Below are 57,671 nucleotides of genomic sequence, written 5' to 3'. Positions count from 1 at the left end.
TCATCCGCCCCGGGAAGATCGGCAGGGAGATCGGTGGCGACCAGAGCCAGGTAGCGCGCGAGTACGCCCATGAACAATCCGCCGTCGCCTCCGCCCGCGCCGCGGATCACGCCGTCGGGGCACTCGTGTGCCTCGATGGCGGTCAGGAGTCGATCGATGCGGTCGAGGTGAACGGTCTCACGGGTGCGTCGTGCCGCCTCGACTTCGGACCCGAGTACGACGCCCTGACAGTAGGTGTAGATGGCGGTGACGCGCTCGAATCCGTCACCCTGCGGCTTGATGCCGTCGATCACGAGGTGGGAGTCGGGGTCGACGAGGGCGGTGTCCATCCAGTCGCACATCGCCAGCGCACGGTCGAGGTGGCCTGTGCGCGCGAGCAGGATGGTCGCCGGACCATTGGCGGGCGCATTGAAGAAGGTGTCGACGGTGCGCCACGGGATTCCGCCGCCGCGCTCGGGCTCCCAGGCGTCGTACATGCGTTTACTCAGGGTGCGTAGCGCTTTGGGATGGTGGAGTTCGAGGTGGCGGTCGGCACGTTCGATCGCCAAGCCCAGCCAGGCCATGTCGTCGTAGTAGTTGTTGGTCCAGCGGCCGAGGTTGCGCAGCCGGATTCCGCGGAGCAGTCGGTTGGCGACGTCGGCGAGGTGAGGGTCGTAGGACATGTCGTCGGTGGGGCGATGGATCGCGGCGTCGACGATGAGGTCGAGAAGGTGTGCGTGCCACCAGTAGTGCCAGAATCCGAAGCGACTGCGGACGACGTCGAGCGGCAGCCTCCCGAGCGGCCAGGCGATCGTCGCGAGGCGGGTGCCGGGGACCCACCATGCGTGCCTCAGATGTCGGCCGAGAATGGCGTCGGCCGCGATCGCCGCTCGTGCGTTGGGTTCGGTGACAACAGATGCGTTGGGCTCTGGGATATTGGGTTCTGGTACACCGTCTGCGGACGATTTGGATGCATTCCCCATGGTCGGGTAGCCTATTACTTCGGTGTGACGTGCACATGTACGTCGTATCGGTTCAACCAGAGACCGTCGGTCATCGGGAGCGATTCCGATCGAAGGACGACTGCAGCGTCGAAAGACGCGAGGTCGGCGGCCCACGCAGGGAGAACGAGGAATAGTGGTGAGCGCCTGGCGCGCTCTGCCGAGAAACTACGCCCCGTGCCATCTGCGTGCCGGGGCGTTTATTTGTTTCGCCCCTCCTTGCGGGTATCTGGTCCGAACTCTGACCAACTCGAGTGATGAGGAAGGAGGCGAAGTATGGCCAAGTCCGAAAAGATCGCAGCAGTCGCTGAGATCGCCGAGCAGTTCAAGGGCTCAACGGCGACGGTCGTCACGGAATACCGTGGATTGTCCGTCACCCAGATCACCGATCTGCGACGTTCCCTCGGCGAGGGCGCAACCTACTCCGTCGCCAAGAACACCCTGGTGAAGCGCGCCGCTGCTGAGGCGGGCGTTGAGGGACTCGACGAGCTGTTCTCCGGCCCGACCGCGATTGCCTTCATTGAAGGTGAGCCGGTGGTGGCCGCGAAGGCGATCAAGAACTTCGCCAAGGACAACAAGGCTCTGGTCATCAAGGGCGGGTACATGGATGGCAAGCCGCTGTCCGTTGCCGAGATCGAAACGATCGCCGACCTTGAGACCCGTGAGGTCTTGCTGGCCAAGCTCGCCGGTGCCATGAAGGGCAACTTGGCAAAGGCCGCCGGACTGTTCAATCAGCCGGCGTCGCAGGTGGCACGACTCGCTGCCGCCCTGCAGGAGAAGAAGGAATCCGCAGGCGAATAAGTACTTCGGTACTCATCCGCCAGCACACAAGCATTCCCCCGCGCGGGGATTGAACAAGACAAGATGCCCCGCGTGGGGACTTACAGGAAGGACGCCACCATGGCGAAGCTCACCGCTGACGAGCTCATCGATCAGTTCAAGGAACTGACCCTGCTGGAGCTCAGCGATTTCGTGAAGAAGTTCGAAGAGGTCTTCGAGGTCACCGCGGCCGCTCCGGTCGCCGTTGCCGCTGCAGGTGCCCCGGCTGCTGCCGGCGCCGAGGCTGCTGCCGAGCAGGACGAGTTCGACGTCATCCTCGAGGGTGCCGGCGACAAGAAGATCCAGGTCATCAAGGTCGTGCGTGAGGTCGTTTCCGGCCTCGGCCTGAAGGAGGCGAAGGACCTCGTCGAGGGTGCTCCCAAGCCGATCCTGGAGAAGGTCGACAAGGAGGCCGCCGAGGCCGCCAAGACCAAGCTCGAAGAGGCCGGCGCCAAGGTGTCCGTCAAGTAAGACGGGCTCTCAGGGCTCCCAGCCACGCTCTTCATACGAGCCCGGGACAGCATTGCTGTCCCGGGCTCGTTGCTGTCTCTGCCTGGCCCACAGTTGCCGTGCAATGTGACCGGCGACCTACTTTTGTTATGTCGGTGGCATGGGATACTCTCTTGGGCAGTCAGGTTACCGGCCGGTAATTGGCCAAACCTGAGAACCGCCGAGAGGCGGTGTGGCTACGGGGGAACTGTCCGCTAGAGTGACCCCAACCACAGTTGAGTCCACCTGCGTTGTGCCGCCTGCGTCCGATGTGTTGCCTCGGCTGCCGCGCTTCGGGACCCGAGTTTCTTGGAGGATGTAGTGGGTGTTGAGGTCAGCGTCGAGGGGCTCACCAAGTCTTTTGGTTCTCAGAACATCTGGCGTGATGTGACGTTGACCCTGCCGTCGGGTGAGGTGTCTGCACTCCTGGGGCCGTCGGGTACCGGTAAGTCGGTGTTTTTGAAGACGCTGATCGGTCTGTTGCATCCCGAGCAGGGTTCGGTGGTGATCGACGGCACGGATATCACCCAGTGTTCGGCCAAGGAGCTCTACGAGATCCGCAAGCTGTTCGGCGTGTTGTTCCAGGACGGCGCACTGTTCGGGTCGATGAGTTTGTACGACAACATCGCGTTCCCACTTCGTGAGCACACGAAGAAGAAGGAAGACGATGTCCGCAAGATCGTGATGGAAAAGATCGATCTGGTCGGTCTGGCGGGCGCCGAAGACAAACTGCCGGGTGAGATTTCCGGTGGTATGCGCAAGCGCGCCGGGTTGGCGCGCGCGTTGGTGCTCGACCCCCAGATCATTTTGTGTGACGAGCCGGACTCGGGCCTGGACCCGGTACGTACCGCCTATATCTCCCAGTTGCTGATCGATATCAACGCTCAGATCGACGCGACGATTCTGATCGTGACGCACAACATCAACATTGCCCGCACGATTCCGGACAACATCGGCATGTTGTTCCGTAAGGAGCTGGTGATGTTCGGGCCGCGTGAGCAGTTGTTGACCTCGGAGCAGCCGGTGGTCAAGCAGTTCCTCTCCGGTGATCGGTTTGGTCCGATCGGCATGTCGGAGGAGAAGGACGAGGCGGTGCAGAAGCAGGAAGAGGCTATGCAGGCCGCCGGCATCGGTGGTGGTGGTACGAAGGATGATTTCTCGGAGATCATTCCGCAGGTGCAGCCGAATCCGGGTATGCCGGAGCGAAAGGCCGTGGCTCGTCACCGCGAGCGGGTGTTGGAGTTGTTGCCGTCGTTGCCGGAGAACGCGCAGCGCGCGATCCGTGAGTCGATGGAGCAGGAAGACCAGATCCGCGAGGAATCCCGCGCCCACGCCGCCAACACGCAGGGCGTCGAATGGTCCGACACCGACGGCGAGGCGCAGGGCGGTAGCGAAAACGTCATGGTCGACACCTCCACCGATGTCATCGATCACGGTGACCGCAATCAGGGTGGGTACGGAAACGATTACGCCGGAGACGATGCGCAGACCCAACAGTGGGCTGTGCCTGAGGAAGCGAAGACTCAACAACTCGAGTCGGAACGTCCCGAGGGTGGGCGTCACTACGGCGGGGGCTCTTAGGTATGACGAATGCCACCACGCGTGGCGTCGACAGAATCGCGCGGGCCGGTGAAGGTGCACTCGCCCAGACAGGCAATATCGTCCAGCTTTTCGTCGATGTAGCACGCCAGACTTTCGTGCGCCCATTCCAGTGGCGCGAGTTCATTCAGCAGGCATGGTTCATCGCCAGCGTGACGATCCTGCCGACTGCGCTCATCGCGATCCCGTTCGGCGCCATCGTGTCTCTGCAGACCGGTTCGCTGATCAAGCAGCTCGGAGCGGAGTCGTATACCGGCGCCGCGTCGGTGCTGGTCGTCATCCAGCAGGGTTCGCCGCTGGTCACCTCGCTGTTGATCGCGGGCGCCGCGGGCTCGGCCGTGGCCGCCGACCTCGGATCACGGACGATTCGCGAGGAGATCGACGCGATGGAGGTGCTGGGAATCAACCCCATTCAGCGCCTCGTCGTACCTCGTGTGCTCGCGATGGTGTTGGTCGCGATCCTGCTCAACGGTCTGGTCGCCGTCGTCGGTATCGGTGGTGGCTACTTCTTCAACGTGGTCGTCCAGGGCGGAACGCCGGGTGCGTATCTCGCGTCATTCGGTGCGCTGGCCCAGCTTCCCGACCTCTGGATCTCACTCCTCAAAGCAGCCATCTTCGGTGTGATCGCGGGCGTCGTGGCGTCGTACAAGGGACTCACCCCGAAGGGCGGACCCAAGGGTGTCGGTGACGCGGTGAACCAGAGCGTCGTCATCACCTTCCTCCTGCTGTTCCTGGCCAACCTGATCATCACTGCGGTCTACCTGCAGATCGTCCCGCCGAAGGGGAGCTGACCATGGCCGGTGGAGTGACTATCGCCAAGAGCCGCCCCGAGTACTACATGTACGAGGCGCGCAAGCAGCTCGGCAAACCGCTGAAGCTGCTCGACGGTGCGGGCGAGCAGATGTCCTTCTACGGACGCACGCTCGCGTGGATTCCGCGCACCCTGGTGCACTACACGCGCGAGGTCTTGCGCATTCTCGCCGAAGTGGCGTTCGGTTCCGGCGGTCTCGCCGTGATCGGCGGCACCGTCGGCGTGATGGTGTTGATGTCGGGGTTCACCGGCGTCGTGGTCGGTCTGCAGGGCTACGCCGCCCTCGACCAGATCGGCTCGCAGGTGCTCACGGGCTTCTTGTCGGCGTACGTCAACACCCGAGAGGTCGCGCCCCTGGTCGCAGGTCTCGCATTGTCGGCGACCGTTGGCTGCGGCTTCACGGCCCAGCTCGGAGCCATGCGGATCTCCGAAGAGATCGACGCGCTCGAGTCCATGGCCGTCCCGTCGATCCCGTTCCTGGTGTCGACGCGTGTCATCGCAGGCTTCATCGCGGTCATCCCGCTGTACGTGCTCGGACTGTTATCGGCGTACTTCGCCTCGAGAGTGGTGACGACTGTCTTCAACGGACAGTCCGGCGGCTCGTACGACCACTACTTCAACCTGTTCCTACCGCCAGAAGACGTGTTGTGGTCTTTCGGCAAGGTGCTGGTCTTCGCGTTCGTGATCATTCTCGTGCACTGCTATTACGGCTACTACGCAAGTGGTGGCCCCGCGGGTGTCGGCGTGGCCGTCGGACACGCGGTGCGAGCGGCGTTGGTCCTCATCGCCGTGCTCGACTTCTTTCTCGGCCTCGCCATCTGGGGGACGACGACGACTGTGAGAGTGGGGGGCTAGGCGATGACAGTGATTCGTCGCCGGTTGCTCGGACTGGTGTTCTTCATCGTGGTCGCACTCTTCTTCACTCTCACGATCATGAAATTCAACAAAGATTTCACGACGTTCACCGACGTCACGCTGAAGACCGACTCGGTGGGTAACGCACTACCCGCGAACGCTGACGTGAAAGCGCGCGGCGTTCTCGTCGGGGAGGTGCGCGACGTCGAACCCGCAGGCAATGGCACGGTCAACGTGACGCTCGGCCTCAAGCCCGAGATGGCCGCGCAACTGCCGGCCGACACCACCGCCCGTATCTTGCCCAAGACGCTGTTCGGTGAGCGCTACGTCGCACTTCAGGTTCCCGAGCAGGCGGCGGGTCCGACGCTGGACAACGGCGCGACGATCCAAACCGACACCAGCGGCAATGCAAAAGAGGTCCAGGATCTCCTCGACCGTCTACTGCCCGTCCTCGACGCGATCCCGCCGCAGGACCTCAACGTGACCCTGACTGCGTTGTCGCAGGCTCTGTCGGGTCGTGGTGAGCAGATCGGTACGACGCTCGAAGAGCTCAACACGATCTTTGGCCGACTGTCGACGCCGAAGAACCTCAACTCGCTCGAGGGCACGTTGCAGGGACTCGCGTCGTTCTCGAAGACCTATTCGACGGCATTGCCGGACGTCATCGACGCACTCGACAACTTCCGCACGACCAACAAGACGATCGTCGACCGTCAGGGAGATCTGCGGACTCTGATCGCAACTCTCGGAACCGCGTCGACCGACACGACCAATTGGTTGCAGCAGAACGGCAACAACCTCGTCGATCTCGTCACCAACTCGGAGCCGTTCCTGACCGGACTCGCCAAGCAGTCGCCGACGTTCGTCTGCGCCTTCCACAACTTCGCGACGCTGATCCCCGAATCGGAGAAGATCGTCGGAAAGGGCACCAAGAATCCCGGTGTGCGTGTGAACCTGCAGTTCGTCAACCCGCGTGGTCGCTATCTGCCCAACCAGGACGAGCCGCGGTTCTTCGAAACCGACGCTCCGGCTGTCTGCTACGACCCGCCGACCAACGGCCGTCCGTTCCCGCAGTACCCGGGCGGTAGCCTCGCCGACGGCTCGTACCAGCCGCCGTCACGCAACCCCGGCCCGACGACCGTCCAGAAGCTGCCGCAGCCGCAGTTCACCAAGACCCCCGTCGGGACCATCCGCGAGAACTCGTTCGACGATCCGACCTACCGGGCGCAGCTGAAGGTGATCTACGGCGCGGCCAGCGGGACTGAGCCCGACGACGTGCCCACCTGGACCACCATGATCGGTGCTGCGCCACTGCAGGGAGCGCAGGTGCACATCAAATGAAGTCCATTGTGGGGCCGTTGACCAAGCTGATCATCTTCGCTGTGGTCACCGTGGTCGCGACTGCGTTGCTCGCGCTGACCATCGCCAACATCGGTGGTGGGGCCGACAACGACTACAAGGCCGTGTTCTCCGACGCGTCGATGCTCAACAAGGGCGACGACGTGCGCATCGCCGGTGTGCGTGTGGGCCAGGTCAGCAACGTCGAGGTCTACGACAAGAACCGCGCGCAGGTCTCGTTCAACGTCGACCGTCAGTTGCCCGAGGGTGCGCAGATCTACATCAAGTACCGCAACCTCACGGGTCTGCGATACCTCTCGGTCGAGAAGGGTGCGGGCGACGCGTCGCAGACGGTGAACCCGGGCCACACCTTCGGCGCGAACCCGAACGACAACAACACGCATCCCGCGGTCAACCTGACGCAGTTGTTCAACGGCTTCAAGCCGCTGTTCCGGCAGCTTCAGCCCGAAGACGTGAACAAGCTCTCCGACGAGATCATCAAGGTCTTCCAGGGTGAGTCGAGCAACGTGTCGAGCCTGATCAGCGATACCGCCGACCTGACCAACTCGATCGCCGACAAGGACGCCGTGATCGGCGACCTGATCACCAACCTGACCAAGGTTCTCGACACGGTCAACCGCAACGACGAGCAGTTCACCGCGCTCCTCGACAACACCGAGCAGTTGGTGACGGGCCTTGCCGCACAACGCGGTTCGGTCGGTTCGGCGATCACGTCGGTCTCCAACCTGACGGCGGTCACGGCGTCGATCCTCACGTCGACGAGGCCGTCCATCCAGGGCGACATCGCAGGCCTCAAGCAGGTGGCCGACCAGGTCAACAAGCGTCGTGACGACGTCGCGCAGATCCTGACCAACCTTCCGATCAAGCTCCAGAAGATCGGCCGCGCAGCGACATTCGGCTCGTGGTTCCAGTTCTATCTGTGCGGAATTGACGTCGTCGCAGGAAACGGCAAGTCGACGCTGCTGACGCAGCCGCTCGTCCCGCTTCCGTACATCAACCATGTCCTTTACACCAGCGCGGCAAGCCGTTGCTGGAAAGACAACCAGCCAGGGGGGTGAGCATGGCAGACGGAACAGCCCAGAAGAAGCCGGGGCACAAGCGATTTGGTGGGCATCGCAGCCCCGTCAGTATCGGTGCGATCGGCATCCTGATCCTGCTCATGATGGCGGTGTCGGCGTTCTACCTGAACTCGTTGCCGCTCGTCGGCGCGGGTGCCCAGTACACGGCCAAGTTCACCGAGGCCGCCGGGTTGCGTGCAGGTGCGGAGGTTCGTGTCGCAGGCGTCAAGGTCGGTGAGGTCAGCGACGTCTCGCTCGACGGCAACCGCGTCGACGTGAAGTTCCGCGTGAACAACACGTGGATCGGCGATCAGACCCAGGCGTCGATCCAGATCAAGACGGTGCTGGGGCAGAAGTACCTGTCGCTCAATCCCCGCGGCAGCAAGATCGCCGACCCGAGCGTCGCCCTCACCGATACGGTGTCGCCCTACGACGTGATCGAGGCGTTCTCCGACGCCGCCGACTCGGTCGAGACGTTGAACACCGATCAGCTCGCGACGTCGATGAAGGCGATCTCCGACACGTTCTCCGGAACGTCGGGCGACGTCGGACCTGCGCTCGAAGGCGTCACGCGTCTGTCGCAGACGATTGCCAGCCGCGACCAAGAGGTGCAGAAGCTACTCGAGGCGACCAAGAGCACGTCGAAGATCCTCGCCGATCGCAACCAGGAGTTCGTGAAGCTGATCGCGGGCGCGGGCCAGTTGCTCGACGAGCTCAACAACCGCCAGAAGAACATCTCGGCGTTGCTGAAAACGACGACGGCACTGAGTGATTCGCTGAGCGGGATCGTCCGGGACAATCAAGCTCAGATCGGTCCGGCGCTCGACTCGCTGAAGGGTGTCAACGACCTGCTCAAGGAGCAGAACCAGAACCTGCAGGACACGATCACGTACATGGCGCCGTTCTATCGGCTGTACGCGAACGTGCTCGGCAACGGTCGGTGGTTCGAGTCCGTGGTGACCAACCTCCTGCCGCCCGCACTGCCGCAGCAGAACACGACACGCCTGCCCAACAAGCAGGCGAACCAGAACAACGGTGGAACGGAGGCAACCGGATGACCACCCCGGATCTGTCCAAGACCTCCGGTCCAGGACGTTGGTTTACTCCACGCCACATCGTGATCATCGTGCTCGGGTTGATCCTCGCGCTGATCGTCGCTGGTGCGCTGTGGTGGGTCTTCAGCTCGATGGGGACCACGAAGATCACCGCGACGTTCGCGCGGACGGTCGGCATCTACAAGGGTTCTGACGTCCGGGTTCTCGGTGTGCCGGTCGGCAAGATCGACTCGGTCACCCCTGACGGCCAGACCGTCAAGGTGACGATGACCGTCGACCGTGGCGTCGACCTGCCTGCCGATGTCCGTGCGGTTCAGGTGATCCCGTCAGTGGTCGCCGACCGGTACGTCCAGTTGACGCCCGCGTACTCGGGTGGCCCCAAGGCGCCGCGCAACATCACGCTGACCGAGAAGCAGACGATGGTTCCGGTCGAGGTCGACAAGATCTACGAGAGCGTCGAAAAGCTGTCCAAGGCGTTGGGTCCCAACGGAGCCAACAAGGATGGCGCGGTCAGCGACCTCGTCGCGGTCGGTGCGCAGAACCTCGAGGGCAACGGCGCCAAGCTCGGCGATGCCATCGAGAACCTGTCCAAGGCGACGACGACCCTCTCGGATTCGCGCGGCAACATCGTCGATACCGTCAACAACCTCGACGTGTTCGTCGGGGCGTTGAAGGAGAACGACTCCCAGGTTCGCCAGTTCAACAACCAGATGGCGTCGTTCAACACGTTCCTCGCGGGGGAGCGGCAGCAACTGTCGGCCGCGCTGAACAAACTGTCGATCGCGCTCGGCGACGTCGCGACGTTCGTCGCCGACAATCGCGAGCAGATCGGCGAGACCGTCAACGACCTGAAGCCGACGACCCAGGCGCTCGTCAACACACAGCAGAGTCTCAAGGAGACGCTGACCGTGCTGCCGCTGACGATCAACAACCTGATCAACGCCTACGACGCGGAGTCGGGCACGATCGCCATGCGTCTCACGCTGCCGGACCTGCAGGACCCGACGCAGGCAACGTGCCAGTTCCTCGACCTCGGTGCGCTGCTGCCGGGCAATCCCGCTGCAGATCAGTTCAGCGACACGCTCAAGCCGTTCATCAACCAGTGCAAGACGATCGGCAAGCAGATCACGAATGACGTGCTCACCCCGATCCTGCCGGTGCTGCCGTTCGGCATCATGAGCAACAACAAGCTGCAGCGGTACCCGGTGCCGGGAACGGTCCCCGGAACACCCGACCCGCAGGCGAACCCGGGCCCGGCGACCAAGACGCCGGCATCGGCGAAGCCGTCGGCCACGCCACGGTCGGGAGGTAACTGATGACTCGGCTTATCGGTGGGTTCGTTCCGCGTGCATGGCGCGGGGTCATCGCCGCGGTGGCGGTGTTGACCGCGGTGCTGACGGTCGCGGGTTGTGGGTCAAATGGGATTCAGTCGATTCCGCTGCCCGGCGGCGTCGACGTCGGCGACAATCCGCGCACCTACAAGATCCAGTTCTCGAACATCCTCGACCTGGTTCCGCAGTCGGTGGTCAAGCGTGACGGTATCCCCGTCGGACGTGTGACCAGCGTCGAGATCCCGAAGAACGAATGGTTCGCGCTCGTCACCGTCAAGGTGAAGAACGACATCGATCTGTCTGATCAGGCCGGTGCGGCTGTGCAGCAGACGTCACTGCTCGGCGAGAAGTTCGTCGCGCTGACCGAGCCCGCGAACAGCGCGTCGCTGCCGCGTCAGGACCAGTCGGCGGCGATTCCGCTGGATCGCACGCGGACCGCAACCGATATCGAACAGGTACTCGGCGCACTGTCGATGCTGCTCAACGGCGGCGGCATCAACCAGCTCGAACCGATCGTCACAGAGCTCAACAAAGCGCTCGACGGTCGTGCCGACAAGGTCAACGATTTGATCCAGAACGCCAGTTCGCTGATGGCAGGCCTCAACCGCCAGCGCGACTCCATTCTCGCGGCGATCGACGGCCTCGACAGGTTGTCGGACAGGGCTGCAGCGCAGACGACGCAGATCGATCGCATCCTCAAGGAACTGCCGGCAGGTGTGGCAGTGCTCGAGGAGCAGCGTCCGCAGTTCGTCGACCTGCTGACCAAGCTCGACAAGCTCGGACAGGTCGGCACCGACGTCCTCGGACGGTCGCACGACGCGCTGATCACAGATCTGAAGGCACTGCGTCCCGTGCTCACAGAGCTCGCGAAGGCTGCCCCTGATCTGATCACCGCGGCACCGCTGATGCTGACTCACCCGTTCCCGGATTCGTTGCTGCCTGCTGTCCAGGGCGACTCGACCAACCTGTTCATGACGCTCGACCTGCGGCTGTTGAACCAGCTCGAGGCGTTGGGCGTCGGACAGGGGACGCCGAAGTACTCGCCGCCACAGCGGCACAGCGTCCCGGTGAACCCGAGCAACCCGTACATCAACGGAAATGGCCCGCGTTACGGCTGGCCGACCATCACGCTGTTGCCGCCTGCTCGCAATGCGACGCCGGGTCCGAACACGCCACCGTCGGGTGGCCGATACCCGGCTTCGGCGACGGTCCCGCGTGGCAGTGGGGCGTCGGCGCAGAAGCCTGCGAACTTCCCGGCACCCGCGTCGAGCGACCAGAGGTTCATCGAAGGTCCGCTGAAACTCCTGGGGGTCGGATAGATGGTCAGCAGACTCGCGAAGATCCAGCTCATCTTGTTCGTGGTCGTCGGTTTGGTCGCGATCGCGTTCGTGGGCGCAAAGTACGCACGACTCGACAAGACGGTCGGCATCGGCACGTACACGGTGACGGCGTCGCTCAAGGACTCCGGCGGCATCTTCACCAATGCCGAGGTGACCTACATGGGCATCCCGGTCGGTCGTGTCGGCAAACTCGAGCTGACGAAAACCGGCGTGAACGTCGCACTCGTCATCGATTCGAACTCGCCGCAGATTCCGGCTGATTCGGTCGCGGTGATCGCGAACCGCTCGGCGATCGGTGAGCAGTACGTCGACCTGCAACCGCAGTCGACGGGCTCGCCCTACCTCGCCGACAACTCGACGATCACCCGGTCATCGGTTCCGCCACCACTCGAGGACGTCGTGTCGTCTGCGATCGACTTCACCGAGTCGATCCCGATCGACGATCTGCACACGGTGATCACCGAGCTCGGCAAAGCATTCAATGGTCAGGCCGAGAACCTCACGCGGCTCGTCGACTCGCTCGGCAAGCTCTCGCGTGCAGGCGTCGACAACCTCGACCAGACGATCTCGCTGATCAACAACGCCAACGTCGTACTGGCCACGCAGGCCGACCAGTCCGATCAGATCCTCGCGTGGTCGCGCAGTCTCGACCTGGTCACGGCGACGCTCGCGGCGTCCGATCCCGACCTGAGACGACTGCTCACCACCGGAACGACGTCGGCGACGCAGATCTCGAATCTGATCCAGAAAAACGGCGGCGATATCGCCAAGGTCGTCGGACAGCTCTCCGAGGTTGCACGCACGATCGAACCTGCCGGCTACATGACGAACGGAACGTTCGCGATGCTGTCGGCGCTCTCGGCGGGCAGCCATTCACCGGCACCCGGCGACGGGCAGATCCACTTCGGCATCGTGCTCGAGACCAATAACCCGCCGGCATGTACGCGTGGTTACGAGTCGACCGACGCCATGATCGACAACATCCGTAAGAAGGACCCGACATTCGACATCCGCTACGACGAGTTCCCGTTCAACACGCAGGCGTCCTGCAACGTCCCGTTCGGAAATCCGACCGGTGTGCGCAGCGCCAAGCGCGTGGAGTACGCGAACCCGAACACACCTCAGCCCTGGGATTCGACCCCGAAGAAGGATCCGGACAAGCTCAACCTGACGCCGTTGGCCACGCAGTTGGCGGCGATGATGGGCGTCCGTCCGGTGAAGCCGGGTGGGTTCGGCACCGACGGATTCGGTGGCTGACCGGCGGGAGCGCCGCGTCGTCGACGATGTGTGTCGATCGAATTGGCTCTCTCTCAGGTGTGCTCGCTACAGTGACGCCCGATGACCACCATGACTGACCCGACACAGGCGTCGGAGCCGACGAACGTCAACGACGGCACATGGCGCAGTCACCCGCTCGTCGGCGTGCTCGCCATCGTCGCGGTGCTTGTTGCCGCTGCGTGTGTCGCCTTCTTCGGCTACCGCGCCTACGAGGTGTACTTCGTCGAGAAGCCGATCCAGACCGCGCGCGACGAGGCGGTGTCGGGTGCCGAGCAGGCGATCATCAACGTCACGACCGTCGACCCGAAAAACACCGCTGACTGGAAGCGTCGCGTCGACAGCTCGTTGACCGGCAAAGCCAAGGAGCAGATCACCGCACAGGACGTGACGACGCTCAATCAGCAGATCACGCAGGCAGGTCCGCAAGCCGCGACGCTGACGTCCCGGCTCAAGCGGTCGGCTCCGACCGAGGTCAACGCCGACGCCGGCACGGCGAAGGTGCTGATCTACGTCGACGCCACGGCCAAGCGGGCCAATGAGGCCGGCGTGACCCAGACGATGGGCTTCTCGGTCACCATGACGGACGTGGACGGCACCTGGAAGGCGTCGAACATCTCTCCGCTGGACGGGATCAGCGTCGAGGAGCCGGGACAGTCGGGCTCTGGCAACCAGCAACAGGGAGGGGGGAACTGATGGCACGCCCACCGCGTAAGCCGGGCAACGGCCCGTCCCGTCGACCCTCCGCATACCGGCCACGAGTCGCCGGCCGCGGCCGCTCCTCGGCCGCAGGCGACCCGCAGACGCCCGAGACCACGGAGACGCCGGAGGTCGTGGAGACCACCCGGAGTCCGGAGACTCCCGAGGTCACTGAGACCTCGCCGGTCGACGCCCCGGCCGCCGAGAGCGCAGACGCCGAAGCCGTCGAGATGGCCGAGGCTGCTGAGAGTGCCGTCGTCGCTGACAACAGCGCAGAGAGCGCCGAAGCAGCCGAAAAGGCCGAGGCCGCTGACACAACGGATGCCGCTGCAACCACTGAGGCCGCCGAAACCACCGCGGGCACCGGCCCGTCGCTCGAGAAGCCCGACTCCGACGTCGCGGAGGCACGTCCGACCGCGAAGACCCGACGTGTCGCACGCGTCTCGACGATCAAACCCAACACCGCGGCGTCGCAAAGTACGACGACGCCGGTGTCGACGGACCAGGCCTCGAAACCACGCAGGGGCGCTTCACCGTCGTCGTTTGTGAAGCTGAGCCGTCGCACGTTGACGGTCCTCGGCATCATCACGGGCGTGCTCGCGATCGCCGCGATCGTGCTGGCAGTCCACCCGGGCGCGACAATCGGTTCGAACAAGGCTTTCATCGACCAGGCAGCGACCAGCGAACTGGTGTCACAGGCCCAGACCAAGGTCTGCACGGCCAACTCCGCCAACGGGACGAAGTTCGACGAGTGGTCGAACAACGCGAGGTCGGGACTGACAGGGGAGGCCCTTGCACAGTTCAACAAGCAGGTCGCGCCCCTCAAACAGGTCATGGAGCAGGCAAAAGCCACCACCGACTGCCAGATCGACGCGATCGGCGTGCGCGACCTCACCGGCAGCGGCGACGGTTCCCGCGCTGTCATCGTGGTCAACATGATCCTGTCCGGCACCCAGAACGGCGTACCGACACAGAGCCTCACCCCGCGCTACCAGGTGAACATGGAGAAGCACGGCGACTCGTGGCTCATCGCCAAGGTCGCGGATATCTGAGTTGCCCGACGGCGGCTCCTCGTCGTGCAAAACTGCCCAGCGCGGCCACGTGGCCAGCGCGTGTTCTACGCGCGTCGTGATGCTGAACAGTCGGCGCTTTGACCCCCTCGACGCGGCATCACGCAGGTGAGGCGCTAATTTTCTTACACAAATTGGCGCGTACCGCTTGACGTGGCGGCGTTGGCGGGCCAATCTGTGACCAGCGATTGCAGCGCGGGCAGCCACCAGTGCGAAATCGTTTCCAGACGCTACTTGACAAAGTGCGTCTATTTTCTGCTACAGTTGGACGTTGCGCTGGCTGCCTCCTGTCCATCTGTCGATTCTCCTTCTGGCCACATTCTCCTCTGGTGTGTGCATGGTGATCGCGATCGAAGGTTGTCACCAGCGAACGGCCCACCAAGCCACTTAGCGCTTGTTGCACACACCGCTAGGCAGAACCCTCGTGTTGGAAGGACGCACCTTGGCAGTCGATCGCCAGTCCACCTCAACCACCATCCCGAATGCGCCGCATCGCGCATCGTTCGCGAAAATCAGCGAGCCTCTGGAGGTACCGGGCCTCCTTGATCTACAGCTCGATTCCTTCGAGTGGCTCGTCGGCTCCCCCGAGTGGCGCGCCAAGGCCATCGCCCGTGGCGAAGAGAACCCCGTCGGCGGTCTGGAGGACATCCTCCACGAACTGTCGCCGATCGAGGACTTCTCGGGCTCGATGTCGCTTTCCTTCTCCGACCCTCACTTCGACGAGGTCAAGGCCTCCGTCGAGGAGTGCAAAGACAAGGACATGACCTACGCGGCGCCCCTGTTCGTCACCGCGGAGTTCATCAACAACAACACCGGTGAGATCAAGTCGCAGACCGTTTTCATGGGCGACTTCCCGATCATGACCGACAAGGGCAGCTTCATCATCAACGGCACCGAGCGTGTCGTCGTGTCTCAGCTCGTCCGTAGCCCGGGCGTCTACTTCGACGCCTCCATCGACAAGGCCACCGAGAAGACCCTCCACACCGTGAAGGTCATCCCGGGCCGTGGCGCATGGCTGGAATTCGACGTCGACAAGCGCGACACCGTCGGTGTGCGCATCGACCGCAAGCGTCGTCAGCCGGTCACCGTGCTGCTGAAGGCTCTCGGCTGGACGAACGAAGAGATCAGCGAGCGTTTCGGGTTCTCCGAGATCATGATGTCGACCCTGGAGAAGGACAACACCGCCAACCAGGACGAGGCGCTGCTCGAGGTCTACCGCAAGCTGCGTCCGGGCGAGCCCCCGACCCGCGAGTCGGCCGAGAACCTCCTCGAGAACCTGTTCTTCAAGGAGAAGCGCTACGACCTCGCCCGCGTCGGCCGCTACAAGGTCAACAAGAAGCTGGGCCTCACCGACAACCCGATGACGGGCGAGTCGGTCCTCACCCGCGAAGACATCGCCGCGACCGTCGAGTACCTCGTGCGTCTGCACGATGCCGACCCGCACACCGTGTCGTTCTCGCAGGTCGCCGGACCCGACAGCCTCGAGGTTCCGATCGAGGTCGACGACATCGACCACTTCGGCAACCGTCGTCTGCGCACCGTCGGCGAGCTCATCCAGAACCAGATCCGCGTCGGACTCTCGCGTATGGAGCGCGTCGTGCGTGAGCGCATGACGACCCAGGACGTCGAGGCGATCACCCCGCAGACCCTGATCAACATCCGTCCCGTCGTGGCCGCGATCAAGGAGTTCTTCGGAACGTCGCAGCTCTCGCAGTTCATGGACCAGAACAACCCGCTGTCGGGTCTGACGCACAAGCGTCGTCTCTCGGCTCTGGGCCCGGGTGGTCTGAGCCGTGAGCGTGCGGGCCTCGAGGTCCGCGACGTCCACCCGTCGCACTACGGCCGTATGTGTCCGATCGAGACCCCTGAGGGTCCGAACATCGGTCTGATCGGTTCGCTGTCGGTGTACGCACGGGTCAACCCGTTCGGCTTCATCGAGACGCCGTACCGCAAGGTCGTCGATGGCGTCGTCAGCGACGACATCCAGTACCTGACAGCGGACGAGGAAGATCGCTTCCTCATCGGCCAGGCGAACACCAACTTCGACCTCAACGGAACCATCACCGACGATCGCGTGCTGGTCCGTAAGAAGGGTTCGGAGGTCGAGTTCGTCGGCGCGAGCGACGTCGAATACCTCGACGTCTCGCCGCGACAGATGGTGTCGGTCGCAACCGCGATGATTCCGTTCCTCGAGCACGACGACGCGAACCGCGCCCTGATGGGTGCGAACATGCAGCGTCAGGCCGTGCCGCTGGTCCGTAACGAGTCGCCGCTGGTCGGCACCGGTATGGAACTGCGTGCCGCGGTCGACGCCGGCGACGTCATCGTCTCGGGCAAGACCGGTGTGATCGAAGAGGTTTCCGCCGACTACATCACCGTGATGGCAGACGACGGCACCCGCGACACCTACCGGATGCGCAAGTTCGCCCGCTCCAACCACGGCACGTGCGCCAACCAGCGCCCGATCGTAGACGAGGGACAGCGCGTCGAGGCAGGCCAGGTCCTGGCCGACGGTCCGTGCACCGAGAACGGCGAGATGGCACTGGGCAAGAACCTGCTCGTGGCGATCATGCCGTGGGAGGGTCACAACTACGAGGACGCCATCATCCTGAGCCAGCGGCTCGTGGAGGAGGACGTGCTCACCTCGATCCACATCGAGGAGCACGAGATCGATGCCCGCGACACCAAGCTCGGTGCCGAGGAGATCACGCGTGACATCCCGAACGTCTCCGACGAGGTCCTCGCCGACCTCGACGAGCGCGGCATCGTGCGTATCGGTGCCGAGGTCCGCGATGGCGACATCCTGGTCGGCAAGGTCACCCCGAAGGGCGAGACCGAGCTGACCCCGGAAGAGCGTCTGCTCCGCGCGATCTTCGGTGAGAAGGCTCGCGAGGTTCGCGACACGTCGCTCAAGGTGCCTCACGGTGAGACCGGCAAGGTCATCGGCGTCCGCGTCTTCAGCCGCGACGACGACGACGATCTCGCACCCGGTGTCAACGAGCTGGTCCGCGTGTACGTGGCTCAGAAGCGCAAGATCCAGGACGGCGACAAGCTCGCAGGCCGCCACGGCAACAAGGGCGTCATCGGCAAGATCCTCCCGCAGGAGGACATGCCGTTCCTGCCCGACGGCACCCCTGTCGACATCATCCTGAACACCCACGGTGTTCCGCGTCGTATGAACATCGGTCAGATCTTGGAGACCCACCTCGGGTGGATCGCCAAGACCGGCTGGAACATCAACGTCGCGAATGGTGTGCCCGACTGGGCGTCGAAGCTGCCCGAGGACATGTACTCGGCCGAGCCCGACACCAACACCGCAACCCCGGTGTTCGACGGCGCCCGCGAGGAGGAGCTGACCGGACTGCTGTCCTCGACGCTTCCGAACCGCGACGGTGAGGTCATGGTCAACGGCGACGGCAAGGCGATGCTGTTCGACGGTCGTTCCGGCGAGCCGTTCCCGTACCCGGTGTCTGTCGGCTACATGTACATCATCAAGCTGCACCACCTGGTCGACGACAAGATCCACGCTCGCTCCACCGGTCCGTACTCGATGATCACCCAGCAGCCGCTCGGCGGTAAGGCCCAGTTCGGTGGCCAGCGCTTCGGTGAGATGGAGTGTTGGGCCATGCAGGCGTACGGCGCTGCCTACACCCTGCAGGAGCTGCTGACGATCAAGTCCGACGACGTGGTCGGCCGCGTCAAGGTCTACGAGGCCATCGTCAAGGGCGAGAACATCCCCGAGCCGGGCATCCCCGAGTCGTTCAAGGTGCTCCTCAAGGAGCTGCAGTCACTCTGCTTGAACGTCGAGGTGCTGAGCTCCGACGGTGCGGCGATTCAGATGCACGACACCGATGACGAGGATCTCGAGCGCGCGGCCGCCAACCTCGGCATCAACCTGTCGCGCAACGAGTCGGCCACTGTCGACGACCTCGCGAACTGATCTCGCTGCCGCCGGTCACGGAGTTTCCGTGACCGGCGGCCAACGGCCCTTTATTGACAGAGCTCTGGAAAGGTAACAAGTGCTCGACGTCAACTTTTTCGACGAACTGAAGATCGGTCTTGCAACGGCCGACGATATCCACAACTGGTCGTACGGCGAGGTCAAGAAGCCGGAGACCATCAACTACCGCACGCTGAAGCCTGAGAAGGACGGCCTGTTCTGCGAGAAGATCTTCGGACCTACTCGCGACTGGGAGTGCTACTGCGGCAAGTACAAGCGCGTGCGCTTCAAGGGCATCATCTGCGAGCGCTGCGGCGTCGAGGTCACCAAGGCCAAGGTGCGTCGTGAGCGGATGGGCCACATCGAGCTGGCCGCACCGGTCACCCACATCTGGTACTTCAAGGGTGTCCCGAGCCGCCTGGGCTACCTGCTCGACCTCGCGCCGAAGGATCTCGAGAAGATCATCTACTTCGCCGCATACGTCATCACCTCGGTCGACGACGAGCTCCGCCACAACGAGCTCTCGACGCTCGAGGCCGAGATGGAGGTCGAGAAGAAGGCCGTCGCCGATCAGCGCGACGCCGACCTCAACGAGCGTCAGCAGAAGCTCGAGGCCGACCTCGCCGAGCTCGAGGCCGAGGGTGCCAAGGCCGACGTGCGCCGCAAGGTGCGCGACGGTGGCGACCGCGAGATGAAGCGGATGCGCGACGCAGCACAGCGTGAGCTCGACGCTCTCGAAGAGCTGTGGGACAAGTTCGTGAAGCTCTCCCCGGGCGACCTGATCATCGATGAGAAGCTCTACCACCAGCTGCAGGATCGCTACGGCGAGTACTTCACCGGTGCGATGGGCGCCGAGGCGATCAAGAAGCTCCTCGAGACCTTCGACATCGACGCCGAGGCCGAGTCGCTGCGCGAGACCATCCGCAGCGGTAAGGGTCAGAAGAAGCTGCGTGCGCTCAAGCGACTCAAGGTCGTCGCGGCGTTCCAGCAGTCGGGCAACTCGCCGCTGGGCATGGTCCTCGACGCTGTGCCGGTGATCCCGCCGGAGCTGCGTCCGATGGTGCAGCTCGACGGTGGACGCTTCGCGACCTCCGACCTCAACGACCTCTATCGTCGTGTGATCAACCGCAACAACCGCCTCAAGCGACTGATCGACCTCGGTGCACCCGAGATCATCGTCAACAACGAGAAGCGGATGCTGCAGGAGTCTGTCGACGCCCTGTTCGACAACGGCCGCCGCGGCCGTCCGGTCACCGGACCGGGCAACCGCCCGCTCAAGTCGCTGTCCGATCTGCTCAAGGGCAAGCAGGGTCGTTTCCGTCAGAACCTGCTCGGTAAGCGCGTCGACTACTCGGGCCGTTCGGTCATCGTCGTCGGCCCGCAGCTCAAGCTGCATCAGTGTGGTCTGCCCAAGCTGATGGCTCTCGAGCTGTTCAAGCCGTTCGTGATGAAGCGTCTCGTCGACCTGAACCAGGCGCAGAACATCAAGAGCGCCAAGCGCATGGTCGAGCGTCAGCGCCCGGCCGTGTGGGATGTCCTCGAAGAGGTCATCGCCGAGCACCCCGTGCTGCTCAACCGTGCTCCGACGCTGCACCGCCTGGGTATCCAGGCGTTCGAGCCGCAGCTCGTCGAGGGCAAGGCCATCCAGCTGCACCCGCTCGTGTGTGAGGCGTTCAACGCCGACTTCGACGGTGACCAGATGGCCGTGCACCTCCCGCTGAGTGCGGAGGCGCAGGCCGAGGCGCGCATCCTGATGCTGTCGTCGAACAACATCCTGTCGCCCGCGTCGGGTCGCCCGCTGGCCATGCCGCGTCTGGACATGGTGACCGGTCTGTACTACCTGACCACCCTCAAGGAGGGCGCGGCAGGCGAGTACACGCCGGCAACCGACGACGACATCGAGCGTGGCGTCTACTCGAGCCCGGCCGAGGCCATCATGGCCGTCGACCGCGGTGCGCTCACCGTGCAGTCGCGCATCAAGGTGCGTCTGACCGATCAGCGTCCGCCTGCCGACATCGAGGCCGAGCAGTTCCCGGATGGCTGGAAGTTCGGTCAGCCGTGGGACGTCGTGACGACGCTGGGTCGCGTGCTCTTCAACGAGCTGCTCCCCGTCGAATACGCGTATGTCGACGAGCAGATGCCGAAGAAGCGTCAGGCCGCGATCATCAACGATCTCGCCGAGCGCTACCCGATGATCGTCGTCGCACAGACCGTCGACAAGCTCAAGGACGTCGGCTTCTACTGGGCCACTCGTTCGGGTGTCACCGTGTCGATGGCCGACGTGCTCGTGCCGCCGGCCAAGGCTGAGATCCTCGAGCGTTACGAGGAGCGGGCCGACGGACTGGAGCGCAAGTTCCAGCGTGGTGCCCTCACCCCGGACGAGCGTCGTGATGCTCTGGTCGAGATCTGGAAGCAGGCCACCGAGGAAGTCGGTAAGGCCATGGAGGACTACTACCCCGACGACAACCCGATCACCATGATCCCGAAGTCCGGCGCGACCGGAAACATGACCCAGGTGCGAAACCTGTCGGGCATGAAGGGGCTGGTGACGAACCCGAAGGGTGAGTTCATCCCGCGTCCGATCAAGTCCTCGTTCCGCGAGGGTCTGACCGTCGCCGAGTACTTCATCAACACGCACGGTGCTCGTAAGGGTCTGGCCGACACCGCACTTCGTACGGCCGACTCGGGTTACCTGACCCGTCGTCTGGTCGACGTGAGCCAGGACGTCATCGTCCGCGAGACCGACTGCGGCACCGAGCGCGGCATCAACGTGTTGCTCGGTGAGAAGCAGCCGGATGGTTCGATCATCCGCGACGCGCACGTCGAGACCTCGGCGTACGCCCGCACCCTGGCCGCCGACGCGGTCGACGAGAACGGCAACGTCATCGTCGAACGTGGTCACGACCTCGGCGATCCGGCCATCGAGGCTCTGCTCGCAGCAGGCATCAACCAGGTCAAGGTCCGTTCGGTCCTGACCTGCGCGACCGGCACCGGCGTCTGCGCCATGTGCTACGGCCGTTCGATGGCGACCGGCAAGCTCGTCGACATCGGTGAGGCCGTCGGTATCATCGCGGCCCAGTCGATCGGTGAGCCCGGTACCCAGCTGACGATGCGTACGTTCCACCAGGGTGGCGTCGGTGACGACATCACCGGTGGTCTGCCGCGTGTCCAGGAGCTCTTCGAGGCGCGCGTACCCAAGGGTGTCGCACCGATCGCGGAGGTTTCCGGACGGATTCGCCTGGAGGACGACGACCGCTTCTACAAGATCACGATCATCCCCGATGACGGATCGGAAGAGGTTGTCTACGACAAGATCTCGAAGCGTCAGCGTCTGCGTGTCTTCAAGCACGACGACGGCTCCGAGCGTCTTCTCGCCGACGGCGACCACGTCGAGGTGGGCCAGCAGCTCATGGAGGGTTCGGCGAACCCGCACGAGGTGCTGCGCGTCATGGGTCCGCGTCAGGTGCAGGTGCACCTGGTCAACGAGGTCCAGGAGGTCTACCGGAGCCAGGGTGTGTCGATCCACGACAAGCACATCGAGACCATCGTGCGTCAGATGCTGCGTCGCGTGACGATCATCGACTCGGGTTCGACGGAGTTCCTGCCCGGCTCGCTCACCGAGCGTGCCGAGTTCGAGGCCGCGAACCGGCAGGTCGTGTCCGAGGGTGGCGAGCCCGCCGCCGGACGTCCGGTCCTCATGGGTATCACCAAGGCTTCGCTGGCGACCGAGTCCTGGCTGTCGGCGGCGTCGTTCCAGGAGACCACGCGTGTCCTGACCGATGCGGCCATCAACAGCCGCAGCGACAAGCTGATCGGTCTGAAGGAGAACGTGATCATCGGTAAGTTGATCCCGGCTGGTACGGGCATCAACCGGTACCGCAACATCGAGGTCCAGCCGACCGAGGAGGCCCGCGCGGCCGCCTACGCGGTGCCGTCCTACGACGACACCTACTACAGCCCGGACGGCACCTTCGGTGCTCCCGCCGGCGCTGCGGTTCCGCTGGACGACTACGGTTTCGGCAGCGAGTACCGCTGACGGCTACCCGCTGATCGAGCTTGTCGAGATCACCGAAGCGGCCCCGCACCTTCCGAGGTGCGGGGCCGTTTTGCGTCGTGACGATGCGTCGGGCGCTCACTCGTACCGGTAGGGCAAATACTGCACGTTCCAGTGGTTGCCGTCCGGATCGTCGAAGTAGACGAAGTGGCCCCACGACTGGACGTCGACCTCACTGGCGTCGACGCCGGCGTCGAGTAGCTGCTTGCGAGCAGCCTGGATGTCGGAGACGCAGAGCATCAGTGTCCCGGCGTTGGGTGGCGCGGCGTCGACGATGCCCCGGCCGAAAGCGATCGAGCAGCGCGAGCCGGGCGGTGTCATCTGCACAAACCTGATCTCGTCGGTGGGGGACGAGTCGTGGTCGGGGTTGAACCCGATCCTGGTGTAGAAGTCTTTTGCTCGATCGACGTCGGTGACGGGCAGAAACGCGACTTCCAGTGTCCAATCCATGATTGTGGCCTTTCAGGTGGGGCGCTTCGAGGTTCGAGCCGAGTGCCGATCACTCGACGAACCGAGCATCGCAGCCAATGCGGTCATATCGGGTCCGCAATAGAAACCCGGCGCCGCCCACTCGAAGGGCGGAGACGCCCAGTCGACGCGACGAGACGCCCACTCGGCTGGCTCGGGCGCCCAGTCGACGCGACGAGACGCCCACTCGGCTGGCTCGGGCGCCCAGTCGACGCGACGAGACGCCCACTCGGCTGGCTCGGGCGCCCAGTCGACGCCACGAGACGCCCACTCGACGCCCCCGCTGATCGAGCGCAACCCCCGCTGATCGAGCTTGTCGAGATCACCAGAACATCGGGGCGAGGAACTTCGACGCGTAGTCGCGCAGTGCGTCGGCGTCGTCGATGTCGACGGTGTGCGAGTCGGTGAGCGCGAACGACATGATCAACCGAAACAGTGTCTCCGACGCGAGCCGCAGGTCGGCGTCGGGCATGTTGGCGCCCGCGGCGCGCAGGGAGTCGACAATGCTCTGACTGAACTGCCCGACCATTTCGACCACGTACGGGCCGTCGAATCCGATGATCAGGTCGGCGGCGCCCGGCTCGTCGGCGAGTATGCGGGTGACGAGTTCATTGCTGCGAGCCCGCGTGATGGACACCTGGAACCCCTCGATCACCGCCTCGCGCGGGTCGAGGTCGCGAACAGCCTGTTGCATCTCGGAGAAGAAGTCCCTGCGCAGTTGCAGTACGACCTCGGCCAGCAGCGCATCCTTGCTGGGGAAACGGCGATACAGCGTGCTGCGGCTGACGCCTGCGTCGCGGGCGATGCGGTCGATGTTGGCTCGACGGACCCCAGAGCGCACGAACTCCGACGACGCCGCGTCGATGATCCGACGCTCCTGTTCCTCGGCACGCCGACGACGCGACGCACCCAGCATCGTCACCGCCGAACCCGCGTGAGTCGACGACGCGGTCGAGGCTGAGCCTACTTCTGACACTCGTGAACCATAACTCACTCCAACGTTTCACGATCTCAAACACTCGACACCGACGGTATCGAGCATCGAGCTTGCGACGAGCTTGTGTTTCTGCAGTTGAAAGCGCACCCACCAATAGGGGTGTGACAGCGGACACATGGATATGTGATACTCGCCTCGGCGCGAAGAATGAAACCGGGATGTCTGATACGTCCCAAAACCAAACAAGTGCTTGATTGAGTATGGGGGTTGCGCGTGCCGATGGCGCAGAGTGTGCAGGGCTTCGGCCGCACGGTCAGGCTGGGCGTGCGCACCTCTGTCATCGCGACCACCGACATCGTTGGCGGCAGGTTCCCGATCCGCGAGGCGACGATTCAGGCGTGGTTCCTGCTCAGCATTACGGTCCTGCCGGCCCTGTTGATGGCCGTACCGTTCGGAGTGATCATCGCGGTGCAGATCGGCGGCCTCACCAGCAACCTCGGCGCCACCTCGATGGCCGGAGCCGTCGGCGGCATGGGTGTCATCCAGCAGGGCGCGCCGATGGCCGCGGCCCTTCTGCTCGGTGGTGCAGGGGCGTCGGCGATCACGGCGGATCTCGGAGCACGCACGGTCCGCGAGGAGATCGACGCGATGCGAGTCCTCGGCATCGACCCCACCCGACGGCTCGTCGCACCGCGGATGGTCGCGATGGTGCTGGTCGCCCCGGTTCTCTCGATCCTGATCATCGTGATCGCGGTGGCCGCGAGCTTCATCGTGGCGATCGTCGGACAGGGGGTCATCGCGGGCTCGTATTGGCAGTCGTTCGGCAGCTACGCGTCGACCACAGACCTGTGGATCTGCCTGGGTAAGTCGGTCATCTTCGGTTTCGTCGTGGTGGTCATCGCGAGCAGACGAGGGCTCGAGGCCGCCGGGGGTGCCCGCGGCGTCGCCGACGCGGTCAATGCGGCCGTCGTGCTCGGCATCGTCGCGTCGATGGTGATCAACGTGATCATCACCCAGGTCACGACGCTCTTCATCCCGCCGCAGGTGATCTGACATGGCGGTGATCTGAGATGGCGCAACGCGCCGGGAGTTACATCCCGAGTACCAAGTTCCCGCGCTTGGAGAGAGTCGCCGACGACGCGGGCCGCCCCTTCGAGCACATCGGCCGCCAGGTGACGTTCGTGCTCGATACCATCGCGGGTCTGCCGCATACGGTGCGCGCGTATCGCAACCAGACCCTCGCGGCGTTCGCCGAGACCACCTGGGGCAACGGCTCGATCCTCGTCGGCGGCGGGATCGCGAGTGTGCTTGCAATCCTTGGTGTTTCGGTCGGCGGCATGATCGGCATCCTCGGTGTCACCTCGCTCTCATCGCTCAACCTCTCGCCGATGGCAGGCCTCATCACCGGGTACGCCGCCACGCGTGAGATGGCCCCGATCGTCGCGGCAGTGGGGTTCGCGGCGCAGGCGGGATGCCGGATGACCGCCGAGATCGGCTCCATGCGCATCTCGGAGGAGATCGATGCCCTTGAGGCGCAAGCGATCCGGCCGATTCCATTCGTGGTGGGCACGCGCGTCATCGCGGGAGTCCTCGCCATCGTGCCGTTCTATCTGATTTCGCTCTGCCTGGCCTATCTGTCTTCGAGGCTGGTCGTCAGCGTTGTCTACGGCAACTCGGCGGGCGCTTACGACCGCTACGTCGAGGCATTCGTGAGCCCGGTCGACGTCGTCTATTCGACGATCAAGGTCGTCGTCTTCGCGGTCCTGGTGATCATCGCGCACACCTATTACGGCTTCTTCGCGAGCGGCGGCCCCGAGGGCGTCGGCATCGCTTCCGGGCGGGCGATCCGCGCCAGTCTCGTGCTGATCGTCGCGGCCGACATGGTGATGTCGCTGATGTTCTGGGGTCTGAACTCGGGGCTGAACTTCGCATGAGCAGGGCACGCGAACTCTCCCCGGCCGCGCTGCGCAAGCGAGGCATCCTCGCCGTGCTCGTGGCTGTAGCCGTCGTCGCCCTCGTCGTCATCAAGCCCTTCAGCGGAGGCGACGACTCCGTGCGCTTCGCCATCGACGCCCCGTCGCTTCCCGACGGCGTGCAGGAGGGCGTGCCGGTCGATATCCGCGGCGAGACCGTCGGAGAGGTCTGCGGCCTCGACATTTCGCGACGCGACGTCACGCGCATGGAGGTCTGCGTCAACCGGGACGCCATGGGCGAACTGACCGACAACACGGCGGTCAGCTTCGTGTCCCGCAACCTCTTCGGCTCCGACGCCGTGCGTCTGAACCCGACGGGTTCAGGCTCGTCGGTCACCAGTGGCAGCACCATCACGCTCGCACAGGCGCCGTCGGATTACACCGTGACGGCCACCGTGCGCAGTGCGGGCTCCTTCACCCTGCCCGTGCTGTCCCCGCAACTCAGCGACCTACTCAAGCAGGTGAGCGACACGACGATTCGCCTGTCACCGTTCCTGACCGCCGCAACCGTCACCCTGCAAACAGTGCAGCAGGGACAGCGCACACGCCTGAATGCGCTCTTACCCACTGCCGCAGACGCTTTCAGTGGTGTCGGTGCAGCGGCAGCGGGCGCAATCAAGGGACTCAACATCTTCAACTCCAACCCCCTCCTGCTCGATCACGGTTACGTGCTTCAGGTCGCGCAGATGATCGGCGACATCGGAGATCTGTTCGGCGGCATGGGATCACTGTTCAACGGCCTCGCGCCGTTCGGCGCGTTCATGGACCTCACCAACGCATTCACGACGCCGCTCGGGCAAGGACTCTCGGGTGTCACCCCCGCACAGGTCGGCACACTGATCGATCATTTCGGCAACGCGTTCCACACCGATACGACGACGGGGCGGACCACCCTGTCGGTAACCGCGCACCTCGACGTCGTGCCCGGCGCATCGGCGCCGTTGAACCAACTGCTGTCGAGAGTGGGTGGCGGTTCGTGAGAAACGCGTCGTCGGCGACGAAACGACTACTTCTCGTGGCGGCCGTCGTGATCCTCGCCCTCTATGCGATCGTGCAGGCGATCAATCGGCCCGTCGGCGGCGACGTCGAGACCTACCGCGCCGAGTTCTCCGACGTGTTCGGGCTGCACAAGAACGCCGACGTCCGCGTGCGCGGCGTCCAGGTGGGCAAGGTAACAGACATCGATCTCCAGTCCACCGGCGTGGCGATGGTGACTTTCACCGTGCGCCAAGAGAATCGGCTCACCAGTCGCGATCAGCTCGCGATTCGATTCCAGAACCTCGTCGGCCAACGCTACCTCGCCGTCACCAAAGCAGAAGTCGCACAGAAAGCGGAGGTGAACGGGACCGCCAGCTCGACCACGCCAACGGATGCGGCGCCACTCGACCCCGATCAGGTGATTCCCGCGGCCAAGACGAGTGGCTCCTTCGACATCACCAAGCTGTTCAACGGATTACGGCCACTGCTGCAGGGCGCCGACCCCGAGGTGTTCAACACCTTCGCGACCAACATGCTCCATCTGCTCCAGGGCGAGGACGGCGTCGGGCTCGGCGACGTCCTCGCCGACGTCGAACGTCTCACCCGTTTCGCCACCGACAAGAAGGCCCTGATCTCCACGATCGTCAACAACCTCGGCGTCGTCTCCGCTGCGTTGCAGGGCAAGTCAGAGATCATCGGGGTGCTCATGAAAGGCCTCGGCGTACTCTTCGACACTCTCGAGACCAAGCTCGATCTGCTGAAGTCCGCATTCGGCAACGGCTCCAGGGTGTTTCCGCCGATCGTCGACCTGCTCTCGAACCTGTTCGACCTCACTCTCGGCGGCCACGACAACGTCTCTGCGCGCATCATGCAACTCGTCCCAGACACCAACCAGTTCGCCGAGGTGCTCGGCGCGTTGCCGACCTTCCTTGCGACCGTGAACGCGTCGATGAGTCACCTGGGCTTCGACGCGACGTGCTCGCGCGGCGAGGTGGCGCTGCCGGAGATGGGGCAGGTCCTGCTCGGCGGAGGGAAGGTGACGTTGTGCAAGGCCTGAGCCGACTGTCCGACTTCGCTGTCCGCGACCAGGTCTCCCGCAGGGCCGAGATCTCCTGGGCCGTCGGGGTTGTCGCCGTCGTGGCCGTGCTGGTGGTCGTCGTCGGCTTCCTCTACATCTCGCCTCCCGGGCGCGCGACCGTACACGCGGTGATGTCGGAGAGCGGCGGCATCAAGGGCGGCACCGAGGTACGCATCGCAGGCGTGACCGTCGGCAAGGTCACCGACGTCGCGCTATCCGACGACAAAGTCGACGTCTCACTCTCCGTCGACCGCACCGTATTCCTCGGCGACCAGACCTCCCTCGACGTCCGGATGCTTACCGTAGTCGGCGGAGCCTACGTCGCACTGCTGCCCGCAGGAGATAAACCTTTGGGCGACTCCGTGATTCCCGCTTCGCGTACCTCCGTGCCCTACTCGATCTCCGAGGTGCTCGACGCGGCAGCCAAGACCACGTCGGGCATCGACGCGCCGACGATGCGCGGCACCGCGGTGGCGCTGACCAACAGCCTCGACGCCGCGCCCGGCGCCATCCGCGGCATCATGTCCGACGTCGACACCCTCACGGGCTTGCTCGACAAGCAGCAGGATCAGATCAAGAGTGTCGCCGACATCGGCGGCGAATACAGCACCGCCATGGCGGCACAACGAGCCACTCTCGTCGAGATGATCAAGCGTATTCACGCCGTACTGCCGCTCATCATCGGCTACAAGGATCGCGGCATCATCACCTACGACGCCCTCGCGTCGCTCGTGCTCTATGTCGGCGACGTCCTCGGCGAGCCGTATCAGGCGCGCATCAAGCCGCCGCTGCGCAAGATCATCGCCTCCGCGGGCGAGACCAAAGACATCGCGGCAAAGATGAGTGTCGCGATCACACAGTTACGCGGTATCGCCGACAAGCTCAGTCGCACATTGCATCCCAATGGCGTGGCACTCGACTTCGGTGACCAGGTGATCGACGACTCGTCGATCTGTATACCCATCGCGGGCCGCTCATGTTGACCGCACGAGCACGCCGCATCGACAGCAGGGTGATCGCACTGGTTGCCGCGATCCTCGTCGTCGTGCTGCTTGTGGGTGCGGTGGTCGTCTACCTGAGGTCGACGTCGAACAACGCGCGTGCACTCTGCGCCAAGCTGCCCGATTCGGCCGGCCTCTATGCGGGAAATGCGGTCAACATCCGGGGCGTCAAGGTCGGAACAGTGACCTCGCTGAACCCCGAAAACGGTTACGTGACAGTACACATGAAGGTCGACGACCGGCCGCTGGCTTCCGACCTCAAGGTGGTCGCGATCAACAACTCGGTGCTCGCCGACCGTCGTCTCGAACTCGTTGGCACCGACGCACGCGGCGGCCCCGAACTCGCCGCGCAGACATGTGTTCCGCTCTCTCGGACGTTCACGCCCATCTCGGTCAGCGATGCGTTCCAGTCGTTCACGACGATGTTCAACGAGGTCGGGGGAGTCGGTACAGATGCGAAAAAGCCGGTGGGAGAGCTCATCTCGGTCACCTCGCGGGAGATCAACGGGACCGGCGGCGACATCAACAAGTCCATCAAGAACATGTCGAGCCTGATGGCAGCACCCGACGAGTTCCTCGCGCAGATGCGCTCGATCTTCGACAATCTGGCGACGCTCACCGACGTCACCACCCAGAACTGGGATGATCTGCGCGACATCGGGACCAACTCGGCGTCGTTGACCTTCATGATGGGCAGGCTGATCGAAGACTTCGTCTACATCTTCAACGGATTGTCGGAGGCCGCGCCCGCGATCGACGACCTTCTCGGCGACCTCCTGCCGCCGTTGCTCGACACGGCCGACGTCGCGAAGCCACTGATTGATCTCGGTATCGCCAAAACCCCTGACCTGCTTGTCCTTCTGCGTGAGATCCCGGGAATCGCGACGTCGGCGTCGGCCATGATGAGCCGGTCCGCGCGGGGGGTTCCGGTGTCTGTGTCGGGGCCGAAGGTGCTCACCAGGACTCCGAGTAGCGCGGCGCTGTGCGGACTCCTCGCCCGCAGCGGTGCCGGGCGCTGCGACGTCCGCACCGGACAGACGGCGGTCGTCGATCTCACCGGTCTGGTTGGCGCTGCGATTCAGGGAGGTCTCGGTCGATGATGCGTCGTGGAGTCTCACTTGTTCTGTGCGTATTGGCCGTGGTGGCAGCACTCGTCGTCGTCGCGGTCGGCCGTGGGACCAATCCCGCGAATCTGTTGCCGAGACTGACCTCGTCGTCGTCGAATTCGATGACGCTCTACGTCGACTTCTCCTCGGTCGTCAACCTCCCGTTGGGTGCGCGGGTGCTTTCGCGCGGCACCCAGATCGGCACCCTGGAATCCATCGAGCTCGTCCCCAACGCCGCGCGGCTGACCCTCGGCATCACGCCACAAGCCCAGGTGCTGCGAGGCTCGAAAGCCGAACTGCGACAGTCGACGATGCTCGGCGACATCTACGTCGCGTTGATACCGCCTGCCTCGTCGAGCGCGCCCCTCCTGCACGACGGCGACGTCATCGGTCTACACGACACAGACCCCGGCCCCCAGATCGAAGACATCATCACCAATCTCGCCGACTTCATGGCGGGCGGTTCGGTGATGCGAGTGCAGGATTCGATCCGCAAGGTCAACGAGTCCGTCGACATCAAGAACGGTGACCTCCCCGCAGCATCACGCGTCGGCGCCCACGATATCCAGGATCTCGCACGCGGCACCGACGAGCTGAACTCGATGATCGACACACTCGATGAAACCAGCCGCCAGATAGCTTCTGACCCAGATCTTCTCGCGATGTCGATGGGCCCGCAGGGCCAGTTCACCCTGGGATCTGTCATGGACGCGATCAGTGAGGGATTCAAACTCGTCGCGGGTTCCAGTGCCCTCGCGATCGGCCTGAGCTGGCTCACGCCGAGGCTCGCCGAGCTCAACCCGTTCCTGGAGAAGATCACGCCCCTGCTGCGCAGTTACTCCGCGACGTCGACCGAATTCAACGGCAACATCGGCAAGGTCGTCGACGTGACGCAGACAAAACTCCTCCCGTTCGCCAAGAACGGCGGGATCTCTGTCGACAAGATAACCGTGGGTGGGGATCGTCGGGAAGCAACCCGGTCGGTGACGGCGGTGCTGCGCATGATCGGAGCGGTCCGATGAAGGCGCGCTACATGTTCTCCATCGTGGCGACCGTAGCGGTGCTCATCCTCGCTGTCGCCTACCTCTCGGTGGGCGTACTGAAGATGCGCGTCATCTCCGACCAGACGACCGTCACCATCACCGCACCCAAATCCAATGGCCTGCATGCCGGTTCGGCTGTCTTGCTCCGCGGAGTATCGATCGGGCGTGTGTCGTCGGTGACCTACACCGGCGGCAACGACATCGACATCGAGATCTCCTACGACGCCGCGCACCAGATACCGTCGAACAGCAAACTCGTCATCGAGAACCAATCGATGATCGGGGAGTCGGGACTCTTCCTCATTCCCCCGAAAGACGATGCGGCCCAAACCATTCGTAGTGGTCAGACCCTGACGGCAACCGTGGTCGACGTCCCGGCGTCGGTACCGGAGCTCCTCGGCTCGACGCAGACGCTGCTCGACCAGGTCGACCCGACACTCGTCAACGATCTCGTCGACACTCTCGCGGCCGCACTCGCCGGAACCGAGTCCGACGTCGAACGCCTCACCCCAGCCGCGCAGGTACTCGCGGCGACGATGATTTACTCACAGCCGGCCATCGAGAAGATCATCGGAAACTCGACGACGATGCTGCAGGACGGCGCCTGGATCGGCCCGTCGCTGCGTCCGACTGCTCCCCAACTCGTGTACGCGGGCACCAGCGTCCGCGACGTCGTGACCGCGGTCAAGCCGTTCGCGGTCTCCACCGACGGCGGAAAGAAGATCCGGGATCGCTGGAAACCGTCGTTGAATCGGTCCGCTGAGTTCGTGAACACCATCGCACCCCCGTTGGGCAGCATCGCCGACACACTGCTCCCCGCCGCACGGCAGTCGGGTTCGGTGCTGGCCCAGATCAACATCGCGACGCTGGTGGAGCAGGCGATGAAGGTCCTGCCCGGCGACAGCCTGCAACTAACCGTGACCCCGCCGAGATGACAGCCCGAGGCAATAAGGAGCCAGCCCATGACGACCGACCTGCACACCACGACCAACGACGTCGAGCCGGAGAACGACGACGGCGGAACTGACACCACCGCTACGCCCGCCGAGAAAGCTACTGCCGAGAAGCCCTCCGCAGGGAAGGCTGCTGCCGAGAAGGCTCCCGCCGCAAAGCCTTCTCCCGAAGAGTCTCCGGTCGAAAAGCCCTCAGCGCGAGCTCAGTTGGCCGAGTACCTGACGGTGCGTCGCCACCCCGTCGTCGCGGCGGTCAGCATGCTGTGCGTCGCCGCGCTGGTCGCGGTCGGCGTGCTCGCCTACCTCCTCGTGCAACGATCCGACGACCTCGCCGCCGAACGTCAACTGACCGCCGACAAACAGACAGCCGAGACCGTCGCGGGCAAGTACGCGGTCGGCGCGGCAACGTTCGACTTCAACAACCTGCAACCGTGGTCGGCAGCACTCAAGAACGGCACTGCGCCGGAACTCAATTCGCGCTTCGACGTCGCGGTGAGCACGCTGACACCACTCATCCAAGAGGTCCAATGGGTGCAGACCGCGAAGCTGATAGCGGCGAAAACTGTTGACATCAGGGCTGATCGGCAGTTCATCGTGCAGGTCTTCGTGTCGACGCACATGACGAGTACGCAGAATCCGAAGGGACTCAACACCGTCACCCCCTACACCATCACGCTCGACCGCGACAGCAAGTGGCTGATCACCGACGTCGCCGGGATGGCAGGCGCGGCGCAGGACGGCTCGTCGGGCAGCGGCACCCCGAATCTCACGCAGACAGACGCGGGCACCGGAACCCAGGGGACCGGAAATCAGGGCAGCAGCACTCAAGGAAATGGCAACCAGGGAAACAGTAACCAGGGGAGCGGCAACGGCACGGGCGGTCAGGCCCCGGCCGCCCCCGCGCAGCCGACACCGTGACCTCGTCCACAACCCCACCAAGCGGACGCCGCTGGTCGGTCGTGCTGCTCGTCGTGGCAACGGTGGGAGGCGTTGCCACGACGATGACGTGGGTTCGGGCGCAGGGGTCGGTCATTCCGGCGTCGACCGATCTGACCGACCAGGCCGTCACACGTTCGGGAGCACCCGAAGAGCTTGCCGCGCGCGGCGTCGTGAGTCTTGCCGGAGCGATCGCGCTGGTGGCAGCCTGCCTCCTCGTCGCGCTGGCGCTGTGGGCAGTCAGCCCGGGCTATCGGCACGCTCGCGCCGGGTACGCCGTGATCGGGGTGTCGGCGGTCGGCATCGCGGCGGTGGTGTGGTTCCTCATGGATGCGGCGGTGCATTCGTCGGTCTTCGGCGGGGCTGTCGACGTCCAGACCGACACCGTCGAGGTGTCCGCATGGCCCCCGATCACGCTGTGCTGCTTCGTGATCGCCTGTCTCGTGGGTGTGATGCTGGTGCCGCGAGCGGGTCGAGACGATCGCACACCAGCCAACGACGTTGCCGCAGAACCCTTTACGACGCCGCGTCCCCCAACGCTCAGAGCATGACGCCGAACATGATCGACATCCCCGCCGCCATGCAGATCTGCGAGATGTCACCCGCGAAGGCGAGTACATCCGACGTCGTGCCCGCGCGGCGTCGTCGATCGAGGTAGCGGTACAACCACACCACGGCGGCGATGGCGAAACCGATCGTGAGAATCCAGTTGATCGGCGTGATGTACGCCGGTTGGCTGGTGCCGGTCATGTCCATTCCCGGCATGTCCATGCCGCCCGAGCCGTGGTCGTGGGCGAGCACGAGCTCACCGAGCGCCGACGTGTATTCGACTGCGCCCGAAGCACTTGCCGAGGTGCTCCCAGGGAGCAGGCTTCCGTTCATCACGGCGTACATCCACGCCATCGCGCCCATCATGACCGCGTGGTAGACGGCGACAGATCGTCCGAACACCGAGTCGGTCGCGGGGACGCAACCACAGTTCGCCCCGCAGGTGCACACATCGCCACACCCGCATTCCGGTTCGGCGAGAACAGAACTCGGGAATGCGAGAGTCACCAGAAACCAGATGGCGGCGACGATGAAGAAGACCATCGGGCCTGTGGTCGGCCAGCTCATCGAGAACGGCCACGCCATCACGATCATCGCGACGGCCATGATCAGGTGCAGCACGTGTCCGACGTAGGCGGGCCAGCGAAGCGGTTGGCGCACCATTGCGTACACGGTCAACGCCGCAGAGATCGCGAACAGGATCGTGACGACCCAGCGGAGTGCGAGATTGTCGATCATCGGGCACTCTCGGTTGCTGCCGTAGCCGGTTGCTCATCGGACGGGCCGTGCTCGCTTCCGTGCGGAGGGGTCCCCGAACCGCGGCGCGAAGCAACGATGCCCCACACGGCGTCGACGATCACGAACAGCGCCAACGGAATTCCGAACCACGGCGCAAACCACCCGAGTACTGCGACCACGACGATGAGCGCAACCGCCTCACCGGGCAGGAGCGAACTCAGCGATCCTCGCCCCGGCGCCTTGGGCAGTCCACCTCTGGTGGGACGCCGCCGCCACCACATCAGGTAGCCGCGGACGATCACGCTGATCAGTCCGATTCCCAAGAGCACCAGGATGATCTGATTGATGATGCCGAAAAGGCCCATATGTGCGCTGATGGCCCAGTCGGTCATTTTCGCCATGAATGGCCACTGCGCGAAGTTCACCCGATCGGCGACAGCAAATGTCTTGGGGTCCACCGCGATCGCGTCGTACCGGGTGGGGAATCCGCGGTTGTTCTCGTTCACCGACCACGCCGCACCCTCCGCGGACGGCGGCGTGATGACCATCGGTGCGCGCAGACCCGCTTGCGTGGCGGTGTTGTCGACGGCGGTGAAGTCCGACGGCGTGATCGTCGGCGGGGCATCGGCTGTCGCATCACCCACGTGGTGATGACCTTCGCTCGACGACGCGGGCGATGTCGAGACCGCGGGTGTCGTCCACGACAGTTCGGTGCGCAACTCAGAAATGCTCGCACCCGCATACCGCGACCAACTCAATCCCGACGCCGACAGCGCTACGAGCCCGATGATGATCCACGTGCCGACGGCCCCGTGCCAGGTCAATGTTCGACGACGCTTCGGAGCGTCGCGGTCAGGGGTGAGCATACGGTTGAGCTTGTGGGTCCGTCGTCGATAGCCGATCCAGAGGACCAGCCCACCCAGCGCCGTCACCCAGAGCCAGCTCGCGGCGATCTCGCTGTAGTTGCGACCGACGACACCCAGGTGCAGGTTGCGGTGCAGGTCGTCGAACCACGTGCGTACCGGCAGCCATTCGCCCATCGTGGTCAGCGATCCGCGCACATCACCGGTGTACGGATCGACGAAGACGGTGCGCGTTCGGTCCGACGGCAGGTCGTCGACGCTCAGTGTCACCCGCGTCGTCGAGTCGGCCTTCGGCGCAGGCGTCACCGACGCGATGCTTCCCTCCGGATGAGCTCGACGCGCCGCAGCGACCTGATCGCCGAGCGGAAGCCGCTGTGTGCCGACATTGTCGACGGTGAGCTCATGGCTGTAGACGGCCCGGTCGACCTGCGGGATGAGTGCGTACAGCGTGCCGGTCACGGCCGCGACCAGTAGGAACGGGCCGATCAGGATTCCCGCGTAGAAATGCCAGCGCAGCAGGAGCGGACGCCACCGCTGTGCCGCCGACGGGGCAGGCCGCGCGCCTCGCGCATCACGATCTGGTTCGACGGTCTCGGACTCGGCTGGCTTGTCTGGCGCGGAATCCACGGGTGGAGGGCTGACCACGGCTTCGGTGACTTCCTTCTCGGGATGGCTGCACAGCCGCCGGTTTTCCGACGGCACTGTGAGGAGTAGTCGCCTCGGCCCCGCTTGCGGTTCCCGCAGATCTTGGATGACCTGGGTCACTGTCGACTGGGCGCTCGAGACCGTCGACCGTGCGCTCGAGACCGTCGACTGTGCGCTCGAGACTGTCGACTGTGCGCTCGAGACCGTCGACCGTGCGCTCCATCACGCCGACCGTGCGCGCGAGGCAGAAGTCCCGCACGTCAGCGCGCCAGACCATAGGGTTGATACGTGCAGCCAGACGCACCTGTCACCATCTTCGGCCCCGACTTCCCGTTCGCATACGACGACTGGATCAGCAATCCCGCGGGTCTCGGTCGTGTGCCCGACGACGCGCTGGGCGCGGAGGTCGCGATCATCGGCGCCGGTATGGCGGGCATGGTCGCCGCGTACGAGTTGATGAGGGTCGGTCTGCGGCCCGTCGTGTACGAGCCTGATCGCATCGGCGGACGGCTGCGCTCCGAGCAGTTCGTGCCGGGAGAGCCCGAGGTCGCCGAGCTCGGCGGCATGCGGTTCCCCGTCTCCTCGAGCGCGTTCTTCCACTATGTCGACGCGCTCGGTCTGCGCTCGCGCCCGTTCCCCAACCCGCTGACCGAGGCGGCGGGCAGCACCGTCATCGATCTCGGTGGCGAGACGTTCTACGCCGAGACGCTCGACGACCTGCCGCCGATCTACCGCGAGATCTCCGACGCCTGGGATTCTGCGCTCGAACGCATCGCGGGATTCTCTGCGCTGCAGGATGCGATCCGCGCTCGCGACACCGCGACGCTGAAATCGATGTGGAACGAACTCGTCCGAGAGTGGGACGACCGCAGCTTCTACGACTTCCTCGCGACGTCGAAAGAGTTCGGTAACGCGACCTTTCGGCATCGAGAGTTGTTCGGGCAGGTCGGATTCGGGACAGGCGGGTGGGATTCGGACTTCGGCAACTCGATGCTGGAGATCCTGCGCGTCGTCGTGACCAACTGTGACACCGACCAGCGGTTGATTGTCGGTGGGGCAGAACAGGTTCCGCGTCGACTGTGGTCGGCCACGCCTCATCGCATCGCGCACTGGCCGGTGGGGACGAGTCTGTCGTCGCTGCACAGTGGTGCGCCACGCGCGGGCGTTGCCGCGATCCGACGACTCGGCCCCGACCGCATCGAGGTCACCGACCGCTGGGGCGACTCGCGGGAGTTCTCCGCCGTGGTCGCCACCTGCCAGGCGTGGCTGTTGTCGACCGAGATCGAGTGCGACGAATCGTTGTTCAGCCAGGACCTCTGGATGGCGCTCGATCGCACCCGCTACATGCAGTCGTCGAAGACGTTCGTCATGGTCGACCGTCCCTTCTGGACCGACACCGACCCGGCGACTGGCCGTGACGTCTTGAGCATGACGCTCACCGATCGCCTCACCCGCGGCACCTACCTGTTCGACAACGGCCCCGACCGTCCCGGCGTCATCTGCCTCTCGTACACGTGGATGAGCGACGCGCTGAAAGTGCTGCCGCATCCGGTCGACCGCCGCGTCGAACTTTCACTCGCGGCACTGAAGAAGATCTACCCCGACCTCGACATCGCGTCGCACATCGTCGGCCGCCCGATCACCGTCTCGTGGGAGGACGACCCCAACTTCCTCGGTGCGTTCAAGGGCGCACTGCCCGGCCACTATCGCTATAACACCCGGATGTACAACCACTTTCACGGTCAAGAGAATCTGCCCGACGCCGAGCGGGGCATCTTCATCGCGGGCGACGACGTCTCGTTCACGCCCGCATGGGTCGAGGGTGCGGTGCAGACAGGCCTCAACGCGGTCTGGGGAGTGATCTCTCATTTCGGCGGCGCCTCGCACCCGTCCAATCCCGGGCCGGGTGATCTGTTCGCAGTACTCGGACCCATCGACATAGGGCCGTGACCGCCGTCGCGCCGGAATCGCGTCCCACCGCAGAAAGAGACTTGGATGACCACCGATCGACTACGAATTGCGTTGTGGCAGTGCCACTCTGTCGCCGACGACGTCGAGGGCAATCTCGACCGACTCGAGCAAGCTGCCGCGGAGGCCGCTGCACTCGACGCCGACCTGTTGATCACGCCCGAGATGTACCTGACCGGCTACAACATCGCGCCGAGCACCGCGCGACGCCTCGCCGACCCCGTCGACGGCAGGCTCGGCAACGCCGTCGGTGACGTCGCGCGTCGCACCCGGATCGCGATCCTGTACGGATGCGCCGAACTCGACGACTCGGCCGTCTACAACACCGTGAGACTCGTCGACGCGAACGGCATTTCCCTTGCCTCGCACCGGAAGACGCATCTGTTCGGCGACGTCGACCGCGACGCCGTGACCGCGGGTATCGCCCCGCCCCCGGTGATCGACATCGGCGGCTGGAGTCTCGGTCTGCTCATCTGCTACGAGGTCGAGTTCCCAGAACTGGTGCGCGACCTCGCGGTCCGTGGCGCCGAGGTGATCTGTGTTCCCACCGCCAACATGCCCGAGTTCGACGCCGTCCAGACGGTGCTGCTCCCGGCCCGTGCCCTGGAGAACACCGTCTATGTGGCATACGCGAACTACTGCGGCGTCGAGGGCGACCTCGCATACGGTGGCCTCAGCGAAGGCATTGGCCCGGACGGTCGGGTGCTCGCGCGTGCCGAGCGCGAACCAGAACTGCTGGTCGTCGACGTCGAGCGAAAAGTGCTCGACGACGCGCGCGAGCGATTCACCTATCTGGACGACAGACGCTCAGATTTGTTGTCGTAACGCGAGGCCTCTAGGGCGCGGCACATCATCCGTTGATTTCAATATGAAGTTTGGTTCAGCAATTATTCAGTCCTCGCATCTGCGCAGGTCGAAGGCGCTCTGTGAGACGCTTGGACCAATGTGTCGACAGTCACGTCGGGATGTGGACATGACCTACGGCCGTGTTCTACCGTTACCTACGGGTCAGTAAGCTACCGGCTGGTAGCGATGCTTTTGGGGTCACTTTCACCACGACGGTGTTCGCTAAAGCGTGCGCTCTGCTCGGCGGTGGTGGCCCCTTTTTCATGCTGATCTGTCATCCGATCGAGTGTCGACGAAGGGGGCGGGTTCATGACCGAGACGGCTACGGATATCGGAGTGTCCACACATACAGGACAGGTGCGTTCGAGGGGTTCGCGCTCGTCCGAAGCGCAGCGGCAGGGGCGAGGTGCGCGACGACAGCAACGCGCGCGCGCCTTCCTGCGGCCTGCGGTGTTGATCGAGGCGATCGAGGTCGAAAAGCTCATCGTCATACCCGGACTCGACGTTCTGCTCGCTGAGCCGGAACGCTTCGGACTGATCAACGAGACGTCGGCAGCGTTGCGTCAGGCGGTCGATCGGCACGAGACCGCGGTCGACGTGCTGATCGGCATGCTCATCGATTCGATCGGCGACGACGAGAGTGCCGCAGACCAACTCAACAATGCTCCCGTGGTGCTGCCGGTTCGGGCATTGCAGAGCATCGTCGACGACTACCGCGACAGCAACGACGTCGCGAAGGTCGACATGGTCCGGCTGGCCTTCCTCTTTGTTGCGGTTCATGCACTCACCGACCCGACGAACTGTGCGACGGCCTCCCGCAACCTCAACCTCGTGCCGCCGCCACTGCACCGCGACCGCGCTGTGCTCGGGCGGGTCATGGCCCACGCCCTGCCCACCTTCACAGCACGCGACCGCGACCTGTTCGCCGTGTACGTAAGCAAGGCGAGCGCGTTCTTCGCCGTCCCGGCTCCGGCATCGCCGACGTCCGAGGACGACGGTGCCACCGACCTCGCGATCGTCCGCTACAACGCCCACGCCCTGCGCACCAGTTGCCAGCACGTCGGGCTGGGCGGCAACGCTGTCCGCGTCGCCGGCTTGGGCTGACCAGCAGGGAACGTTTCGCGGCGCGGTGCGCAGCGCGACCGTAGGCTTTGACGTGTGAGCACCGACCGGCCGCAACGCTTCCGGTGGCTCCTGCACTTCGATCTCGACCAGTTCCAGGTCTCGGTCGAGCGTCTGCGGAGTCCCGAGCTCGCCGATGTCGCGCTCATCGTCGGTGGTAACGGCGACCCGTCGGAACCGCGCAAGGTCGTGACATGTGCGTCGTACGAGGCTCGCGCGCACGGCGTCCGCGCGGGCATGCCTCTGCGCACCGCGCACCGCAAGCTACCCGACGCCGTGTTCATCCCCCTCGACACGCAGGCATACGACGCCGCGTCGGCTGAGGTCATGGACACGATCCGCGGACTCGGGTATCCGGTCGAGGTGTGGGGCTGGGACGAGGCATACGTGGGCGTCGAAAGAGAGGGCATCGAAAGAGAGGGCGTCGAGAGAGAGGGCGTCGACGACGCCGCGATCACCGAGATCGCTACCCGCATGCGCACCGCGGTTCTCGGTGCAACCGGCCTCGACTCGTCTGTGGGGATCAGCGACAACAAACAGCGGGCGAAGATGGCCACCGAGTTCGCGAAGAAGCCCGACCGTCTGCCTCCGCGAGACCCCGCAGGCGTCTCGACCTTCCTGCCGGTGCAACCGTTGCCCGACAAGGTCTTTCTGCTCGACGACCGCAACTGGATCGAACTGATGGGGCAGCGTCCCACCAGGGATCTATGGAGTGTCGGACCCAAAACCGCGCAGAAACTCAGCGCCAACGACATCGACACCGTCGACGACTTGATCGCGACACCCCGCGACGACCTCATCTCCACATTCGGTCCGCACCAGGGCAATTGGCTCTACGTGCTGTGCCGGGGCCATGGCGACTCGACGATCACCGCAGAACCGTGGGAGGCGCGGTCGCACTCGAAGTCGCGGACCTTCCCGACCGATCTGACTTCGCCGGACGAGAAACACTCTGCGGCGCAACAATTGACACGAGAACTGCTCGACCAGGTGATCGACGAAGACCGCGTGCCGTTCCGGATTGCGGTCACCGTGCGGACGTCGACCTTCTACACCAGGACCAAGTCGCGCAAACTCGCCGCACCCACCCTCGACATCGCAGAACTCACGCCGGTCGTTCTCGATCTCCTCGACCGTTTCGACGCCGACCGCCCCGTGCGACTGCTCGGAGTACGCATGGATCTCGTACCCCTCGACGCTCAGCCCACCGCCGACACAGATCTCGACCTCGAGGTGACCTGATGCAGCAGAACAGAATTCGCTCAGTGTGGCCGGCCATCACGGTGACGTTGACAGCCGTGATCGCACTCGTGCTCGGCCCGGCGTCGGCCCACTCCGCGCCCCGGCTCCCCGTCACCTACAACTTTCTCGACGGCGCACGAGCAGAGCTCGCGCACGCGGGTGGTTCACTGCCGGGCACCAACGACTTCTCGTGCCGTCCGACGCCGCGCCATCCCCGACCCGTCGTCCTCGTACACGGCAGTGGTGGTGGGCAGCAGACGAATTGGGCGACGCTCGCACCCGTGTTGGCCAACGAGGGCTACTGTGTCTTCGCCCCAACATACGGAGCCCTCTCGACGCAATGGCCCGCATCGGCGCTCGGTGGCCTCGGCCCCAAAGAAGACAGCGCATGGCAACTCGCGTCGTTCATGTCGAAGGTCATGGCTGCGACGCACAGCGACCAGGTCGACGTCGTCGGGCATTCACTCGGTACCGAGATCCCCACCTATTGGATGAAGTACCTCGGCGGACGCGGCCATGTGGCGCACTACATCTCACTTGCCCCGTACTGGCGCCAGGGACCCGACGACGACGATGCTCGCGGTGAGGCGGTGGCCGAGTTCCGACGCGCGCTCGGTGTTCCGACACCGAAACGCCCGAACTGCGCCGACTGCGTTGCGCCGCCCCGCAATCTGGACTTCAACCACGCCGTTCGGCAGCCGACTCCCTACCTTCCCGGAGTGCGCTACACGAATATCGTCACCAGATTCGACGACATCGTCACGCCCTACTGGGTGGGAATTCTGCCGGGCGGTCCCGGGACGTCGGTACGCAACATAGAGTTACAGGACGGGTGCGACCGCGACTTCGCCGACCATCTGTCGATCGTGTCCGACCGTCGAGCGGTCGCGCACGTCCTCAACGCGCTCGACCCCGCACATCCGCGTCCGGTGCCGTGCGTGTTCGTGCCACCCATCACAGGTGGCTAGCCCGCAGGAGAGACCCGATCGTTCGCGACATGTTCGCGGGCATGGGTGATCGCGTCGTCGAGGTTGGTCATCAGATGATTCTCGTGACGGAGTTCGTCGATCACCCCGACGCCTTCGAGCAGCTTGAGATGGTCGTCCTGCACGCCCTTGATGATGACGGTGATTCCGCGACCCTCGAGGTCGGAGACGATCTCTGCGAGCGTGTGGGCCCCTGTCGCGTCGAGCATCCCGAGATGCGACATCCGGATGATCACCACCCGTACCGTGGCGTCGGAGTGGGCGCCGGACGAGATGGCCGTCGAGATGCGTTCTGCCGCACCGAAGAACATCGCTCCGTCGAGTCGGAGCAGTGCGATGGCCTCATCGCCCGGTTGTGCTGGTCCCGGTAGCTCTTCGCGCGTCACACTCGACCGCTTCGCGACCTGCCGCAGCGCGAAGAACGCTGCGACGACAATGCCGATCTGTACCGCCTCGATGAGGTCGAAGCACACGGTGATGACTGCCGTCACCGCGAAGATCAGAGCGTCGGATCGTGTGGAACGCATGATCTTTCGGACCGTCGACGACGAGATCATCCGGAAGCACGTCACCATGAGCACACCCGATAGCGCAGCCAGCGGGATCTGTGAGACGGGACCCGTTGCCAGGTACACCACTCCGAGAAGGAACACGGAGTGCACGATGGCCGACACACGTGTGCGTGCTCCCGAACGCACGTTGACCGCGGTCCGCGCGATCGCTCCGGTCGCGGGCATGCCGCCGAACATCCCCGACGCCACGGACGCGAGTCCCTGGCCGGTGAGTTCGCGGTCGGGATCGTATGGGCCGGTCGGCGACATCGTTGCGGCGACCCGTGCTGACAGCAGCGACTCGATCGCCGCGAGTGCTGCGATGGCAACAGCAGCTCCCGCAAGGGATTTCATGGTCGAGACGTCGAGGTGGGGTAGCGCGGGTGCAGGCAGATGTGAGGGGAGTTCGCCGATTCGACGCACCCCCAGGTGCATGAACCCGACGATCACGGTCACCAGGATGACGGCGGTCAACGACTCGGGAATGCTCCGATGGATGCGCGGCAACCCGACCATCAGCACGGCGATCACGGCGACGATTCCGAGGGTTTGGAGCGCGACGCCCCAGTCGGCATGTGTGACAACGTGAATCGCTGCCGGAAGAGTGCGTTCGCCTTTCGGTGCGTCGGCGCCGAACGCGGCGGGAACCTGCTGCAAGAAGATGATCACGGCGATGCCGAGTGTGAACCCCTCGATCACCGGCCATGGGATGAACGTGACAGCCCGCCCGAGGCCGACGGCTCCCGCGATCAGCACGATGAGCCCGGCCATCACCGTGACCAACGCGATCGACGAGATCCCGTGCGCCGCAACGATCGGCGCGAGGATCACGGCCATCGCACCCGTAGGGCCGGAGACCTGTACGTGCGAACCGCCGAAGATCGCGGCGACGAGGCCCGCGACGACAGCGGTGATCAGGCCCGCGGCCGCTCCGACGCCCGAACTGATACCGAAGGCAAGTGCCAGCGGGAGTGCGACGACGCCGACCGTGACGCCGGCGACGACGTCGGACTTCCACGAACGACGTAGCCCGGCGTAGTCGCCGGTGGTGGGGATGAGTCGCAGCATGCGGCGCGGGGCGATCGCATGCAGCCACGCTGAGCTTCGGCGCCTCGGCCCTGTGGCCGTCGCGCTCACTGTGCGACGACGGGCGGGAGCGCAGCCATCGAATCGAGTTGGTCGCGTTCAGCACCCAGCGTGTCGGCGAGGAAGCCGCGCGCGGTCACGAGAAGGTCCGCGACCTTGGGGTTCGCCAGGCTGTAGAAGACAGCGTTGCCGACGCGTTCGCTGTGCACCACGCGATGCCGCTTCAAGACGGCAAGGTGCTGCGACATCGTCGTCGGTTCGAGCCCAGTGATGGTGAGCAGTTCGCTGACGGGCGTCGGCCCACCGTTGGAGCTGAGCACCTCGAGCACGCGGATCCGAACCGGGTGCGCGAGTCCCTTGAACAGATTTGCCTTGATTTCGTAGAGCGGTTGCGGCCAGTTGGTCGTCATCTGCCGACCTCCTCGGTGATTGATGTGGGCGATGAAATGATGGATTGATAAATTGCGCAATCCATTGATAGCACTTCTGGCATCTCGGGTCGAGTCAGGTGTGACGTACTACGCCTCGGCGCGCGGTATCCGGACGCCGAGGAGTTCGGCATCGGGATCGGCGTCCAGGCCCAGGCGATCCCAGTCGAGGGTCACCGCTACCACGGCGTATGCCGAGGTCGGGAACCGTTCGATGTATCCATCCGGGTCGAGGGTGAGTGCCGTCTTCGGCATGCCCGGTTCGTGTCCGACGACGAGAACGGTCGACGCATCGGCCGGCGCGTACACCCGCACGACCTCCAGGATGTCGACGGGTGATCCGCCGTAGATTTCGTCGAGGAAGGTCGTCGGCGCGCTGATGCCGGTGCGCTCGAGCGTCTCGCGTGTGCGTGTCGCGGTCGAGCAGAGCACGGCGTCGACTCGGAGATCCTCTGAGCGAATCCACTCGCCTGCGAGCGCTGCTTCTCGACGGCCGCGGTCGGCGAGCGGGCGGTCGTGGTCGGCGACACCCGGCGGGTAACCGGACTTGCCGTGACGCATCAGTACCAGCGTGCGGGGTGCTGCGCTCATGCGATGTTCCGCGAGCGGCCTGCGCCGTGGTCGCCGCGCTGGCGGGCGTCGGCGATACGCAGCACCGTGACCGTGGCTCGCCACGCCGCGGACTCTTGCCGACAGAACTGCGCGTGGTCGTCGTCGCCCGTTGCCGACGCCTCGTCGGCCTGGGCGTCGAACTCGTAGGCCTCGTCGAGGCAGTCGGCGATGATCGACAGGACGGTCGTGTGGTCGGTGTGCGCGGCGTCGAGGACCTTCGTGATCGTCTCGGCGTCGAGGGTTGCGAGTTGCTCGAGTTCGGTCCGGAACCACGCGATCGCGCGTGCGTCGTCGTGCCCGGAAGTGCCGTGATGTGTGCCCCGCATCTCTTCAGATTAGTGGGGGACACCGACGCAAAGCCGCTACGACACCGTTAGCCTGGATTTCGTGCATTCCTGGCTTCCCGCGCTGCTGGCTACTGCCGCAGCACTCCTCATCGCCGGGGGTACGGTGCTCCGGCAGCGTGCCTCTCGGGCGTCGGGGGCCATCACGCCGGGCTGGTGGCTCGGAGCGGCGATCGCGATCGCCGGGTTCGCGCTCCAGGCGTCGGCTCTCGGATTGGGTTCGATACTGCTGGTCCAGCCGCTCGTCGTGCTGGCGGTGTTGTTCGCGTTGCCGCTCGAAGCGTGGGCCGACCATCGGCATCCGCAGGCCAAGGAGTGGGCCTGGGGTGCGATTCTCGTCGGCTGTGTCGCGACCTTCCTGCTCATCTCGCGCCCCGAGCCGTCGCTTCGACGACCCAACGACATGGTGGTGTGGGGGGCCGTCGCGGCGGTCGCGGCGGTCGTCGTCGGATGTGTCGTCCTTGCCGAGCGATCCACCCCGCACTACCGGGCACTGTTCTACGGACTGGCCGCGGGGACACTGTTCGGAGTGTCGGCGCTCCTGGTCAAGACGGTGGTGTACCAGGCGATACACCACGGCATCCACACCTTCGCCAAGCCCGAGGTCTACCTGCTGGTTCTGGTGGCAACGGGAGCCGTGGTGGCCCAGCAGAAGGGGTTCGGCGCGGGCGACCTGCAGACGTCGTTCCCGGCCATGAACGTGATGGAACCCGCGGTGGCGATGGCCCTCGGCGTGGTGCTCCTCGGTGAGAACCTCAAGGTGTCGGTGCCCACCGCGCTGTTCCTCGGGATCGTGCTCGCCGCGATGGTCCGATCCGTCGTCGAGCTCGCGAAATCGTCGGCAGTGCGAGGCGAAGAACGCGAAGCGCAACTGCGTGACTCGTCACCCTCGCCGATCCGCAGGGTCGCCTGACGGGAGTCGACGACGCCGCGCGTCCGGGGACGTTCAGGCGTCGACGGACTCGATCACGTTCGCGATGCCCTGCGCCCATTCGGTTGCGGCCTTCGCAGGCTTGATCGACGACGAGTTGTCGTGGCGGTGATGTTCTCCGACCTGGGTCGCTCCGTGGCGGGTGAGGAGCTCGGCCATGAGCTCGCCGCCGCGGTTGAAGGTCTCGCCGTAGATGGTGTCGCCGAGTCCGAACACGCCGAACCGCACGCCGGACAGGTCCGGGGTGGTTTCGGTGATCTCCTCGGCGAAGGGCTCGGCACCCGTCGGCAGTTCGCCCTCGCCGTAGGTCGAGCAGACGACGACGAGGAAGTCGTCGGGGTCGAGATCCTCGACGGCGAACTCGCTCATGTCGTAGATCGACGGATCGTGCTCGGCAGCCAGGACATCGGCGATGGCGTCGGCCACGAGCTCTCCGTTGCCGGTCTCGGTGCCGTAGAGGATGACGACGGACACGATCTACTCCCTTGATTCTTCGCTTGATGGATACGGGCGCGATCGACGGGCGATCGCAACCAAACGAAGGCTACCCTAAGTGGCCACTCGGGCACACCGGAGCCTTCTGCGGCTCCTTTGCCGGAAGGCGTTTACGAAATTACTTGGATGTCCTAGTATGTGTGAGTACAGGGTCTGATGGCTCACATCTCCCGGCCCCACAAGCGTCACGACACTCGACGTCCACAATCCGAACCTCCACAACCCAGAACAGGTGATCACCGGTGACCGCTGATGTATCCGTACCGTCCATTCCGCACTACCTCAACGGTGCGCGCGTCGAGGTGACAGATGGACGTCACGCCGACGTCTTCAACCCCAGCACCGGCGCGGTCCAGGCCTCCGTTCCCCTCGCGAGCACCGACGACGTCGCCGCCGCTGTCGCAACCGCCGTCGAAGCGCAGAAGGAGTGGGCCGCGTGGAACCCGCAGCGTCGCGCCCGCGTGTTGATGCGCTTCGTCGACCTTGTCAATCAGAACGCCGACGAGATCGCGACGACGCTCTCGCTCGAACACGGCAAGACGCACGCCGACGCCCTCGGCGACATCCAGCGCGGCGTCGAGGTCATCGAATTCGCCATCGGCATACCGCATTTGATCAAGGGTGAGTTCACCGAGGGTGCCGGCTCGGGCATCGATGTGCACTCGATCCGCCAGCCACTCGGCGTGGTCGCGGGCATCACTCCGTTCAACTTCCCGGCCATGATCCCGTTGTGGAAGGCCGGGCCGGCACTCGCATGCGGCAACGCCTTCATCCTCAAGCCGAGCGAGCGTGACCCGTCGGTTCCCGTGCGTCTCGCCGAATTGTTCACGCAGGCAGGTCTTCCCGACGGCGTGTTCCAGGTGGTGCACGGCGACAAGGAGGCCGTCGACGCACTGCTGAACCACCCGGAGGTCAAGGCGCTCGGTTTTGTCGGCAGCTCCGACATCGCGCAGTACATCTACTCAACCGCCGCCGCGAACGGCAAGCGCTCACAGTGTTTTGGCGGCGCCAAGAACCACATGATCATCATGCCCGACGCCAATCTCGACCAGGCCGCAGACGCGTTGATCGGTGCAGGCTACGGCAGTGCAGGCGAGCGCTGCATGGCGATCAGTGTCGCCGTCCCGGTCGGGGAGCAGACAGCAGAACGTTTGCGCGCCAAGTTGATCGACAAGGTCAACGCCCTGCGCGTCGGCCACAGCCTCGACCCCAAGGCCGACTACGGCCCGCTGGTCACGGCAGCGGCACTCGAGCGCGTCAAGGGCTACATCGGCAAGGGCGTCGAAGAGGGTGCAGAACTTGTCATCGACGGCCGCGACCGCAGCAGCGACGAACAGACCTATGGCGACGACGATCTGTCGAACGGCTTCTTCATCGGCCCGACGCTCTTCGATCACGTGACCAAGGACATGTCGATCTACACCGACGAGATCTTCGGGCCGGTGCTCTCGATCGTGCGCGCCGGCGACTACGAGGAGGCGCTCGCTCTCGCGTCGGATCACCAGTACGGCAACGGTGTCGCGATCTTCACCCAGGACGGCGACGCCGCCCGCGACTTCACCGCGCGTGTCGACGTCGGCATGGTCGGCGTCAACGTGCCGATCCCGGTTCCGGTGGCCTACTACACCTTTGGTGGTTGGAAGCGTTCCGGATTCGGCGATCTCAACCAGCACGGACCGAGTTCGATCCAGTTCTACACCAAGACCAAGACGGTCACGTCGCGCTGGCCGTCGGGCGTCAAGGACGGGGCCGAGTTCGTCATCCCGACGATGGACTGAGGGCGATGACGACCACCGCTTCGGCCGGAACCGCGGTCGGTCTCGACGACGACGAGCGGGTCATCGTCGAGACCGCCGCGGCATTCGCGGCCAAAAGGCTTGCGCCACATGCTCTCGAGTGGGACTCGACCGATCACTTCCCGGTCGAGGAGCTGCGCGAGGCGGCCCAACTCGGGATGGGCGCCATCTACTGCAACGAGGACGTCGGCGGAAGCGGACTGCGTCGACTCGACGGCGTGCGGATCTTCGAGCAACTCGCCTACGCAGATCCCGCGGTCGCCGCTTTCCTCTCCATCCACAACATGTGCACGTGGATGGTCGACAGTTACGGCACCGATGAGCAACGTGCGCACTGGATTCCACGCCTGGCGAGTATGGAGACCATCGCGAGCTACTGTCTGACCGAGCCGGGTGCGGGCTCCGATGCCGCGGCGCTGTCGACGCGCGCGGAGAAGGTCGGCGACCACTATGTGCTGTCCGGCGTCAAGCAGTTCATCTCCGGAGCCGGGTCGTCGGATCTGTATGTCGTCATGGCGCGCACGGGTGGCGACGGACCGAAGGGAATCTCGACGTTCCTCGTCGAAAAAGGCTCCGACGGGCTGAGTTTCGGCGCGCAGGAGCACAAGATGGGGTGGCACGCCCAGCCGACGGCGCAGGTCGTTCTCGACGAGGTGCGCGTGCCCGCCACCAACCTGCTCGGCGAGCAGGAGGGCATCGGCTTCGGCATCGCGATGAACGGGCTCAACGGGGGAAGGCTCAACATCGCGGCATCGTCTCTCGGTGGCGCCCAGGCCGCCTTCGACAAAGCGGCGTCGTACGTCGCGTCGCGAAAGGCATTTGGGAACAACCTGATCGACGAGCCGACGATCCGCTTCACCCTTGCCGACATGGCCACTTCGCTGCAGACCTCACGGTTGATGCTGTGGCACGCGGCGTCGTCTCTCGACGCGAATGCGCCCGACAAGGTGGAGCAGTGCGCAATGGCGAAGCGACACGTCACCGACGCCTGTTACACCGTCGCCGACCAGGCGCTGCAGCTTCACGGCGGATACGGCTACCTCACCGAGTACGGCATCGAGAAAATCGTCCGCGACCTGCGCGTGCACCGCATACTCGAGGGGACCAACGAGATCATGCGCGTCGTCGTGGGTAGGTCGGTGGCCGCACGGTTCCGCGAGTCCTGACCAACTCCACCTGACCACACACACTTCAACACAGGGAGAATCGACAATGACGACGATCGCCTTTCTCGGACTCGGCAACATGGGCGGCCCCATGGCCGCCAACCTCGTCAAGGCCGGACACACCGTGCACGGGTACGACCCGGTTCCCGAAGCGGTAAAGACCGCCGAAGCCGCGGGCGTGCAGACCTTTCCCACGGCGGTCGAGGCGGTCGCCATCGCCGAGGTCGTGATCACGATGCTCCCGAGCGGAGCCATCGTCAAGAAGCTCTACGACGAGATCCTCCCCGCCACGGCAACGGGCGCGCTGCTCATCGACAGCTCGACGATCTCCGTCGCCGACGCACGCGAGATCAATTCGCGCGCAGCAGATCATGGCTTCGCCCAGGTCGACGCCCCGGTCTCGGGCGGCGTGAAGGGCGCGGTCGCAGGCACGCTGGCGTTCATGGTCGGCGGCACCGAAGAAGCGTTCGTCGCCGCACGGCCGACGCTGGAACCGATGGCGGGCAAGATCATTCACTGCGGTGAGTCCGGTGCAGGCCAGGCCGCGAAGGTGTGCAACAACATGCTGCTCGCCGTCCAGCAGATCGCGGTCGGCGAGGCGTTCGTGCTGGCCGAGAAGCTCGGACTTTCCGACGACGCGCTCTACGACGTCGTCACCGGCGCGACCGGAAACTGCTGGGCCATCGAGACGAACTGCCCGGTCCCCGGCCCGCAGCCGACCTCGCCCGCGAACAACGACTTCAAGCCTGGCTTCGCGACCGCGCTGATGAACAAGGACCTCGGCCTAGCACTCGACGCCATCGCCGACACCGCTTCGCGCGCCCCCCTCGGCGAACACGCCGCCGCGCTGTACCGCTCCTTCGCCGAACAGCACTCCGACCTGGACTTCTCGGCGATCATCACGACCCTGCGCTGAGCTCGCCGAGCCGGCCCTCGACCAACCCGCTGGTCGAGCCCGACTCGCCGCTCGAGCGCAACCCGCTGGTCGAGCTTGTCGAGACCACTCGCCGCCCGAGCCCACCCGCCGCCCGAGCTGAACCCGTTGGTCGAGCGCAACCCGCTGGTCGAGCTGAACCCGCTGGTCGAGCCCAACCCGCTGGTCGAACCCAACCCGCTGGTCGAGCTTGTCGAGACCACTCGCCGCCCGGGCTGAACCCCGCTGGTCGAGCCTGTCGAGACCCCGCCGTCGGCGGCGCAACCCGCTACGGCCGCGGATCAGTATGACGCGCAGCCCGAAATGTGTGTCGAATCGGAAGATGTGGGTGCTGCAGCACACAGATCCTTCGGTTCGACACACATCTAGCCCGGCGGGGCTGCTGGCGTGCATACGGGTCGTCTAGCTGGAGCCGGGGTGCGTACACAAACGTGACGTGAGCGGGGCGCCGAGGAGATTATTGTCTTGGCGTCGCGCTGACGACCGAGTTGTGTACGCGCTGTGCGGGTGTGGTGTTTGGTGGGCGTTGGGCAAGGTGGCGCGGGCCCCGACCAGCGGAGCACCCGGGTCGAGAGCACTGGGCCCGGTGGGTGATCTCGACAGGCTCGATCAGCGGGTGGGCTCGATCCGCGGCCGAACGGCTCACGGCCAAGATCCTCGACGCAGCAGGCGTTTCCGGATGGGTGGCGAACCTGGCGGAGGGCGACTACCTGATCGACGTCGCGTTTCCCGCCGCGATGCTCGCCGTCGAGATAGACGGCTTCGCATGCCACCGGGACGCCAAGGCTTTTCAACATGACCGCACTCGACGCAACGCCCCTCATCGCCAAGGGCTGGACGGTACTGAACTTCACGTGGTCTGACCTAGTAGAGCGGCCCGACTACGTGATCGCCTCGATCGAGGCAGCCCTCGAAGCGGCAGCAGCCTGATCAGTATGACGAGAAGGCCCGAAATCCGGCGAGATTGTCATACTGATCGACGACGTTCGAGGGCGATCCGGGTCTGGCGTGATTCAGGCTCAGAAGTCGCCTGCGTTGTGGCGCAGTTCGTGGATCGCGTCGACGAGGCCGCTGATCTGGTCCGAAGTCATTCCGACGTCGGCGAACACCTCGCGGTTGAGCGTCGCGGTGGCGTCTTCGACAGTCGAGCGGCCGAGTTCGGTGATCTCGACGAGCGTGGTGCGGCCGTCGGTGGGGTGGGGGAGGCGTCGAACGAGTTGCGCCTCCTCGAGGCGTCGAATCGCATGGGTGACGCTGGTGACGTGCACCTGTAGGCGGTCGCTGGCCTTGGTGATCGGCAGTGCACCGTTGCGCGAAAAGGCAAGCAGCCGAAGCAATTCGTAGCGCGAGAAGGTCAGATCATAAGGGCGGAGCGACGATTCGACGCGAGCCAGCAGAATCTGGTGTGCGCGCATCACGGAGGTCACCGCGACCATCCCGTCTGCGACGTCGCCCCAGCCGGCCGACGTCCAATTGGCCTTCGCCTCGGCGATCGGGTCGAACTCCATGCTGTGCCCTGCCATGAGTGTCAGCCTATCTGCCGTCGGCGCCGCCAGACGCTGGCCCAGGGCTCCGCGCGCCGACGCTCCCGAACGTCAGGCGGGGCTGCGGTGCGTGAGCAGCATCTCGATCGCGCCGACGATCGTGTCGACGAGGTCGGCGGCGGTGCGGCCGTCGAGTTCGTCGCGTTGCTCGTCGGAGCGGAGCATGATCATCGATTCGACGAGGCGGAAGGGCAGCAGGCTGCGGGTGTCTGTGGGGTCGTCGAGCACGGCGGCGGCAAGGGTTTCGTAGGCGGCGGCGAGTTCGCTTCGCGCTGTGCGGAATTGGGCGTAGCGGTCGTCGCCCACCTCAGGAAGCAGGTACAGCGAGCCGAGGTTCCAGCGCTCGTCGACGAGTTGTGTGGCGTCGAATCGTGCGAGGTCGAGGAGTCGGTCGAGGGGTGCGCGGTCGTCGTCGAGCAGTTCTCTTGCGCGCTCGAGAGATCCGACGACGGTGGCGTCGAGCAGCGCGGCGAGGATGTCGTCCTTGTTCTTGAAGTAGTGGTACATCGACGCCTGGCGGATGCCGACGGCTTCGGCGATCATGCGGGTCGACGTCCCGGTGTAGCCGTGGCGGCAGAAGAGTTCGGCTGCGGCGTCGAGGATTTCCTCACGCGCGGTGGCGCCTCGCCTGCGCTGTTCGACCAGGCGCGGTCGGCCGGGGCCTGGCGCCACTCGGCCTTGCCGGGACGCAGTACTCATCTGGAAGCTCTTTCATTCGTGCCGAGGCGTGGGTTGCGGCGATAGCGTCATCGAGTCTAGTCCGACCAATTCGCAGGGATTTCGCGATCGGAGCGGGCCGCAATGCGTGGGGGCGAAGCGACCTGGTCCTCGTAACACGCTCGTAGCGTGAGTTTCCATCCCTGCAACATATCTGTCACCCGATAGAAAAAGCGCGCGCGTTATCTATCAACTGGCAGATAAACCCGCTCAATGTGGAGCCTCACCTCGAAGGAACTCACGATGACCTCCACCGCACAACCCGACTCCAAGGCTCCCGCCGGCACCTCGCCCACGAGCGACGTCGACGACGCCGACTCACTCGCCCAACTCGGCTACAAGCAGGAGTTGCACCGCGGCATCGGAGGATATGCCGCCTTCGCCTCCGGCTTCTCGTTCGTCTCGATCCTCACCACCGTGTTCGCGCTGTTCGCGCTCGGCTTCGGTCTGGGCGGTCCCGCGTTCTTCTGGACCTGGCCGATCGTCTTCGTGTGCCAATTCTGCGTGTGCCTCGTCTTCGCGGAGCTCTCCGGGAAGTTCCCCGTCGCCGGTGCCGTCTACCAATGGTCTCGACGACTCGCCGGCGACGGAGTCGGCTGGTTTGCCGGTTGGTTCATGCTCGTCGGCTACATCGTCAGTGTCGCGGCACTGGCCATCGCGATGCAGAGCGTGCTCCCCGAGATCTGGTCGGGCTTCCAATTCGTCGGCGACGACACGAGTCTCACGTCCGTCTCGGGCGCTACGAATGCGATCATCCTGGGCACCATCACGATCATCGGCTGCACGATCATCAGCGGCGTCGGCGTCAGCTTCATGGGCAAGATCACGGTCACGGGCGTGACCATCGAGATCATCGGCGTCGTGGCGCTCGTCGTCGCGATGTTCATCAAGGCGGAACGCTCACCGGCGGCGGCGATCGCGAACACCGGAGAACACGGACAGGGACTCGGCTACTTCCCGGCCTTCCTCGCTTCGATGCTCATGGCCTGCTACGTGATGTACGGATTCGACAGCGCTGCAGAGCTTTCCGAAGAGACCAAAGATCCTCGACGCACCGCGCCGAAGGCGATCATCAACGCGCTGCTCGTCTCGTTCGTCGGCGGAGGTCTGATGATCATCGGTGCGCTCATGGCCGCTCCGTCACTCGGTGCGCCGGAACTCTCCGCTCAGGGAATCGCCTGGGTCATCACCTCTCAACTCAACACCGTCCTCGGTAAGGCGCTGCTGATCATCGTCGCGATCTCGATCTTCTCCGCGACTCTCGCCATTCAGGCGTCGGCATCCCGAGTGATGTTCTCGATGGCGCGCGACAACCGCCTCCCCTTCGGTTCGGCACTGGCAAAGGTCAACCCGCGCACCGGAACTCCCGTCATCACCGGCATCGTCGTCTCGGCGTTGGCGATTCTGATCTTGCTCGTCAACCTCGGGCAGGCTGGCGTCTTCGCCGCGATCACCAGTGTGTCGGTGGTCATCGTGTACCTCGCCTACCTGATGGTCACGGTGCCCGCACTCATCCATCGCCTGCGCGGAACCGAATTGAGCCACGGCCGACCGGTCTTCGGCCTCGGTAAGTGGGGCATCCCGGTCAACATCATCGCCGTCGTCATGGGTGGTCTGCTGATGGTGAACATCGCCTGGCCTCGCGCGGAGGTCTACGACCCCGACGGCGGCAACTGGGTACTGCAGTACTTCGCGATCCTCTTCGTCGCGGCGACGCTGATCGTCGGATTCCTCGCGTACCTCAAGGTCAAGGGCCAGCCGGGAGCACCGGAACCCGAAGACGCACTCGTCGGACGCAAGCGCTCGTAGCGATTGCCGCAGTATCGATCAACTGATAGATTTGTCAACCGAGCGACGACGCCCTGCCGGACCGTATCGAGTCCGTGCAGCCGACCACCGGGACGACCCGGAACCTCGCCAGCTCATTCTCGAAGGACGTCGACATGACCACCTCGACCACCACCTCCACATCCTCCACCGCCGGTGCCCGCGCGCATGCTCGTGCACAGGCCGGAGCCATCACCGACTCCATGCCCGTGGTGCCTGCCACCGACTGGCCGACGACGATCGCCGACGTCGACTCGTCGACGCTCACCTGGGCCGAGACCGTTCCCGGCGGCAGGTACACCACCAAGGTGCTCGCCCGCGGGACGCGAATCCGATTGCGCGACATCACCGGTGACGCGTGTGCACACCTCCTCCTGTGGCGCGTCGACGCCCCGTGGGAACGCCTGAACGTCGCCGACACCGTCAAGGTGCCCTGGCAGGCATACCTCACCACCGGCCACCCACTTCTGAGCGATCAGGGCAGGGTGCTCGCCACCATCGTCGACGACACCAGCGCGCACCACGACGCGCTCACGGGCACAACCACACTCGCCGACAACGCCGCCAAATACGGCCACGGAGAGGCATACTCGACGACTCCCGCGGGGCGTGAGCTTCTCAAGCTGGCTGCGGCCAAGAACGGATTGACGCCCACCGATGTGGCGCCATCGCTCTCGCTCTTCGAGGGAGTGAGAGTCGACGACGACGGATCGTTCGAGTTCCAGGGGAGCGCGGGCGCTGACAAGAGCGTCGACCTGCTTCTGCACCTGCCGTGCATCGTGGCGATCGCCAACACCGCGCACCCGCTGGACCCCAGCGTGGAGTTCCGTTCGGGGCCACTCGAAGTGCTCGCCTGGCGTGCCACCGACGACCTCGACGCGCTGCTCGCCGGCGTCGCCGACCGCGACCCCGAATACCAGCGAGCCGTCGCCAACAGTGAAGACGTGTACGGCGCGACGCGCTTCTGACGCCGAGTGGTTTCGACTCGGGTGCTCGCTGCGCTCGCGCCCGGCTCAACCAGCGGGAGGCGGCGCCCGGCTCAACCAGCGGGAGGCTGGCGCCCGGCTCGACCACCGAAATGCCGTGTCGAAACCACCACCCCACCCCCGAACTACACACATCCGAACGCAAGGACCAATCATGACCACCACGATCAATCCCACCACCGCCCCGGCGGCCGAACTCGCGCTCGTGCCCGGCGACGTGATCTACGACGGCATCGTCGCAGAGCGCGCTCCCTGGTCGGAAGTCGTTGCCGCGGGCGATGTCGCGACCATCGTCGACCTCTACGGCAACCAGGCCGTCGACACGCTGTTCTACGGCGGTCACGACCACTCGATCCGCTACTCGGCGCAGACAACCATTGCCGCGCAGGGGAATATCTTCCTCACGACCGGCACGGTCATCCGTGACCAGGAGTCGCAGCCGATGATGACGATCGTCGCCGACGAGGTCGGCAATCACGACACCCTCGGCGGTGCGTGCTCGCAGGAGTCCAACACGCTGCGCTACGGCCACCACACCAAGCATCAGCACGCGTGTGTCGAGAACTTCCTCATCGGCGGCTCACGTCACGGCCTCGGCAAGCGAGATCTTGTCGGCAATGTCAACTTCTTCATGAACGTGCCGGTCGATCCCGACGGTGCACTCGGAATCGTCGACGGCCTGTCCGCGCCAGGCAAGCGCCTCGCGCTGCGCGCCGAGGTCGACACCCTCGTGCTCGTGTCCAACTGCCCCCAGATCAACAACCCCTGCAACGGATTCGACCCGACTGCCGTCCGCGTGATCGTCACGCGGCCGCGGGGCTGACCGAGTACCGACCGCCAGGAGACGAGATGAACAGCCAGACAACACAGTTCGACGGCGTCGATGTGCTACGCGCCGGACCCATGACCACCATCCAGGATTGGCCCGGCCGCGTCGGTTACTGGAAGGTCGGGGTCCCGCCGTCGGGTCCGATGGACGACCTGTCCTTCCGGCTCGCCAACATGGCCGTCGGAAATCCGGTCGACGCCGCGGGACTCGAGGTGACGATGCTCGGACCGCGCCTGCGCTTCTCGACGTCGGCAACGGTTGCCGTGACCGGCGCCCCGGTCGCTTTGACTCTCGATGGAGTCGTTGTGCCCCAGTGGGTCCCACTCAACGTGCCTGCGGGCGGCGTGCTCGACGTCGGGGCCGTGGGTTCCCTGGGGCTGCGCGTGTACATCGCGATCTCCGGGGGTGTCGAGGCTGAGCAGTACCTCGGCAGCCGTTCGACGTTCACGATGGGCAAGTTCGGCGGACTCGACGGTCGCGTACTTGCCGACGGCGACATTCTGGCGCGCGCGGGTCTCCCGACAGGGAACCCGACGCGGATTCTCACCGAGGAGCAGCCCGCGTTCACGAATGCTTGGCAGCTCGGGGTGACAGTCGGACCGCACTCGGCCCCGGAGTTCTTCACGCCCACCGACATCGCCGAGATCATGGGCACCGACTATCAGGTGCACTTCAACTCCGACCGCACCGGCATCCGCCTGGTCGGTCCCAAACCGCAGTGGGCACGGACCGACGGCGGCGAGGCAGGACTGCATCCGTCGAACATTCACGACAATGCGTATTCCGTTGGAGCGCTGGACTTCACCGGCGACACCCCGATCCTGCTCGGCCCGGACGGACCGAGCCTCGGCGGGTTCGTCTGCCCGGTGACGGTAACGGCGTCGGAGCGATGGAAACTCGGGCAGCTCAAGCCCGGTGACACGGTGCGGTTCGTCGCGGTGAAGGCCGCGGAGGCGGCGTCGCCGGCAGAACTGGGTCTCGCACGCAGAGCGAGTTTTGTCGACGTGCTCTCTCGCGGAGGTGATCCCGACAGCGGAATCCTGGGAACCACGACGACGGCCGACGGCACCACGTCGGTGACCTACCGCCGCAGCGGAGACGACAACATCCTCGTCGAATACGGCGATATGCGACTCGATCTCGCTCTTCGCGCCCGCGTGCACGCGCTCGCCGAGCGGATCGAAGCGGAGAACCCCGCGGGCCTCGTCGACCTGACGCCTGGGATCAGATCGCTTCAGGTGAAAGCAGATCCGACGAAG

The 57,671-nt window shown here is 64.8% G+C and carries 52 protein-coding genes (2 of these 52 only partly in view); 40 read left to right on the top strand and 12 right to left on the bottom strand.

Annotated elements, in window-relative coordinates:
• A protein-coding gene (locus ACRVY7_RS07140; RefSeq protein ID WP_431816551.1) for a glycoside hydrolase family 76 protein crosses the window boundary here: on the bottom strand, positions 1 to 962 show its 5' portion. The gene continues 277 nt to the left of window position 1, outside the view; the window shows 962 of its 1,239 coding nt (coding positions 1-962); the start codon lies at positions 960 to 962; its stop codon lies beyond the left edge, outside the window.
• A gap of 294 nt (positions 963 to 1,256) precedes the next feature.
• Here ACRVY7_RS07140 and rplJ point away from each other — a divergent pair, with 294 nt between their 5' ends.
• From rplJ to ACRVY7_RS07065, 15 genes are all read left to right on the top strand, one after another.
• Positions 1,257 to 1,781 carry a 50S ribosomal protein L10 gene (gene rplJ, locus ACRVY7_RS07135; RefSeq protein ID WP_049698686.1) on the top strand — a complete coding sequence of 175 codons (525 nt, stop codon included), beginning with the start codon at positions 1,257 to 1,259 and terminating at the stop codon, positions 1,779 to 1,781.
• Between the two features lie 99 nt (positions 1,782 to 1,880).
• On the top strand, positions 1,881 to 2,270 hold the full coding sequence (rplL, locus tag ACRVY7_RS07130; RefSeq protein ID WP_049698687.1) for a 50S ribosomal protein L7/L12: 390 nt from the start codon (positions 1,881 to 1,883) through the stop codon (positions 2,268 to 2,270).
• Positions 2,271 to 2,609: 339 nt separating this feature from the next.
• A complete protein-coding gene (locus tag ACRVY7_RS07125; protein WP_431816550.1) occupies positions 2,610 to 3,869 on the top strand; it encodes an ABC transporter ATP-binding protein in 1,260 nt (419 codons plus the stop codon).
• A 2-nt stretch (positions 3,870 to 3,871) separates the two neighbouring features.
• Entirely contained in the window at positions 3,872 to 4,678 is an 807-nt protein-coding gene (locus ACRVY7_RS07120) for an MlaE family ABC transporter permease (RefSeq protein WP_005209182.1), read from the top strand.
• A gap of 2 nt (positions 4,679 to 4,680) precedes the next feature.
• Positions 4,681 to 5,553 (top strand): MlaE family ABC transporter permease, encoded by an 873-nt coding sequence (locus tag ACRVY7_RS07115; protein ID WP_005209184.1) that lies wholly within the window; start codon positions 4,681 to 4,683, stop codon positions 5,551 to 5,553.
• Between the two features lie 3 nt (positions 5,554 to 5,556).
• Positions 5,557 to 6,894, top strand: a complete 1,338-nt coding sequence (locus ACRVY7_RS07110; RefSeq protein WP_431816549.1) for an MCE family protein — start codon at positions 5,557 to 5,559, stop codon at positions 6,892 to 6,894.
• A complete protein-coding gene (locus ACRVY7_RS07105; protein WP_431816548.1) occupies positions 6,891 to 7,970 on the top strand; it encodes an MCE family protein in 1,080 nt (359 codons plus the stop codon). The genes ACRVY7_RS07110 and ACRVY7_RS07105 overlap by 4 nt, the downstream gene beginning before the upstream one ends.
• Positions 7,971 to 7,972: 2 nt before the next feature.
• Complete coding sequence (locus ACRVY7_RS07100; protein WP_431816547.1) at positions 7,973 to 9,028, top strand: MlaD family protein; 1,056 nt, start codon at positions 7,973 to 7,975, stop codon at positions 9,026 to 9,028.
• Positions 9,025 to 10,341: an MCE family protein gene (locus tag ACRVY7_RS07095; protein WP_270483898.1), complete on the top strand. Its 1,317-nt coding sequence runs from the start codon at positions 9,025 to 9,027 to the stop codon at positions 10,339 to 10,341. The genes ACRVY7_RS07100 and ACRVY7_RS07095 overlap by 4 nt, the downstream gene beginning before the upstream one ends.
• Positions 10,341 to 11,675 (top strand): MCE family protein, encoded by a 1,335-nt coding sequence (locus ACRVY7_RS07090; RefSeq protein ID WP_431816546.1) that lies wholly within the window; start codon positions 10,341 to 10,343, stop codon positions 11,673 to 11,675. Before ACRVY7_RS07095 ends, ACRVY7_RS07090 begins: the two co-directional genes overlap by 1 nt.
• The gene (locus ACRVY7_RS07085; protein WP_431816545.1) at positions 11,676 to 12,953 is read left to right on the top strand and encodes an MCE family protein; all 1,278 of its coding nucleotides are present in this window, start codon (positions 11,676 to 11,678) and stop codon (positions 12,951 to 12,953) included.
• A gap of 81 nt (positions 12,954 to 13,034) precedes the next feature.
• Positions 13,035 to 13,667, top strand: a complete 633-nt coding sequence (locus ACRVY7_RS07080; RefSeq protein ID WP_431816544.1) for a hypothetical protein — start codon at positions 13,035 to 13,037, stop codon at positions 13,665 to 13,667.
• On the top strand, positions 13,667 to 14,722 hold the full coding sequence (locus tag ACRVY7_RS07075; protein WP_431816543.1) for a hypothetical protein: 1,056 nt from the start codon (positions 13,667 to 13,669) through the stop codon (positions 14,720 to 14,722). Before ACRVY7_RS07080 ends, ACRVY7_RS07075 begins: the two co-directional genes overlap by 1 nt.
• Before the next feature lie 460 nt (positions 14,723 to 15,182).
• Positions 15,183 to 18,680, top strand: a complete 3,498-nt coding sequence (gene rpoB, locus ACRVY7_RS07070; RefSeq protein ID WP_049699013.1) for a DNA-directed RNA polymerase subunit beta — start codon at positions 15,183 to 15,185, stop codon at positions 18,678 to 18,680.
• 79 nt (positions 18,681 to 18,759) lie between these two features.
• The gene (locus tag ACRVY7_RS07065) at positions 18,760 to 22,716 is read left to right on the top strand and encodes a DNA-directed RNA polymerase subunit beta' (protein WP_064866748.1); all 3,957 of its coding nucleotides are present in this window, start codon (positions 18,760 to 18,762) and stop codon (positions 22,714 to 22,716) included.
• A gap of 96 nt (positions 22,717 to 22,812) precedes the next feature.
• On the opposite strand, the gene ACRVY7_RS07060 is transcribed toward ACRVY7_RS07065, so the two are convergent.
• Both ACRVY7_RS07060 and ACRVY7_RS07055 read right to left on the bottom strand, forming a co-directional pair.
• On the bottom strand, positions 22,813 to 23,184 hold the full coding sequence (locus tag ACRVY7_RS07060; protein WP_431816542.1) for a VOC family protein: 372 nt from the start codon (positions 23,182 to 23,184) through the stop codon (positions 22,813 to 22,815).
• A gap of 340 nt (positions 23,185 to 23,524) precedes the next feature.
• Positions 23,525 to 24,178: a TetR/AcrR family transcriptional regulator gene (locus tag ACRVY7_RS07055; RefSeq protein WP_431816541.1), complete on the bottom strand. Its 654-nt coding sequence runs from the start codon at positions 24,176 to 24,178 to the stop codon at positions 23,525 to 23,527.
• Between the two features lie 234 nt (positions 24,179 to 24,412).
• On the opposite strand from ACRVY7_RS07055, the gene ACRVY7_RS07050 reads away from it, so the two are divergent.
• Genes ACRVY7_RS07050 through ACRVY7_RS07005 form a run of 10 tightly spaced genes read left to right on the top strand, consistent with a single transcriptional unit; the run spans position 24,413 to position 33,758 of the window.
• Entirely contained in the window at positions 24,413 to 25,192 is a 780-nt protein-coding gene (locus tag ACRVY7_RS07050; RefSeq protein WP_431816540.1) for an ABC transporter permease, read from the top strand.
• Positions 25,193 to 25,209: 17 nt separating this feature from the next.
• A complete protein-coding gene (locus ACRVY7_RS07045; protein WP_049698701.1) occupies positions 25,210 to 26,073 on the top strand; it encodes an MlaE family ABC transporter permease in 864 nt (287 codons plus the stop codon).
• Positions 26,070 to 27,092, top strand: coding sequence for an MlaD family protein (locus ACRVY7_RS07040; RefSeq protein ID WP_431816539.1), 1,023 nt, complete (start codon positions 26,070 to 26,072; stop codon positions 27,090 to 27,092). Before ACRVY7_RS07045 ends, ACRVY7_RS07040 begins: the two co-directional genes overlap by 4 nt.
• Positions 27,089 to 28,147: an MlaD family protein gene (locus ACRVY7_RS07035; RefSeq protein ID WP_431816538.1), complete on the top strand. Its 1,059-nt coding sequence runs from the start codon at positions 27,089 to 27,091 to the stop codon at positions 28,145 to 28,147. The genes ACRVY7_RS07040 and ACRVY7_RS07035 overlap by 4 nt, the downstream gene beginning before the upstream one ends.
• Positions 28,135 to 29,151: an MlaD family protein gene (locus tag ACRVY7_RS07030; RefSeq protein ID WP_431816537.1), complete on the top strand. Its 1,017-nt coding sequence runs from the start codon at positions 28,135 to 28,137 to the stop codon at positions 29,149 to 29,151. The genes ACRVY7_RS07035 and ACRVY7_RS07030 overlap by 13 nt, the downstream gene beginning before the upstream one ends.
• Positions 29,145 to 30,269 carry an MlaD family protein gene (locus ACRVY7_RS07025; RefSeq protein ID WP_431816536.1) on the top strand — a complete coding sequence of 375 codons (1,125 nt, stop codon included), beginning with the start codon at positions 29,145 to 29,147 and terminating at the stop codon, positions 30,267 to 30,269. The genes ACRVY7_RS07030 and ACRVY7_RS07025 overlap by 7 nt, the downstream gene beginning before the upstream one ends.
• Positions 30,266 to 31,297: an MlaD family protein gene (locus ACRVY7_RS07020; RefSeq protein ID WP_431816535.1), complete on the top strand. Its 1,032-nt coding sequence runs from the start codon at positions 30,266 to 30,268 to the stop codon at positions 31,295 to 31,297. The genes ACRVY7_RS07025 and ACRVY7_RS07020 overlap by 4 nt, the downstream gene beginning before the upstream one ends.
• Positions 31,294 to 32,253, top strand: coding sequence for an MlaD family protein (locus tag ACRVY7_RS07015; RefSeq protein WP_431816534.1), 960 nt, complete (start codon positions 31,294 to 31,296; stop codon positions 32,251 to 32,253). Before ACRVY7_RS07020 ends, ACRVY7_RS07015 begins: the two co-directional genes overlap by 4 nt.
• Before the next feature lie 27 nt (positions 32,254 to 32,280).
• Positions 32,281 to 33,189 (top strand): serine/threonine protein kinase, encoded by a 909-nt coding sequence (locus ACRVY7_RS07010; protein WP_431816533.1) that lies wholly within the window; start codon positions 32,281 to 32,283, stop codon positions 33,187 to 33,189.
• Positions 33,186 to 33,758 carry a hypothetical protein gene (locus ACRVY7_RS07005; RefSeq protein WP_431816532.1) on the top strand — a complete coding sequence of 191 codons (573 nt, stop codon included), beginning with the start codon at positions 33,186 to 33,188 and terminating at the stop codon, positions 33,756 to 33,758. The genes ACRVY7_RS07010 and ACRVY7_RS07005 overlap by 4 nt, the downstream gene beginning before the upstream one ends.
• Here the strand turns inward: ACRVY7_RS07005 and ACRVY7_RS07000 are convergent.
• Together ACRVY7_RS07000 and ACRVY7_RS06995 are read right to left on the bottom strand one after the other, a co-directional pair.
• A complete protein-coding gene (locus tag ACRVY7_RS07000; RefSeq protein ID WP_431816531.1) occupies positions 33,748 to 34,494 on the bottom strand; it encodes a DUF5134 domain-containing protein in 747 nt (248 codons plus the stop codon). The two genes, ACRVY7_RS07005 and ACRVY7_RS07000, sit on opposite strands and share 11 nt — an antisense overlap.
• On the bottom strand, positions 34,491 to 36,002 hold the full coding sequence (locus tag ACRVY7_RS06995) for a PepSY-associated TM helix domain-containing protein (RefSeq protein WP_431816530.1): 1,512 nt from the start codon (positions 36,000 to 36,002) through the stop codon (positions 34,491 to 34,493). Before ACRVY7_RS06995 ends, ACRVY7_RS07000 begins: the two co-directional genes overlap by 4 nt.
• Positions 36,003 to 36,290: 288 nt before the next feature.
• On the opposite strand from ACRVY7_RS06995, the gene ACRVY7_RS06990 reads away from it, so the two are divergent.
• From ACRVY7_RS06990 to ACRVY7_RS06970, 5 genes are all read left to right on the top strand, one after another.
• Complete coding sequence (locus ACRVY7_RS06990; RefSeq protein ID WP_431816529.1) at positions 36,291 to 37,952, top strand: flavin monoamine oxidase family protein; 1,662 nt, start codon at positions 36,291 to 36,293, stop codon at positions 37,950 to 37,952.
• A 45-nt stretch (positions 37,953 to 37,997) separates the two neighbouring features.
• Complete coding sequence (locus ACRVY7_RS06985) at positions 37,998 to 38,795, top strand: carbon-nitrogen hydrolase family protein (RefSeq protein WP_431816528.1); 798 nt, start codon at positions 37,998 to 38,000, stop codon at positions 38,793 to 38,795.
• A gap of 357 nt (positions 38,796 to 39,152) precedes the next feature.
• Positions 39,153 to 39,920, top strand: coding sequence for a hypothetical protein (locus tag ACRVY7_RS06980; protein WP_235434338.1), 768 nt, complete (start codon positions 39,153 to 39,155; stop codon positions 39,918 to 39,920).
• Between the two features lie 54 nt (positions 39,921 to 39,974).
• A complete protein-coding gene (locus ACRVY7_RS06975; RefSeq protein ID WP_431816527.1) occupies positions 39,975 to 41,180 on the top strand; it encodes a DNA polymerase IV in 1,206 nt (401 codons plus the stop codon).
• On the top strand, positions 41,180 to 42,148 hold the full coding sequence (locus ACRVY7_RS06970; protein WP_431816526.1) for an esterase/lipase family protein: 969 nt from the start codon (positions 41,180 to 41,182) through the stop codon (positions 42,146 to 42,148). Before ACRVY7_RS06975 ends, ACRVY7_RS06970 begins: the two co-directional genes overlap by 1 nt.
• Here the strand turns inward: ACRVY7_RS06970 and ACRVY7_RS06965 are convergent.
• The 4 genes from ACRVY7_RS06965 to ACRVY7_RS06950 form a co-directional block, all read right to left on the bottom strand.
• Positions 42,145 to 43,785, bottom strand: coding sequence for a SulP family inorganic anion transporter (locus ACRVY7_RS06965; protein ID WP_431816525.1), 1,641 nt, complete (start codon positions 43,783 to 43,785; stop codon positions 42,145 to 42,147). The two genes, ACRVY7_RS06970 and ACRVY7_RS06965, sit on opposite strands and share 4 nt — an antisense overlap.
• 65 nt (positions 43,786 to 43,850) lie before the next feature.
• On the bottom strand, positions 43,851 to 44,213 hold the full coding sequence (locus ACRVY7_RS06960; RefSeq protein ID WP_064866717.1) for an ArsR/SmtB family transcription factor: 363 nt from the start codon (positions 44,211 to 44,213) through the stop codon (positions 43,851 to 43,853).
• 108 nt (positions 44,214 to 44,321) lie between these two features.
• Positions 44,322 to 44,822: a SixA phosphatase family protein gene (locus tag ACRVY7_RS06955; protein ID WP_064866715.1), complete on the bottom strand. Its 501-nt coding sequence runs from the start codon at positions 44,820 to 44,822 to the stop codon at positions 44,322 to 44,324.
• Positions 44,819 to 45,169: a hypothetical protein gene (locus ACRVY7_RS06950; RefSeq protein WP_431816524.1), complete on the bottom strand. Its 351-nt coding sequence runs from the start codon at positions 45,167 to 45,169 to the stop codon at positions 44,819 to 44,821. Before ACRVY7_RS06950 ends, ACRVY7_RS06955 begins: the two co-directional genes overlap by 4 nt.
• A 61-nt stretch (positions 45,170 to 45,230) precedes the next feature.
• Here ACRVY7_RS06950 and ACRVY7_RS06945 point away from each other — a divergent pair, with 61 nt between their 5' ends.
• The gene (locus tag ACRVY7_RS06945; RefSeq protein ID WP_431816523.1) at positions 45,231 to 46,100 is read left to right on the top strand and encodes a DMT family transporter; all 870 of its coding nucleotides are present in this window, start codon (positions 45,231 to 45,233) and stop codon (positions 46,098 to 46,100) included.
• Positions 46,101 to 46,133: 33 nt separating this feature from the next.
• On the opposite strand, the gene ACRVY7_RS06940 is transcribed toward ACRVY7_RS06945, so the two are convergent.
• A complete protein-coding gene (locus ACRVY7_RS06940) occupies positions 46,134 to 46,592 on the bottom strand; it encodes a flavodoxin domain-containing protein (protein ID WP_431816522.1) in 459 nt (152 codons plus the stop codon).
• Between the two features lie 263 nt (positions 46,593 to 46,855).
• Between ACRVY7_RS06940 and ACRVY7_RS06935 the strand changes: the two genes are divergently transcribed.
• The 5 genes from ACRVY7_RS06935 (at position 46,856) to ACRVY7_RS06915 (ending at position 51,439) form a co-directional block, all read left to right on the top strand.
• Entirely contained in the window at positions 46,856 to 48,391 is a 1,536-nt protein-coding gene (locus ACRVY7_RS06935; protein ID WP_064866707.1) for a CoA-acylating methylmalonate-semialdehyde dehydrogenase, read from the top strand.
• A gap of 5 nt (positions 48,392 to 48,396) precedes the next feature.
• Entirely contained in the window at positions 48,397 to 49,575 is a 1,179-nt protein-coding gene (locus ACRVY7_RS06930) for an acyl-CoA dehydrogenase family protein (protein ID WP_431816521.1), read from the top strand.
• 46 nt (positions 49,576 to 49,621) lie between these two features.
• Entirely contained in the window at positions 49,622 to 50,491 is an 870-nt protein-coding gene (gene mmsB, locus ACRVY7_RS06925) for a 3-hydroxyisobutyrate dehydrogenase (RefSeq protein ID WP_431816520.1), read from the top strand.
• A 75-nt stretch (positions 50,492 to 50,566) separates the two neighbouring features.
• A complete protein-coding gene (locus tag ACRVY7_RS06920) occupies positions 50,567 to 50,728 on the top strand; it encodes a hypothetical protein (RefSeq protein ID WP_431816519.1) in 162 nt (53 codons plus the stop codon).
• 576 nt (positions 50,729 to 51,304) lie between these two features.
• The gene (locus tag ACRVY7_RS06915) at positions 51,305 to 51,439 is read left to right on the top strand and encodes a hypothetical protein (RefSeq protein ID WP_431816518.1); all 135 of its coding nucleotides are present in this window, start codon (positions 51,305 to 51,307) and stop codon (positions 51,437 to 51,439) included.
• 89 nt (positions 51,440 to 51,528) lie between these two features.
• Here the strand turns inward: ACRVY7_RS06915 and ACRVY7_RS06910 are convergent, their stop codons facing one another.
• Together ACRVY7_RS06910 and ACRVY7_RS06905 are read right to left on the bottom strand one after the other, a co-directional pair.
• Positions 51,529 to 52,032, bottom strand: a complete 504-nt coding sequence (locus tag ACRVY7_RS06910; RefSeq protein WP_431816517.1) for a MarR family transcriptional regulator — start codon at positions 52,030 to 52,032, stop codon at positions 51,529 to 51,531.
• 72 nt (positions 52,033 to 52,104) lie between these two features.
• A complete protein-coding gene (locus tag ACRVY7_RS06905; protein ID WP_431816516.1) occupies positions 52,105 to 52,752 on the bottom strand; it encodes a TetR/AcrR family transcriptional regulator in 648 nt (215 codons plus the stop codon).
• Positions 52,753 to 53,013: 261 nt separating this feature from the next.
• Between ACRVY7_RS06905 and ACRVY7_RS06900 the strand changes: the two genes are divergently transcribed.
• The 4 genes from ACRVY7_RS06900 to ACRVY7_RS06885 form a co-directional block, all read left to right on the top strand.
• Positions 53,014 to 54,579 carry an amino acid permease gene (locus ACRVY7_RS06900; RefSeq protein ID WP_431816515.1) on the top strand — a complete coding sequence of 522 codons (1,566 nt, stop codon included), beginning with the start codon at positions 53,014 to 53,016 and terminating at the stop codon, positions 54,577 to 54,579.
• A gap of 134 nt (positions 54,580 to 54,713) precedes the next feature.
• On the top strand, positions 54,714 to 55,565 hold the full coding sequence (locus tag ACRVY7_RS06895) for an urea amidolyase associated protein UAAP1 (RefSeq protein ID WP_431816514.1): 852 nt from the start codon (positions 54,714 to 54,716) through the stop codon (positions 55,563 to 55,565).
• Positions 55,566 to 55,737: 172 nt separating this feature from the next.
• The gene (locus ACRVY7_RS06890; RefSeq protein ID WP_431816513.1) at positions 55,738 to 56,406 is read left to right on the top strand and encodes an urea amidolyase associated protein UAAP2; all 669 of its coding nucleotides are present in this window, start codon (positions 55,738 to 55,740) and stop codon (positions 56,404 to 56,406) included.
• Positions 56,407 to 56,432: 26 nt separating this feature from the next.
• A protein-coding gene (locus ACRVY7_RS06885) for a 5-oxoprolinase/urea amidolyase family protein (RefSeq protein WP_431816512.1) crosses the window boundary here: on the top strand, positions 56,433 to 57,671 show its 5' portion. It continues 816 nt past the right edge of the window; 1,239 of the gene's 2,055 nt are visible here — the first part of the coding sequence; its start codon is at positions 56,433 to 56,435; its stop codon lies beyond the right edge, outside the window.

It is taken from the genome of Gordonia jacobaea (assembly GCF_965344965.1).
GTDB classification, from domain to species: domain Bacteria; phylum Actinomycetota; class Actinomycetes; order Mycobacteriales; family Mycobacteriaceae; genus Gordonia; species Gordonia jacobaea.
Note: the sequence above shows the minus strand (reverse complement) of the source record. Positions and strands in the feature narration are given on the sequence as shown.

Coding starts and splice junctions, on each gene's coding strand:
- ACRVY7_RS06955 (WP_064866715.1), bottom strand. CDS start 44,822: ATGAGCGCAGCACCCCGCACGCTGGTACTGATGCGTCACGGCAAGTCC.
- ACRVY7_RS07085 (WP_431816545.1), top strand. CDS start 11,676: ATGGTCAGCAGACTCGCGAAGATCCAGCTCATCTTGTTCGTGGTCGTC.
- ACRVY7_RS07015 (WP_431816534.1), top strand. CDS start 31,294: ATGAAGGCGCGCTACATGTTCTCCATCGTGGCGACCGTAGCGGTGCTC.
- ACRVY7_RS06960 (WP_064866717.1), bottom strand. CDS start 44,213: ATGACGACCAACTGGCCGCAACCGCTCTACGAAATCAAGGCAAATCTG.
- ACRVY7_RS07010 (WP_431816533.1), top strand. CDS start 32,281: ATGACGACCGACCTGCACACCACGACCAACGACGTCGAGCCGGAGAAC.
- ACRVY7_RS06985 (WP_431816528.1), top strand. CDS start 37,998: ATGACCACCGATCGACTACGAATTGCGTTGTGGCAGTGCCACTCTGTC.
- ACRVY7_RS06950 (WP_431816524.1), bottom strand. CDS start 45,169: ATGCGGGGCACACATCACGGCACTTCCGGGCACGACGACGCACGCGCG.
- rplJ (WP_049698686.1), top strand. CDS start 1,257: ATGGCCAAGTCCGAAAAGATCGCAGCAGTCGCTGAGATCGCCGAGCAG.
- ACRVY7_RS06930 (WP_431816521.1), top strand. CDS start 48,397: ATGACGACCACCGCTTCGGCCGGAACCGCGGTCGGTCTCGACGACGAC.
- ACRVY7_RS07115 (WP_005209184.1), top strand. CDS start 4,681: ATGGCCGGTGGAGTGACTATCGCCAAGAGCCGCCCCGAGTACTACATG.
- ACRVY7_RS07060 (WP_431816542.1), bottom strand. CDS start 23,184: ATGGATTGGACACTGGAAGTCGCGTTTCTGCCCGTCACCGACGTCGAT.
- ACRVY7_RS07120 (WP_005209182.1), top strand. CDS start 3,872: ATGACGAATGCCACCACGCGTGGCGTCGACAGAATCGCGCGGGCCGGT.
- rplL (WP_049698687.1), top strand. CDS start 1,881: ATGGCGAAGCTCACCGCTGACGAGCTCATCGATCAGTTCAAGGAACTG.
- ACRVY7_RS07080 (WP_431816544.1), top strand. CDS start 13,035: ATGACCACCATGACTGACCCGACACAGGCGTCGGAGCCGACGAACGTC.
- ACRVY7_RS07090 (WP_431816546.1), top strand. CDS start 10,341: ATGACTCGGCTTATCGGTGGGTTCGTTCCGCGTGCATGGCGCGGGGTC.
- ACRVY7_RS07110 (WP_431816549.1), top strand. CDS start 5,557: ATGACAGTGATTCGTCGCCGGTTGCTCGGACTGGTGTTCTTCATCGTG.
- ACRVY7_RS07000 (WP_431816531.1), bottom strand. CDS start 34,494: ATGATCGACAATCTCGCACTCCGCTGGGTCGTCACGATCCTGTTCGCG.
- ACRVY7_RS07095 (WP_270483898.1), top strand. CDS start 9,025: ATGACCACCCCGGATCTGTCCAAGACCTCCGGTCCAGGACGTTGGTTT.
- ACRVY7_RS07020 (WP_431816535.1), top strand. CDS start 30,266: ATGATGCGTCGTGGAGTCTCACTTGTTCTGTGCGTATTGGCCGTGGTG.
- ACRVY7_RS06965 (WP_431816525.1), bottom strand. CDS start 43,785: ATGCTGCGACTCATCCCCACCACCGGCGACTACGCCGGGCTACGTCGT.
- ACRVY7_RS06970 (WP_431816526.1), top strand. CDS start 41,180: ATGCAGCAGAACAGAATTCGCTCAGTGTGGCCGGCCATCACGGTGACG.
- ACRVY7_RS06900 (WP_431816515.1), top strand. CDS start 53,014: ATGACCTCCACCGCACAACCCGACTCCAAGGCTCCCGCCGGCACCTCG.
- ACRVY7_RS06915 (WP_431816518.1), top strand. CDS start 51,305: ATGACCGCACTCGACGCAACGCCCCTCATCGCCAAGGGCTGGACGGTA.
- ACRVY7_RS07025 (WP_431816536.1), top strand. CDS start 29,145: ATGTTGACCGCACGAGCACGCCGCATCGACAGCAGGGTGATCGCACTG.
- ACRVY7_RS06890 (WP_431816513.1), top strand. CDS start 55,738: ATGACCACCACGATCAATCCCACCACCGCCCCGGCGGCCGAACTCGCG.
- mmsB (WP_431816520.1), top strand. CDS start 49,622: ATGACGACGATCGCCTTTCTCGGACTCGGCAACATGGGCGGCCCCATG.
- ACRVY7_RS07040 (WP_431816539.1), top strand. CDS start 26,070: ATGAGCAGGGCACGCGAACTCTCCCCGGCCGCGCTGCGCAAGCGAGGC.
- ACRVY7_RS06905 (WP_431816516.1), bottom strand. CDS start 52,752: ATGAGTACTGCGTCCCGGCAAGGCCGAGTGGCGCCAGGCCCCGGCCGA.
- ACRVY7_RS06895 (WP_431816514.1), top strand. CDS start 54,714: ATGACCACCTCGACCACCACCTCCACATCCTCCACCGCCGGTGCCCGC.
- ACRVY7_RS07100 (WP_431816547.1), top strand. CDS start 7,973: ATGGCAGACGGAACAGCCCAGAAGAAGCCGGGGCACAAGCGATTTGGT.
- ACRVY7_RS07045 (WP_049698701.1), top strand. CDS start 25,210: ATGGCGCAACGCGCCGGGAGTTACATCCCGAGTACCAAGTTCCCGCGC.
- ACRVY7_RS07105 (WP_431816548.1), top strand. CDS start 6,891: ATGAAGTCCATTGTGGGGCCGTTGACCAAGCTGATCATCTTCGCTGTG.
- ACRVY7_RS06910 (WP_431816517.1), bottom strand. CDS start 52,032: ATGGCAGGGCACAGCATGGAGTTCGACCCGATCGCCGAGGCGAAGGCC.
- ACRVY7_RS07075 (WP_431816543.1), top strand. CDS start 13,667: ATGGCACGCCCACCGCGTAAGCCGGGCAACGGCCCGTCCCGTCGACCC.